55 protein-coding genes and 1 tRNA gene (2 of these 56 running past the window's edge) are annotated in these 54952 nt (G+C 61.8%); 28 read left to right on the forward strand and 28 right to left on the reverse strand.

The features are described from left to right. From AC4P1R_RS05145 to lipB, 3 genes are all read right to left on the reverse strand, one after another. Positions 1-1035: the 5' portion of an S-(hydroxymethyl)glutathione dehydrogenase/class III alcohol dehydrogenase gene (locus AC4P1R_RS05145; protein ID WP_151611133.1), read on the reverse strand. Its footprint begins 93 nt before the window's first position; the window shows 1035 of its 1128 coding nt (coding positions 1-1035); the start codon lies at positions 1033-1035; its stop codon lies beyond the left edge, outside the window. Positions 1036-1131: 96 nt separating this feature from the next. Continuing rightward, positions 1132-1530: a helix-turn-helix domain-containing protein gene (locus tag AC4P1R_RS05150; protein ID WP_069457912.1), complete on the reverse strand. Its 399-nt coding sequence runs from the start codon at positions 1528-1530 to the stop codon at positions 1132-1134. 175 nt (positions 1531-1705) lie between these two features. Continuing rightward, positions 1706-2425, reverse strand: coding sequence for a lipoyl(octanoyl) transferase LipB (lipB, locus tag AC4P1R_RS05155; protein WP_069457954.1), 720 nt, complete (start codon positions 2423-2425; stop codon positions 1706-1708). A gap of 192 nt (positions 2426-2617) precedes the next feature. Here lipB and AC4P1R_RS05160 point away from each other — a divergent pair. Beyond that, positions 2618-2702, forward strand: a tRNA-Leu gene (locus AC4P1R_RS05160). A gap of 344 nt (positions 2703-3046) precedes the next feature. Here AC4P1R_RS05160 and AC4P1R_RS05165 read toward each other — a convergent pair. After that, positions 3047-3490: an SRPBCC family protein gene (locus AC4P1R_RS05165; RefSeq protein ID WP_492177471.1), complete on the reverse strand. Its 444-nt coding sequence runs from the start codon at positions 3488-3490 to the stop codon at positions 3047-3049. Positions 3491-4011: 521 nt separating this feature from the next. Here AC4P1R_RS05165 and AC4P1R_RS05170 point away from each other — a divergent pair. Genes AC4P1R_RS05170 through AC4P1R_RS05180 form a run of 3 tightly spaced genes read left to right on the forward strand, consistent with a single transcriptional unit; the run spans position 4012 to position 8866 of the window. After that, positions 4012-5961, forward strand: a complete 1950-nt coding sequence (locus AC4P1R_RS05170; protein WP_069457910.1) for a PrkA family serine protein kinase — start codon at positions 4012-4014, stop codon at positions 5959-5961. A 25-nt stretch (positions 5962-5986) separates the two neighbouring features. Next, the gene (locus AC4P1R_RS05175; RefSeq protein ID WP_069457909.1) at positions 5987-7303 is read left to right on the forward strand and encodes a YeaH/YhbH family protein; all 1317 of its coding nucleotides are present in this window, start codon (positions 5987-5989) and stop codon (positions 7301-7303) included. A 12-nt stretch (positions 7304-7315) separates the two neighbouring features. Next, a complete protein-coding gene (locus tag AC4P1R_RS05180; protein ID WP_069457953.1) occupies positions 7316-8866 on the forward strand; it encodes a SpoVR family protein in 1551 nt (516 codons plus the stop codon). A 60-nt stretch (positions 8867-8926) separates the two neighbouring features. On the opposite strand, the gene AC4P1R_RS05185 is transcribed toward AC4P1R_RS05180, so the two are convergent. Continuing rightward, on the reverse strand, positions 8927-9184 hold the full coding sequence (locus AC4P1R_RS05185; RefSeq protein ID WP_069457908.1) for a hypothetical protein: 258 nt from the start codon (positions 9182-9184) through the stop codon (positions 8927-8929). 174 nt (positions 9185-9358) lie between these two features. Beyond that, positions 9359-9865, reverse strand: coding sequence for a peptide deformylase (locus AC4P1R_RS05190; RefSeq protein WP_069457907.1), 507 nt, complete (start codon positions 9863-9865; stop codon positions 9359-9361). A gap of 286 nt (positions 9866-10151) precedes the next feature. On the opposite strand from AC4P1R_RS05190, the gene mgtE reads away from it, so the two are divergent. Continuing rightward, positions 10152-11570 carry a magnesium transporter gene (mgtE, locus tag AC4P1R_RS05195; RefSeq protein WP_069457906.1) on the forward strand — a complete coding sequence of 473 codons (1419 nt, stop codon included), beginning with the start codon at positions 10152-10154 and terminating at the stop codon, positions 11568-11570. Positions 11571-11636: 66 nt separating this feature from the next. Then, positions 11637-12023, forward strand: a complete 387-nt coding sequence (locus AC4P1R_RS05200) for a MerR family transcriptional regulator (RefSeq protein WP_069457952.1) — start codon at positions 11637-11639, stop codon at positions 12021-12023. Positions 12024-12157: 134 nt separating this feature from the next. On the opposite strand, the gene AC4P1R_RS05205 is transcribed toward AC4P1R_RS05200, so the two are convergent. The 3 genes from AC4P1R_RS05205 to AC4P1R_RS05215 all read right to left on the reverse strand — a co-directional run bounded on the left by AC4P1R_RS05205 (position 12158) and on the right by AC4P1R_RS05215 (position 14555). Further along, positions 12158-12631: a methyltransferase family protein gene (locus tag AC4P1R_RS05205; RefSeq protein ID WP_069457905.1), complete on the reverse strand. Its 474-nt coding sequence runs from the start codon at positions 12629-12631 to the stop codon at positions 12158-12160. Between the two features lie 3 nt (positions 12632-12634). Further along, positions 12635-13639 carry a heparan-alpha-glucosaminide N-acetyltransferase gene (locus AC4P1R_RS05210; protein WP_492177472.1) on the reverse strand — a complete coding sequence of 335 codons (1005 nt, stop codon included), beginning with the start codon at positions 13637-13639 and terminating at the stop codon, positions 12635-12637. 226 nt (positions 13640-13865) lie between these two features. Next, a complete protein-coding gene (locus AC4P1R_RS05215) occupies positions 13866-14555 on the reverse strand; it encodes a DUF599 domain-containing protein (protein WP_069457903.1) in 690 nt (229 codons plus the stop codon). 711 nt (positions 14556-15266) lie between these two features. Here AC4P1R_RS05215 and AC4P1R_RS05220 point away from each other — a divergent pair. Then, entirely contained in the window at positions 15267-16667 is a 1401-nt protein-coding gene (locus tag AC4P1R_RS05220) for an L-serine ammonia-lyase (RefSeq protein WP_069457902.1), read from the forward strand. A gap of 99 nt (positions 16668-16766) precedes the next feature. Continuing rightward, positions 16767-17198 carry a DUF1489 family protein gene (locus tag AC4P1R_RS05225; protein WP_069457901.1) on the forward strand — a complete coding sequence of 144 codons (432 nt, stop codon included), beginning with the start codon at positions 16767-16769 and terminating at the stop codon, positions 17196-17198. A 45-nt stretch (positions 17199-17243) separates the two neighbouring features. On the opposite strand, the gene AC4P1R_RS05230 is transcribed toward AC4P1R_RS05225, so the two are convergent. From AC4P1R_RS05230 to AC4P1R_RS05255, 6 genes are all read right to left on the reverse strand, one after another. Further along, on the reverse strand, positions 17244-17513 hold the full coding sequence (locus AC4P1R_RS05230; protein WP_069457900.1) for a hypothetical protein: 270 nt from the start codon (positions 17511-17513) through the stop codon (positions 17244-17246). Positions 17514-17590: 77 nt separating this feature from the next. Further along, positions 17591-19072: a D-alanyl-D-alanine carboxypeptidase gene (locus tag AC4P1R_RS05235; RefSeq protein ID WP_069457899.1), complete on the reverse strand. Its 1482-nt coding sequence runs from the start codon at positions 19070-19072 to the stop codon at positions 17591-17593. 181 nt (positions 19073-19253) lie between these two features. After that, entirely contained in the window at positions 19254-19982 is a 729-nt protein-coding gene (locus tag AC4P1R_RS05240; RefSeq protein ID WP_225192037.1) for a hypothetical protein, read from the reverse strand. Between the two features lie 266 nt (positions 19983-20248). Beyond that, positions 20249-20851: a transglutaminase-like cysteine peptidase gene (locus tag AC4P1R_RS05245; protein WP_069457897.1), complete on the reverse strand. Its 603-nt coding sequence runs from the start codon at positions 20849-20851 to the stop codon at positions 20249-20251. Positions 20852-21561: 710 nt separating this feature from the next. Beyond that, positions 21562-22173 carry a PilZ domain-containing protein gene (locus AC4P1R_RS05250; protein ID WP_069457895.1) on the reverse strand — a complete coding sequence of 204 codons (612 nt, stop codon included), beginning with the start codon at positions 22171-22173 and terminating at the stop codon, positions 21562-21564. A gap of 89 nt (positions 22174-22262) precedes the next feature. Further along, positions 22263-22877, reverse strand: a complete 615-nt coding sequence (locus AC4P1R_RS05255) for a PAS domain-containing protein (RefSeq protein ID WP_225192036.1) — start codon at positions 22875-22877, stop codon at positions 22263-22265. Between the two features lie 338 nt (positions 22878-23215). Here AC4P1R_RS05255 and AC4P1R_RS05260 point away from each other — a divergent pair, with 338 nt between their 5' ends. Continuing rightward, positions 23216-23947, forward strand: a complete 732-nt coding sequence (locus AC4P1R_RS05260) for a rhomboid family intramembrane serine protease (RefSeq protein WP_151611140.1) — start codon at positions 23216-23218, stop codon at positions 23945-23947. Positions 23948-23975: 28 nt separating this feature from the next. Here AC4P1R_RS05260 and AC4P1R_RS05265 read toward each other — a convergent pair whose 3' ends face one another. The 4 genes from AC4P1R_RS05265 to AC4P1R_RS05280 form a co-directional block, all read right to left on the reverse strand. Next, positions 23976-24824, reverse strand: a complete 849-nt coding sequence (locus AC4P1R_RS05265; RefSeq protein ID WP_151611141.1) for a carbohydrate ABC transporter permease — start codon at positions 24822-24824, stop codon at positions 23976-23978. Between the two features lie 3 nt (positions 24825-24827). Next, positions 24828-25769, reverse strand: coding sequence for a sugar ABC transporter permease (locus AC4P1R_RS05270; RefSeq protein WP_273360070.1), 942 nt, complete (start codon positions 25767-25769; stop codon positions 24828-24830). A 3-nt stretch (positions 25770-25772) separates the two neighbouring features. Further along, complete coding sequence (locus AC4P1R_RS05275; RefSeq protein WP_151611143.1) at positions 25773-26801, reverse strand: ABC transporter ATP-binding protein; 1029 nt, start codon at positions 26799-26801, stop codon at positions 25773-25775. A 67-nt stretch (positions 26802-26868) separates the two neighbouring features. Continuing rightward, complete coding sequence (locus tag AC4P1R_RS05280; RefSeq protein WP_225192035.1) at positions 26869-28341, reverse strand: ABC transporter substrate-binding protein; 1473 nt, start codon at positions 28339-28341, stop codon at positions 26869-26871. A gap of 585 nt (positions 28342-28926) precedes the next feature. Here AC4P1R_RS05280 and AC4P1R_RS05285 point away from each other — a divergent pair. Beyond that, complete coding sequence (locus tag AC4P1R_RS05285; protein WP_069457950.1) at positions 28927-29355, forward strand: CBS domain-containing protein; 429 nt, start codon at positions 28927-28929, stop codon at positions 29353-29355. Positions 29356-29494: 139 nt separating this feature from the next. Here the strand turns inward: AC4P1R_RS05285 and AC4P1R_RS05290 are convergent, their stop codons facing one another. From AC4P1R_RS05290 to folE, 3 genes are all read right to left on the reverse strand, one after another. Continuing rightward, positions 29495-30457, reverse strand: coding sequence for a patatin-like phospholipase family protein (locus tag AC4P1R_RS05290; RefSeq protein ID WP_069457889.1), 963 nt, complete (start codon positions 30455-30457; stop codon positions 29495-29497). 311 nt (positions 30458-30768) lie between these two features. Further along, positions 30769-31221, reverse strand: coding sequence for a phosphoribosyl-AMP cyclohydrolase (gene hisI, locus AC4P1R_RS05295; protein WP_069457949.1), 453 nt, complete (start codon positions 31219-31221; stop codon positions 30769-30771). Between the two features lie 93 nt (positions 31222-31314). After that, positions 31315-31932, reverse strand: a complete 618-nt coding sequence (gene folE / locus AC4P1R_RS05300; protein ID WP_069457888.1) for a GTP cyclohydrolase I FolE — start codon at positions 31930-31932, stop codon at positions 31315-31317. 342 nt (positions 31933-32274) lie between these two features. On the opposite strand from folE, the gene AC4P1R_RS05305 reads away from it, so the two are divergent. The 5 genes from AC4P1R_RS05305 (at position 32275) to thrS (ending at position 36177) form a co-directional block, all read left to right on the forward strand. After that, positions 32275-32721, forward strand: a complete 447-nt coding sequence (locus AC4P1R_RS05305) for an iron-sulfur cluster assembly scaffold protein (protein WP_151611146.1) — start codon at positions 32275-32277, stop codon at positions 32719-32721. A gap of 3 nt (positions 32722-32724) precedes the next feature. Next, entirely contained in the window at positions 32725-33108 is a 384-nt protein-coding gene (yidD, locus tag AC4P1R_RS05310) for a membrane protein insertion efficiency factor YidD (RefSeq protein ID WP_151611147.1), read from the forward strand. Between the two features lie 8 nt (positions 33109-33116). Continuing rightward, a complete protein-coding gene (locus tag AC4P1R_RS05315) occupies positions 33117-33524 on the forward strand; it encodes a DUF2267 domain-containing protein (RefSeq protein WP_151611950.1) in 408 nt (135 codons plus the stop codon). Positions 33525-33536: 12 nt separating this feature from the next. Beyond that, on the forward strand, positions 33537-34076 hold the full coding sequence (locus AC4P1R_RS05320; protein ID WP_492177473.1) for a DUF1697 domain-containing protein: 540 nt from the start codon (positions 33537-33539) through the stop codon (positions 34074-34076). Positions 34077-34194: 118 nt separating this feature from the next. Continuing rightward, positions 34195-36177, forward strand: coding sequence for a threonine--tRNA ligase (gene thrS, locus AC4P1R_RS05325; protein ID WP_151611149.1), 1983 nt, complete (start codon positions 34195-34197; stop codon positions 36175-36177). Between the two features lie 293 nt (positions 36178-36470). Here the strand turns inward: thrS and AC4P1R_RS05330 are convergent, their stop codons facing one another. Further along, positions 36471-37472 (reverse strand): RgsD C-terminal domain-containing protein, encoded by a 1002-nt coding sequence (locus AC4P1R_RS05330; RefSeq protein WP_492177474.1) that lies wholly within the window; start codon positions 37470-37472, stop codon positions 36471-36473. Between the two features lie 100 nt (positions 37473-37572). On the opposite strand from AC4P1R_RS05330, the gene AC4P1R_RS05335 reads away from it, so the two are divergent. Both AC4P1R_RS05335 and AC4P1R_RS05340 read left to right on the forward strand, forming a co-directional pair. Further along, complete coding sequence (locus AC4P1R_RS05335; RefSeq protein WP_151611150.1) at positions 37573-38157, forward strand: nitroreductase family protein; 585 nt, start codon at positions 37573-37575, stop codon at positions 38155-38157. Then, positions 38157-38762, forward strand: a complete 606-nt coding sequence (locus AC4P1R_RS05340; protein ID WP_069457882.1) for a flavin reductase family protein — start codon at positions 38157-38159, stop codon at positions 38760-38762. The genes AC4P1R_RS05335 and AC4P1R_RS05340 overlap by 1 nt, the downstream gene beginning before the upstream one ends. Positions 38763-38783: 21 nt before the next feature. Here the strand turns inward: AC4P1R_RS05340 and AC4P1R_RS05345 are convergent, their stop codons facing one another. Beyond that, a complete protein-coding gene (locus tag AC4P1R_RS05345) occupies positions 38784-39506 on the reverse strand; it encodes an aldolase (RefSeq protein WP_069457881.1) in 723 nt (240 codons plus the stop codon). Positions 39507-39579: 73 nt separating this feature from the next. Here AC4P1R_RS05345 and AC4P1R_RS05350 point away from each other — a divergent pair, with 73 nt between their 5' ends. After that, a complete protein-coding gene (locus tag AC4P1R_RS05350; protein ID WP_069457880.1) occupies positions 39580-40719 on the forward strand; it encodes a DUF2336 domain-containing protein in 1140 nt (379 codons plus the stop codon). Between the two features lie 10 nt (positions 40720-40729). Here AC4P1R_RS05350 and AC4P1R_RS05355 read toward each other — a convergent pair whose 3' ends face one another. After that, a complete protein-coding gene (locus AC4P1R_RS05355; RefSeq protein WP_069457879.1) occupies positions 40730-41185 on the reverse strand; it encodes a hypothetical protein in 456 nt (151 codons plus the stop codon). A gap of 216 nt (positions 41186-41401) precedes the next feature. On the opposite strand from AC4P1R_RS05355, the gene AC4P1R_RS05360 reads away from it, so the two are divergent. After that, on the forward strand, positions 41402-41872 hold the full coding sequence (locus AC4P1R_RS05360) for a GNAT family N-acetyltransferase (protein WP_492177475.1): 471 nt from the start codon (positions 41402-41404) through the stop codon (positions 41870-41872). 41 nt (positions 41873-41913) lie between these two features. On the opposite strand, the gene parE is transcribed toward AC4P1R_RS05360, so the two are convergent. Further along, positions 41914-43974 (reverse strand): DNA topoisomerase IV subunit B, encoded by a 2061-nt coding sequence (gene parE, locus AC4P1R_RS05365; protein ID WP_069457877.1) that lies wholly within the window; start codon positions 43972-43974, stop codon positions 41914-41916. 261 nt (positions 43975-44235) lie between these two features. On the opposite strand from parE, the gene AC4P1R_RS05370 reads away from it, so the two are divergent. Together AC4P1R_RS05370 and AC4P1R_RS05375 are read left to right on the forward strand one after the other, a co-directional pair. Continuing rightward, complete coding sequence (locus AC4P1R_RS05370) at positions 44236-45156, forward strand: alpha/beta hydrolase (protein ID WP_069457946.1); 921 nt, start codon at positions 44236-44238, stop codon at positions 45154-45156. 28 nt (positions 45157-45184) lie between these two features. Next, positions 45185-46507 carry an FAD-binding oxidoreductase gene (locus AC4P1R_RS05375; RefSeq protein WP_492177476.1) on the forward strand — a complete coding sequence of 441 codons (1323 nt, stop codon included), beginning with the start codon at positions 45185-45187 and terminating at the stop codon, positions 46505-46507. A gap of 6 nt (positions 46508-46513) precedes the next feature. Here AC4P1R_RS05375 and AC4P1R_RS05380 read toward each other — a convergent pair whose 3' ends face one another. After that, the gene (locus tag AC4P1R_RS05380) at positions 46514-47119 is read right to left on the reverse strand and encodes a YceI family protein (RefSeq protein ID WP_492177477.1); all 606 of its coding nucleotides are present in this window, start codon (positions 47117-47119) and stop codon (positions 46514-46516) included. Between the two features lie 3 nt (positions 47120-47122). Then, positions 47123-47734 (reverse strand): cytochrome b, encoded by a 612-nt coding sequence (locus AC4P1R_RS05385; RefSeq protein WP_069457874.1) that lies wholly within the window; start codon positions 47732-47734, stop codon positions 47123-47125. A 231-nt stretch (positions 47735-47965) separates the two neighbouring features. On the opposite strand from AC4P1R_RS05385, the gene tpiA reads away from it, so the two are divergent. The 7 genes from tpiA to AC4P1R_RS05420 all read left to right on the forward strand — a co-directional run. Continuing rightward, positions 47966-48736, forward strand: a complete 771-nt coding sequence (gene tpiA / locus AC4P1R_RS05390; RefSeq protein WP_069457873.1) for a triose-phosphate isomerase — start codon at positions 47966-47968, stop codon at positions 48734-48736. A gap of 238 nt (positions 48737-48974) precedes the next feature. Further along, a complete protein-coding gene (gene secG, locus AC4P1R_RS05395) occupies positions 48975-49436 on the forward strand; it encodes a preprotein translocase subunit SecG (protein ID WP_069457872.1) in 462 nt (153 codons plus the stop codon). Between the two features lie 138 nt (positions 49437-49574). After that, complete coding sequence (gene pyrG / locus AC4P1R_RS05400; protein ID WP_269808418.1) at positions 49575-51212, forward strand: CTP synthase; 1638 nt, start codon at positions 49575-49577, stop codon at positions 51210-51212. Positions 51213-51429: 217 nt separating this feature from the next. Then, complete coding sequence (locus AC4P1R_RS05405; protein ID WP_225192032.1) at positions 51430-52320, forward strand: VOC family protein; 891 nt, start codon at positions 51430-51432, stop codon at positions 52318-52320. A gap of 2 nt (positions 52321-52322) precedes the next feature. After that, the gene (kdsA, locus tag AC4P1R_RS05410) at positions 52323-53162 is read left to right on the forward strand and encodes a 3-deoxy-8-phosphooctulonate synthase (protein WP_069457869.1); all 840 of its coding nucleotides are present in this window, start codon (positions 52323-52325) and stop codon (positions 53160-53162) included. Positions 53163-53335: 173 nt separating this feature from the next. Beyond that, positions 53336-54610 (forward strand): phosphopyruvate hydratase, encoded by a 1275-nt coding sequence (gene eno, locus AC4P1R_RS05415; RefSeq protein WP_069457868.1) that lies wholly within the window; start codon positions 53336-53338, stop codon positions 54608-54610. A 157-nt stretch (positions 54611-54767) separates the two neighbouring features. Then, positions 54768-54952, forward strand: the 5' portion of a protein-coding gene (locus AC4P1R_RS05420) for an FtsB family cell division protein (RefSeq protein ID WP_069457867.1). It continues 136 nt past the right edge of the window; 185 of the gene's 321 nt are visible here — the first part of the coding sequence; the start codon lies at positions 54768-54770; the stop codon falls past the right edge of the window.

Consider the following 54952-nt stretch of genomic DNA (forward strand, 5'->3'; position numbering starts at 1 on the left):
CGGATCGATCTCGATCTTGCCCTCCATGTACCAGTCGACGATCTTCGGCACGTCGGTGCGGCCGCGCGCGCCGCCAAAGGCGGTGCCCATCCAGGTGCGGCCGGTGACGAGCTGGAACGGCCGCGTCGCAATCTCCTGGCCGGCCCCGGCCACCCCGATGATCACCGACTTGCCCCAGCCGCGATGCGACGCCTCGAGCGCCTGGCGCATCACCTTCACGTTGCCGGTGCAGTCGAAGGTGTAGTCGGCGCCGCCGATCTGGTCGGCGCCGCGCTTCGTCATATTGACGAGATAGGGCACGATGTCCTCGCCGACCTCGGTCGGGTTGACGAAGTGGGTCATGCCGAACTTCTCGCCCCAGGGCTTCTTGTCGTTGTTCAAATCGACGCCGATGATCATGTCGGCGCCGGCAAGCCGCAGGCCCTGGATGACGTTCAAACCGATGCCGCCGAGACCGAAGACGATCGCCGTCGAACCGATTTCGACCTTGGCCGTGTTGATGACGGCGCCGATGCCGGTGGTGACGCCGCAGCCGATATAGCAGATCTTGTCGAAGGGGGCGTCGGGATTGACCTTGGCGACGGCGATCTCCGGCAGCACGGTGAAGTTCGCAAAGGTCGAGCAGCCCATATAGTGGTGCAGCTTCTCGCCGTTGAGCGAGAAGCGCGAGGTGCCGTCCGGCATCAGCCCTTGCCCCTGGGTGGCGCGGATGGCGGTGCAGAGATTGGTCTTGCGCGACAGGCAGGACGGGCAGGAGCGGCATTCCGGCGTATAGAGCGGAATGACGTGATCGCCTTTCTTCACGCTCGTGACGCCGGGGCCGACATCGACGACGATGCCGGCGCCCTCATGGCCGAGGACGGCCGGAAACAGCCCCTCCGGATCGGCTCCCGAGAGGGTGAAATCGTCGGTGTGGCAGATGCCGGTCGCCTTGACCTCGACGAGCACCTCGCCAGCCTTCGGGCCTTCGAGTTGCACCGTCATCACTTCCAGCGGGTTGCCGGCCCGAACCGCAACGGCGGCGCGTACGTCCATTCTTTATCTCCCTAGATTCGCAAACACATTTGGCGCTACGATTCAATCGTCAATACAACGGCGCGCGGAGCGCGTAAGCTGAAAAAACGCAATATCCTAGTCTTCTTCCTGATCGGCGCGTTCGATTTCCATCTCGAGCGTTGCAATGGCTTCCCCTGTCTGCGCGTGCAGTTTCTTGACCAGATCGAGTTGCTTGCGCAGTTGGTTCTGCGGTGGTTCCGCGGTCTCTTCATCCGGTCCGCGCCCGACTCCGGCAATCAGCCAGACGGGTGTCACGCCAAGCACCCCCGCGAGCATGAAGAGCCGATTGGCTCGGGGTTCGGCGCGGTCGCGCTCCCAAGAGGAGATGGTTTCGCTACGAACGCCGAGCTTGCTCGCAAGATCCTTCGTCGTGAGCTTCGCCGCGTCCCGTGCTCTCCAGATGCGGCCGCCCAGCGTGTCGCCGTCTCCCGTCTGGTGCAGACGCGCAATCGCGGATTCGGTGGATACGTGCATGATAGCTCCTTTCGCCTGTTATCGTTGTCGGGGCGCAGGAAGCGCCCTTGACTGCCCGCTGTGGGGCGAAGGTGAGATGAGCTTATAGGCTTTTAGGTACGGCCGGGGCAATCCGAAGCGGCAAAAAGAGGGCCAAATGCGCCTGATCGCCGCGGCGGTTCTGCTTCGAGTGTTTCTAGCCGTTATCCGCCTGCGTGGGACCGAAGATCAGTTCGAAAGAGTCTCTGAGCCGGATATCGACATCCGTCATCATGACCGGCAGTCCAAGATCGACGAGGCTCGTCACGCCGTAGCCGCGGATGCCGCAGGGTACGATACCGTTGAAGTGATCGAGATCCGGGTCGACATTGAGCGAGAAGCCGTGGAAGCTCACCCATCGGCGCAGCCGGATGCCGATCGCCGCGATCTTGTCCTCGGCGATGGATCCGTCCATCAGCGGCGGCTTCTCCGGCCGGCGCACCCAGACGCCGACACGGTCTTCGCGGCGCTCGCCCTTGATGTTCATCGAATCGAGCGTGGCGATGATGACGCCTTCCAGCGCCGCGACGAAGGCGCGGACATCCTGCCGACGTCGCTTCAGGTCGAGCATCACGTATGCGACCCGCTGCCCGGGGCCGTGATAGGTATATTCGCCGCCGCGGCCGGTCGCAAAAACCGGGAAACGGTCCGGCATGACGAGATCGGCGGCATCGGCGCTCGTGCCGGCCGTATAAAGCGGCGGATGCTCGACCAACCACACCAGTTCGTCGGCGGTGCCCGCCGCAATCGCCGCCGCCTCCCGCTCCATCGTTTCGACCGCCTGTGGGTAATCGACAAGGGCAGGGGCGATGCGCCACCGCACCGGCGGCGATCCCGGCGGAGCAAACATTTCTTTGCTGAGGTTTTCTCGCTGCATGGCGGTCCGCATTGCTGTTTTGCCACTTGTACATGGGACGGACGGCGGCAAGAGTCCAGCGTTTCCAGTGCTTTCAGCGGGGCCTGTCGAAATTGTTCGGTTTGCCGTCAAATTTCTGGCGCGATGCCCTTGTGCACCCCAAATGCTTTTGCTACATGCAGCCCCGCCGACGCAATCGGCACCTACCACGATGCGGTCGTGGCGGAATTGGTAGACGCGCAGCGTTGAGGTCGCTGTGGGGCAACCCGTGGAAGTTCGAGTCTTCTCGACCGCACCAAAACTTTCCGGCATTACGCTGGATGAGTCATTTCCTCCATCACATTTTAGCTGAAGCATCCATCCCGCAAGACGAGGAGACCTGTCGCGTTGGCGAGCCGGTTTCCCTACAGCGCCGCGTTTCAGACGCGCAAGGTCGCTATCACTCTTTGACCTTACACCCGGACTCCGGTGGGGAAGCAGGAGGTGGAGCTGAAATCGGGGGAGATCCGAACGGTCGCCGCTACAGCATAAAGCCCACCCGGAACTGGCTGAGGCGCAGGCGCGCCTCGGCGCACTGGTAAGCGGATCGCGAAGCTCGACCCGGCGATCCGATGGCAGCGGCCCTTGCGCGACGCTGACGCGCTATTGATCGATTTCAGGCTCGACAAGCCTTGCCAGATTTCGCAGCGACTCCTGCCAGCCGAGATAGCAAGCCTCGGGTGGAATGACGTCCGGCACGCCTGTCTGCTCGATAGCCAGCTCGGTGCCGACCGATACTTTCTTCAAGGTCACAGTCACCTGCATGTCGCCGGGAAGGTTGGGTTCGTCGAACCTGTCCGTATAGCGCAAGCGTTCGCCCGGGACGAGCTCGACATATTCGCCGCCAAAGGCGTGGCTTGTACTCGTTGTGAAGTTCCGAAAGGACATTTTGAACGTGCCGCCGACGGTGGGTTCCAGGTGATGCACGGTGCAAGCGAAGCCGTTGGGCGGAAGCCACTTCGCAAGCGCGTCTGCTTCGAGGAACGCACGATAGATTTTGTCCGGGGTGGTTGCCAGAACGCGGTGCAAGCGTATGGTGCTGGGCATAATCGTTTCTCCTTACGAATTGACGGAACGCACTGATGAATTGCCGATCCATGCGCCGAGGACGAACGAGGCTCTGCCATTCCGACATCGGATCCAACATTTCCTGGAGCCGGGAGTTTGCCGACTGCCGCATTACGCCTTTCGGCCAAGCGCGCCACTCACGAAGCAACAGCCGTACACGATAATGTTGATAGCTAAATTCGCGGAATCCTAAAAAAAAAGTCGGCGAACGGGCAGGGATTAGTTATGATTCATTTTGTCATGCGGATTCGCCCAAGGCGACCGCAATGATGGGGTGACAGAGCGACGAGTCTTGCGGAGCGCGCCTCGAATTTCAAAGAGGCGCCGATCGGTCGGTCCCGAACTGATGTGCGGATGTCGTCGTTAGCTGCTGCTTCGGCATCCGATTCCAGTGCCGGTTATAAAGAAGGAACTTTGAAGTCAGGAAACCGTTCACTTGAAGCAGAAGCCGACAGGCAGCTATCCCGTTTCAACCAAGCGGCCTGCCGCGGGAGAGCACGATGCAAAGGAGTGAATCTGACGTCTTCGACCTCTTTTCGGAGATCTATACGAGTGCAGCGCAAGAAGAGATAAGCCTACAGGAATATCTTCTCGCATGTCGTGACGACAAGAGTATGTACGCCACCGCTCAGGAGCGGATGGTGGACGCCATTGGAGAACCGGTTCTCGTCGATACAAGCGCTGACGAGCGCTTGGGACGGATTTTTGCCAATCGAACCATCAAGATCTATCCGGCCTTTTCCGATTTCTTCGGCATGGAGGACACGATCGAGCGGATCGTCGGCTACTTCCGTTACGCTGCCCAGGGTCTGGAGGAACGCAAGCAGATTCTCTATCTCCTGGGGCCGGTCGGCGGCGGCAAGTCCTCGCTTGCCGAGCGGCTGAAGAGGCTGATGGAACAGCGGCCGGTCTACACGCTGATGGTCAACGGACAGATCAGCCCGATCTTCGAATCGCCCCTCGGCCTCTTTCATCCCGAGCGCATGGCCGATCTTCTCGAGGACAAGTACGGTATCGCCCGGCGAAGGCTGACCGGCCTGATCTCGCCCTGGGCGGCGAAGAGACTCGACGAGGTCGGCGGCGACATATCGAAGTTCAGCGTCGTCAAGCTGACCCCGTCGCGGCTGCGCCAGATCTGCATCGCCAAGACGGAGCCCGGCGATGAAAACAATCAGGATGTCTCCTCGCTCGTCGGCAAGGTCGATATCCGGCAGCTCGAGAACTACAGCCAGGCAGATCCCGACGCCTATTCCCATAGCGGCGGGCTCAATCGCACCACTCAGGGCCTGCTTGAATTCGTCGAGATGTTCAAGGCTCCGATCAAGGTCCTGCATCCGCTGCTGACGGCGACCCAGGAGGGCAGCTATAACGGTACGGAGAATTTCGGCGCCTTTCCCTATCAGGGGACCATTCTTGCGCACTCCAACGAATCGGAGTGGCTGCAGTTCAAGAACAACCGCAACAACGAGGCGTTTCTGGACCGCATCCTGGTGGTCAAGGTGCCCTATTGCCTGCGCGTAACCGAAGAGAAGATGATCTACGAGAAGCTTCTCCGCGAAAGCGAACTGGTAAGCAATCCGTGCGCGCCGGAAGTTCTGGAAATACTGAGCCGGTTCACGGTCTCGACCCGTCTCGTCCCGCACGAGAATTCTTCGCTCTATACGAAGATGCGCGTCTATGACGGCGAGAACCTCAAGGACGTCGATCCGAAGGCACGTTCGGTCCAGGAATATCGCGACGCGGCTGGTGTCGACGAAGGCATGACCGGCGTCAGCACGCGCTTCGCCTTCAAGGTCCTTTCCGAGACCTTCAACTACGATACCAAGGAGGTCTCCGCCGATCCGGTACACCTCATGTATATCATGGAACAGGCGATCAAGCGCGAGCAGTTCCCGAAGGAATCCGAGGCGGCCTATCTCGATTTCATCAAATCGGAACTGGCCACACGCTATGCGGAGTTCATCGGTCACGAGATCCAGAAAGCCTATCTGGAATCCTACAGCGAATACGGCCAGAACCTTTTCGACCGCTATATCGCCTATGCCGATGCCTGGCTCGAGGACCAGGACTTCAAGGATCCGGATACGGGGCAGATCCTCAACCGCAAGATACTGGACAGCGAGTTGTCGCAGATCGAGAAGCCGGCGGGCATTGCCAATCCGAAGGATTTCCGCAACGAGGTGGTCAAGTTCACGCTCCGGGCGCGCGCCAGGAACCACGGGCGCAATCCTGGCTGGACCAGCTACGAGAAGCTACGCGAAGTCATCGAAAAGCGTATGTTCGGTCAGGTCGAGGACCTGCTGCCGGTGATCAGCTTCGGCTCCAAGAAGGACAGCGCCACCGAGAAACAGCATGCCGAATTCGTTCAGCGGATGAAGGAGCGCGGTTATACAGAACGGCAGGTACGCAGGCTCGTCGATTGGTACATGCGGGTAAACAAGGCGGGTTAGGGATGCGCGACGCAGGGGTCAGTCAATGCCGAATTTCATCGACCGCCGCCTTAATCCGAAGGACAAGAGTCTCGGCAACAGGCAGCGCTTCCTGAAGCGCGCGCGCGAGGAACTGAAGCGCGTCATCAAGGAGCGAGTAAAATCAGGCAAGATCGCCGACGTCGACGCCGAGCACAACGTGTCGATGCCCGCCCGCGGCGTCAGCGAGCCGAGCTTTCAGCCCGACAGGCATAGCGGCGAAAAGCAGTATGTCCTGCCGGGAAACCGTGAGTTCGCACCCGGGGACCGTCTCCCGAAGAAGGGCGGCGGCGGAGGGGCAAGAGGCGCGGGTGCCGGCACCGGCAAAAGCGAGGACGATTTCCAATTCGTCCTCTCGCGCGAAGAGGTGCTCGACCTCTTTTTCGAAGACCTGGAACTCCCGGACATGGTGAAGCTCAACCTGAAGGAGTCCGTCGCCTTCAAGCGGCGCCGCGCCGGCTTTACCGCAAGCGGCTCTCCCACGAACATTAATGTCGGGCGGACGATGCGCAACAGTTTCGGGCGCCGTATTGCTCTGAGGCGTCCTTCGCGGCGGGAGGTCGAGAAACTCGCCGGAGAAATCGCCAAACTCGAGGCGGCGCCGGGTGCGCAGACGAAGAACAAGCAGCGACTCGAGGAGATGCGCCAGACCCTCGACAAGCTGGAACGACGGCGCCGACGGATCGCCTATGTCGATCCGGTCGACATCCGCTTCAATCGCTTCGAACCGCAGCCGCTGCCGAATGCAAGCGCGGTGATGTTTTGCCTCATGGACGTTTCCGCCTCGATGGGCGAGCGCGAGAAGGATCTCGCCAAGCGCTTCTTCGTGCTGCTGCACCTTTTCCTGAAGCGGCGTTACGAGCGCATCGATATCGTCTTCATCCGCCATACGGACGAGGCCGGCGAGGTCGACGAGAACACGTTTTTCTACAGCAAGCAGAGCGGCGGCACGATCGTGTCCACGGCGCTCGAGGAAATGCTCCGCGTCATCCGGGAGCGCTATCCGGCGCGCGAGTGGAATATCTACGCCGCACAGGCCTCGGACGGAGAGAACATTTCCGGTGATTCGGAGCGTTGCGCTTCGCTGCTCCAGGACGAGCTGATGCGGCTATGCCAGTACTACGCCTATGTGGAGATCATCGACGAGCGCGAAACCGAGATTTTCGGCACCACCGACAACGGAACGTCGCTCTGGCGCGCCTATCGCACCGTCGACGACGAATGGCCCAACTTCCAGATGACCCGAATAGCGAAGCCGGCGGATATCTATCCGGTGTTCCGCAAGCTGTTCGGCAAGCAGCAGACCGTGCAGTTGCACAAGTGAAAGGCGATGATGATGCCACAGGGCGCGGCCTCAAACCTTCTGTTCCAGGGCTCGGACTGGAACTTCGAGACGCTCGCGCGCACCTACGACGCCATCGAGAAGATCGGTATCGATGAACTCGGGCTGGACGTCTATCCGAACCAGCTCGAAATCATATCCTCCGAGCAGATGCTCGACGCCTATTCATCCGTCGGCATGCCGCTGATGTATCAGCACTGGTCCTTCGGCAAGCGCTTCGTATTCGAGGATCACCTCTATCGCAAGGGCCGTCGCGGCCTGGCCTACGAGCTGGTCATCAACTCCAATCCCTGCATCACCTATCTGATGGAGGAAAACACCATGGCCATGCAGGCCCTGGTGACCGCTCACGCCGCTTTCGGCCACAATCATTTCTTCAAGAACAACTACCTGTTCCGGCAATGGACCGATGCCAGTGCGATCCTGAACTATATGGATTTCGCCAAAAAATATATCGCCAAATGCGAGGAGCGCCACGGCACGGCCGCAGTGGAGTCCATTCTCGACTCCGCTCATGCGCTCATGGACCAGGGCGTCTTCCGCTACCGGCGACCTCCGCGACTCTCTTCGGAAAAGGAGCGGGAGCGAATGCGCGAGCGGCTGGAATATGAGGAGCAGACCTATAGCGACCTGTGGCGCACGCTTCCGCCCTCGAGCGAAAACAGCGATCCCAGCGAGGTTGAACGGGACGTAACGGAGCGCAAGAAGGCGCTGAACCTGCCCGAAGAGAACCTGCTCTATTTCCTGGAGAAGACCAGCCTGATCCTGGAGCCCTGGCAGAGGGAAATCCTGCGCATCGTCCGGGTTATCGCGCAATATTTCTATCCGCAGCGGCAAACGAAGGTGATGAACGAAGGATGTGCGACCTATGTTCACTACACCATCATGAACCGGCTGTTCGATCGCGGTCAGATCAGCGAAGGCGCCATGCTCGAGATTCTGCAGAGTCATACCAATGTCGTTTTCCAGCCGGCCTTCGACGACCCGCGCTTTCCCGGCCTGAACCCCTATGCCCTCGGATTCGCGATGATGCAGGAAATCGAGCGCATCTGCGTCGACCCGACGCCGGAGGATCGTGACTGGTTTCCGGAGATCGCGGGGACGGGGAACTGGCGAGAGACGCTGCTCGACGCCTGGGCAAACCACCGGGACGAATCCTTCGTCCTGCAATATCTGAGCCCGTCTCTGATACGGAAATTCAGGCTGTTCCTGCTCACCGACGAGGCAGACGACAACTATTGCGAAGTCGCTTCCATCCATAACGAGCGCGGATACGAGGCCATCCGCACCGCACTTGCCCGCAGCTACGACATCGGCGCCAACCAGCCTGACATCCAGGTGATGGACGTGGACCTTTTGGGCGACCGCCATCTGCGGCTGCAGCACAACGTCAAGAATGGCGTCCTCCTCGATGAGGACAGCCGGGACGACACACTGCGCCATGTTCGCCATCTCTGGGGATATGACGTCAGCATCGCCGGCGTCGATAGCGAAACCGGCGAGACCCTCTACGAATGCACGACGGCGGACCTGTCCGGCGAGTGACGTGGGTTCGGCGAGCGTCGGTCTCCCGGCCGCCATCCGCGATTTTCGATCGCTTGCCGATCAGTCGCCCAGGCTGTCGACGATGCTGCGGCGAATGAGCTTGTAGGTGTGATCGGCCTGGACTTCGTAGGTCTCGTAGACGTATTTGCCCTGGTGCAGGAACCGATTCTGAATCTTGGTGCCGGGCGCGGCCTGGGTTTTGCGGGAGGAGGCCGTCTCGCCATAGGTGAGGCTGCCCGGAAGCGGCTCCAGGTCGGGCGTCGCCGTGCAACCGGCGAGTGCCATGGCGCACAGAAATGTCAGGCGCGTGAGTTTCATTGCATATCCTTCGGTTTGCTTCGGAGCTGGCCGGCGCGAATGTACGCGAATGTATTTGTCTGCCGATCCTACAGCGCCGCGCGTCTTATCAGACGCGCAAAGGTCGCTGTAGTACTCTGAATTGCTGCATGTCTCCTTTAATCGAGGTCGATTAAAGGAGACATGCAGTAGCCGTCAATGAGCCGGAGCGTCGCGCGTCTTCTCGAATCGCTTTGCCGCACGCTCCCGCTTCAGCCGCGACAGTCGCCGGGTCCAGAACAGGCCATCCAGCTGGTCGATTTCATGCTGAAGGCAGACGGCCATCAGTCCGTCGGCCTCTTCCTCCCGCATTTCACCCGAAAGCGTGTGATATCGGACGCGGATACGCGCTGGCCGCTCGACTTCTTCGGAAATGCCGGGCATCGAAACGCTGCCCTCGCTGTGGCGCGCCGTCTCGTCGGAGCGCCATACGATTTCCGGATTGACGAAATGGCGCGGTCCTGTCTCCCGGTCGAGCTCGATGACGGTCAGCCGCTTGAGGATGCCGACGTGCGCTGCCGTGATCCCGATGCCCGGAGCGGCGCGCATGGTCTCTACCAAGTCGCCGGCAAGGCGTTGCAAGTCATCGTCGAATTGGCTGACGGGCTCTGTGGGCGTATTCAGCGACGCATTCGGGAATTTGACGATTGGTCGGATTGCCATGCGGAAGCTCTCTCTGTGTTTGCCATCCATTTGCAACAGCTTGGTTAAATCGTCCAGAGGCGCCGCGCCCCACGGTGGACCTTCGTAATGGTTTGCGTTAGCACGGCTACTGCATGTCTTCGATCTCGATTTGGGAACAAAGACATGCGGCAGTTCAACCTGCTACAGCGATACCACGGACGGCGCTGTGGAGGTCGTTGCCTGCGGGCAGGGCATCGAAAGTGGCATGTCTCCTCCGGGTCTACAAGGCTGCGCGCCCTTGCCGGGGCTATTCGAGGGCGGGTCCATGAGCAACACAGATGACGACCGTGATTTCGACGAAGTCACCGCCTTTGACGGCTCGGACATCTATGCCGACGATGGCTCGGTGCGTTCGGATTTCCTCATGCATGTCGGCGCCGCGATTGCCGATCGCGACACGATCTACCTGCGCCAGCATGTTGCCGGACTGCATGCGTCCGAGTTGGGCGATCTCCTCGAAGCGATCCAGCCGGAGCAGCGTCTCGCGCTCGTGTCGCTGCTCGGAAAGGAGTTCGACCTCGCGGCCTTGACAGAGGTGGACGAGGCGATCCGGCTCGACATCGTCGAACACCTGCCGAACGAGCAGATCGCCGAAGCGATCGGCGAGATGGATTCCGACGATGCGGTTTATATTCTCGAGGACCTCGATCAGGAGGATCAGGAGGAGATCCTCGCCAAGCTGCCGTTTACCGAGCGCGTTCGCCTGCGTCGTTCGCTCGACTATCCGGAAAGCACGGCCGGCAGGCGCATGCAGACGGAGTTCGTGGCCGTCCCGCCTTTCTGGACGGTGGGCCAGACGATCGATTACATGCGCGAGGACGAGGATCTGCCTGACAGCTTCTCGCAGATTTTCGTGATCGATCCGACCTTCAAGCTGCTCGGCGCCGTCGACCTCGACCGCGTGCTGCGCACGAAGCGATCGGTGAAGATCGACGCGATCATGCGCGACACGAGCCATGCCATCCCAGCGGAAATGGACCAGGAGGAGGCGGCGCAGCTCTTCGAGCAATACGATCTTCTGTCGGCGGCCGTCGTCGACGACAATGGCCGCCTCGTCGGCGTGCTGACGATCGACGACGTGGTCGACGTGATCCAGGAAGAGGCCGAGGAGGACTTGCTGCGGCTTGGCGGCGTCGGCGATGAGGAACTGTCGGATAGCGTTGGAGGGGCATCGCGATCTCGTATCCCGTGGCTGTTCGTCAATTCGGTGACTGCCTTCCTCTCCGCTACCGTCATCGGCCTGTTCGATGCGACGATCCAGCAGATCGTTGCGCTTGCGATCCTGATGCCGATCGTTGCCGGCATGGGTGGCAATGCGGGCGCACAAACCATGACGGTTACCGTGCGCGCGCTGGCGACGCGCGCCCTCGACACCCATAACGCACCGCGGATCATTCGCCGCGAGGCGGGCGTCGGTCTCCTGAACGGTCTGGTTTTCGGCGCCTTCATCGGCGTTGTCGCCGGGCTCTGGTTCCAGAATGTCCATATTGGCGGTATCATCGCCACCGCGATGCTGATCAACATGATAGCCGCGGCGCTCGCCGGCATTCTGATTCCGATCGTTCTGGACAAGTCCGGTGCCGACCCTGCCGTCTCCTCGGCCGTCTTCGTCACGGCGGTTACGGACGTGATCGGCTTCTTCAGTTTCCTCGGCCTGGCGGCGTGGTGGTTCAACGTCGCATAAGCACGTGTTTGACTTTTACGTCAAAGTCAAAGATAGTGAAGGTGCGTGAATGGACGGATTGATGGCGTGGATAAATATTATAGCATCACGGAACTGACGCGGGAATTTGGCATCTCGACCCGAACGCTGCGCTTCTACGAGGATGAAGGACTCATTCATCCGGAGCGTCGCGGTCGTACGCGTTTGTTTCGGCCGGCCGATCGGCACTTGATCAAGGAAATTCTGCGCGGCCGGCGCATCGGCTTCACCATTGCCGAAATTCGCGAGATCATTCAGGTTTACAAGGACCCCCCGGGCGAGATGGGGCAGTTGCAACTCCTGATGAAGCGCGTCGAGGAAAAGCGCGAGGATTTGCGGCAGAAGCGCAAGGACATCGAGGATACGTTAGCCGAGCTCGACAATGTCGAGGAGGCCTGCCTGACCCGTCTCGCCGAGATTGGCGTAGGCACCTGAGAGTTTCAGCACCGCGCGCCATTTCAGACGCGCGTTGCTGTAACTCTTTGGAACTGCGCATCGGGTCCGAAAATCGGTTCCGATTTTTGGGCCAATGCGCTGGCGAAAGCATGGTGTGCCGGTCCACCCCGTGGTCAGATCCACCGCGTCGTATGGCGGCAATAGCGTTCGAACTCGAAACCAAAGCGGGAGAGCAGGTGTCGCTCCTCGTTGCGGACGGCAAACAGCGTCGTCGCGGCAACGGCAAGGATCGCCATGATGAAGAACCACGGGTTCAGGGACATGAGTCCGGCGCCGGTCATCACCAGGGTATAGCCGAGATAGATCGGATTGCGGGTGTAGCGGAAGGGACCGCTCGTCACCAAGCAAGTCGCGCAACGGTGCGGCAGGACCGCGGTGTGCCGGTCGAGAAGCGCCTTGACCGCCCAGAGATCGAGAAAAATTGCCGTGAGGATCAACGCGCCGCCGACGAGCCAGGGAATCCAGCTCTGCCCGTTCATGACGGGGATCGGGTAAACGCGGGTCAGGACCAGCGCAATCAGCACTGCCGTGCCATAGATGAGCGGCGGCCATGGAAAACTCAGCGGCTTGGCACGATAGGCATTCATGTCCTAGTCCCCTGATGGTGCATCCATTGTGCATTGATTGGCGATTCGCGCAATGCGTTCATCCGTGGCCACGTCGATCTTGCCCAGGTTTAAATCGTCGAACAGGTTCTGCTGCTTGAGCTGGGCCAGCGTACAGTTGCAAAAGCTGCTACAGGAGACACCGGCGCTGTTGAGACCACAGGCTTGCTCGCAATTCAGCCGGTAAGCCCTTTCCGCATCCATGGCAGGGGCGGGGACCGCGAGTGAGAAGGCATAGACGAGCCCGATCAGTAGCGGCTGGTGAATGAGGTATATGGCCAGACTGTGACGCCCCCCGTAGGCAAGGAGTCTTGTCCACGGTTTTGGCTCCTTTCGGCCCGCCTCGGAGCGCCGAGTTGCAAGCAAAGGCTGAAGCAGCTTCGCTGTTCCGAGACCGGCGAGAAACGGGGCCAGCCAGGGAAGCAGCGGCACGTAGTCGTTCGATCGCGGCACCGTTTCGGAAAGTCCAACCCACCAGAGTGCGGGTATGTCGAACAGGGCCGAACGCAGATAGAGCGGCGCGAGAAAGGCGGCGGCCGCGGCGACAAAGGCAACGAATGCGGGAAGGCGGAGGAACAGCAGGCCGACGAGGCTCGCCGCAGCGATAGCGTGGAGAATGCCGAAAAAGATGAAGGAACCCGGAAAGGCGAACCAGGTCGCGATAGTGATGAGTGCCGCTGCACCTGCTATCCTGGCGAAGCGACGCGCGAAGGCCTGCGGGCGGAATTGCACCGCATGGCCCAGCAGCAGGCTATAGCCGGCGAGGAACAGGAAACTGCTGGCGATCAATCGTGCAAAGAGCCGCCAGCCACCGGTTCCGGCGGTACCGGCCGCAACATAGCCGAAAAACTCCAGATCCCAGACGAAATGGTAAAGTGCCATGGCGACGAGCGCGAGCCCGCGAAGCGCGTCCAGAAGCGCGATCCGCTGAATTTTGCCCGGCTGTATGATTTGCGTCTCCGGAATCGTGGTTGCAGGGCTATTGGACATGGCGGCGCCATCCTGTACGGGCGAGTGGTGGTTGTCCGGCTCCTGCATGATCCGGACCGAAACTGGTCCACGAGCAAAAAGCAGGCAGCGAACGGCCTTCTGTGGTGCGTTGCGTGCCCGATTCGGTTCAGGGGCACCCATGCCAGACGCGTCGTGATTATGTTGAAATGAGGGCGGCACCGATCTCGGCGTCCAAGACACCTGCTGCGCTCAGGATCGACCTGGCCTAACGCCCTTCGGCGAGCAGCGCTTCCCGGGCTTCGGAGAAAAATTGCCGGCGCGTGAGCACGAAAATGACAAAGCCGGTAAGCACGATGAAGACATAGGGGCCGACAAACCAGCCGAGATAGCCGATCGACAGGAAAATCGCCCGGAGCCCGGCATTGAAGTGTTTGGCTGCCATGATGTTCATGCGTATGGCGCGCTCCGCTGCCTGTTCGGCCGACCGCCGATCGCGCGACATGTCTGCCGTCATAGGTATGCCGCCCATGAGGATGGAGCAGTAGTTGAAGAGCCGGTAGGACCAGCCGAACTGGAAGAAGGAATAGCCGAAAAGACAGGTGAGTCCCCCCACCTTCAGTTCAAAGCCCGCCCGGCCGCCGCGAAAGACGTGCGGCAGGTCATTGAAGATCATCTGCACCTGCTCGGTCGCGCCGAGCAGAGCGAAACAGCCGCCGAGTGCGAAAATGGTCGTGGATGCGAAGAAGGCGGTGCCGGCCTGAAGACCCGCGATGATTTGGGTGTCGATCATCTTCAGGTCGCGGTTGAGCGAATTGCGGATCCAGCGCGCACGGTGTTCGTTCATCAAACGCGTCAAATTGACGCGTTTGAAATTGCGTCGGCCGTCGGTCGCCCAACTGAACCCGCCCCAAAGCAACAGGAATATGCCGAGCGCAATGTAATCTTCGATGGTCATGTGCGTCTTTTCGCATGGCCGCATGAAAAAGCAAGATCGCTTGGGTGTGCGCCGACATCAACCAATATGGCGAAATTGCGGCTGCACTGGCGGAGCGCAAGGCTGCCTTTCAAGCCTTGCCGCCACCTTGACGGGAGCGTGCCTGCGCGAATTGAGGTGTACGACATGCTTTCGCCACATTTTGGCATTGCGCATTTACTAATTCTTCAGTATGCATCGCCCCAGAAGCGAACTTGCCGCTTTTCGACCCTCGGGTATTCGGAGAAATCATGGACAGCACATTACAGAAGTCATGCTGGGGCGTAACCATTCGCGCCGTGGCTGGTTTCGCTGGCGTTCTCGTCCTGGCTTACCTCTTCGGTAGCTTCTGATAGCAAACGCCTTCCTGCGGCTAGCGTGCTGACGCCGCCACCTTCACCTCCATTTCGATTGCTACATTGCTTGGTCACAGCGAAGCCGGTCTGTCATGCGATGCGCGCCGCTGAAGCGGGCGCGCGTTCGGTCCTTGAACCCGAAACGCGCAGCCGGCTCTTGTGGATTGTGATGTCGCATCGAAAGAATCCGATGTCGGTGGATCACCTGATCGACTGGTATGGGATCGCATAGGTTTCACCCTATATATGGAGCGGATCCGCATTGCCGAACCAGTTCGGGTCCGGTGTTTTCATCGGCAAGGCGCCGAGCGCCCTGCCACGATCTGGTCAGGCATCTATGTTTCTTTCCGTCTTCGACGTCTTCAAGATTGGTATTGGTCCCTCGAGTTCGCACACGATGGGGCCGATGTCGGCGGCCAACAGGTTCCTCGACCTCATTCTTTCCGACGAATGGCCGCGGCCGTCGAATGTGGCGGTCAGCGCCATCACAGTCAGCCTGCACGGCTCACTGGCCCATACGGGGGTCGGTCACGGAACGGGCAGGGCGGTGATCCTCGGGCTGATGGGCGAGCGCCCCGACCTGGTCGATCCCGATCGGATGGACGCGATCATCGACGAGGTGGAGCGTAGGGGCCGCGTTTCGCCGCCGGGCCATCCTGAATACCATTTCCAGCCCAAGACCGATCTCATCTATGACAAGAAGGTGCCGCTGCCGGGCCACGCCAATGGCATGTCCTTCTCCGCCTTCGATCGCGACGGCCGGCTGCTTTTGAAGCGCATCTATTATTCGATCGGCGGCGGCTTCGTGGTTACCGACACGGAGCTCGAAGCCATGCGTGCGGCAAAGAACAAGCCGGCCGGCGTCAAGGTGCCTTATCCATTCGCGACGGCGGCGCAGATGCTCGACATGGCGGCGCGTTCCGGCCTTTCGATCGCCCAGATGAAGCGGGCGAACGAAGAATGCGCCATGACCAGGGAGGAACTCGACGCGGGCCTCGATCGCATATGGGCGGCGATGAACGCGTGCATCGACCGCGGCCTCAGCCAGGACGGAATCATGCCGGGCGGACTGAAGGTACGCCGGAGAGCGCGGGCAATCCACGACAAACTGCAGGAGGAATGGCGATCCAACAAGGTAAACCCCTTGCTCGCCAATGATTGGCTGAGCGTATATGCCATGGCCGTCAACGAAGAAAATGCCGCCGGCGGAAGGGTCGTGACGTCGCCGACGAACGGTGCGGCGGGCGTGGTCCCGGCAACGATCCGCTATTATCTGCACTTCCACGAAGATGCCGATGAGGAAGGCATTCGGGACTATCTTCTGACCGCGGCCGCGATCGGCGGCATCATCAAACACAACGCCTCCATTTCAGGCGCCGAGGTCGGCTGTCAGGGGGAGGTGGGCTCGGCCTCTGCGATGGCGGCCGCGGGCCTTGCGGCGGTGATGGGCGGTACAGCGGAGCAAATCGAGAATGCCGCCGAGATCGCGCTCGAGCATCATCTCGGCATGACCTGCGATCCAGTCGCAGGTCTTGTGCAGGTGCCTTGCATCGAGCGCAATGCGCTCGGCGCGGTAAAGGCCGTCACGGCGGCATCGCTTGCGCTCAAGGGGGACGGCAAGCATTTCGTGCCGCTCGACGCCTGTGTCGAAACGATGCGGCAGACCGGCCTCGACATGAGCGAGAAATACAAGGAGACCTCGACCGGCGGCCTTGCGGTCAACATCGTCGAATGCTGAAGCCTGCGAAGAGCTCCGAAACCGCGCCTGAGTGCTTTTGTGGATGAAATCGTCTTCGGCGCTTGACCTCGACCGGCCGCCGGGTGTTCAAGCATTGCCATGGCCTTGCATCTTATCAAGCTCTGTGTCGGCGCCGATTCCGTCGAAGACTTGCGCGAATGGGTAGCGCGCCGGTCGCTGGCGGCGATTACGGCCGGGCAGCAGCCGCACTCGTTCCATACCACTCGGATGGTGCCGAAACGTGCGGAAGAACTTCTCGCCGGCGGGTCGCTCTATTGGGTGATCAAGGGATTCGTGCAGGCAAGACAGCCGTTGATCGGCATCGAGCCCTTTACCGACGGCGAGGGGATAGGCCGTTGCCATCTGATACTCGGCCCGGAGGTGGTGGATACGGAGCCCCAGCCGCGCCGGGCATTCCAGGGATGGCGCTACCTCAAGGATGAGGAGTCCCCGCGCGACCTCGCGTCCTTGGCCGCGGCGGATATGCCGCTTGAATTGCGGCGGGAACTTGCGGAGTTAGGCCTTTTGTAGACGGGCCAATATCGCCCCGAAGATCGAGGGGCCGGCGTTTTTGCGTCAGCCTATCCGTATTCTCAAGGGACGGTTGCGACCAGGTGCCGTGACGTGCAGATGGATTTCCGCTTTCGGTTGGGTAGAGCGCCAGGCCCGCGCTCCATGGGTCAGGAGCAGGCCGACGAGGTCTCGGGTTTTTGCCTTTGACCGGTTGAGGCCGACATCGGCGATGCGCATGGCTGCCTCGTGCAGCGGATGCAGCCGAAGACCCGAAGACCTCGTCTTTTTCCGGGGTGCCACGGGGATGCCCGGAGCATTCTCGTTCATTGCCATGACTGACCTCGTTTACGATGTACAAATCCGAGGAAACAGCCGGAAGAGACGCATCCGGCCGTCAATGTCGTATGCGCTTACTGTTGGCTCGCCCAGCAGGCAAAGCCCTTCTTTTTCAGGAACTTGCATGCGTTGACCGCTTTGCCCTGGTCGCCAAATCCACCGAAGCGAGCGCGGTAGACCTGGGCCGAGCCATCGCCGAATGCGACCGTGAAGGGCGTCGCATCGCGCAAAAGTTTGCCGCCTTTTTCCTTGGCATTGTCGAGCAGGGTCACGGCTTGCGCCCGGTCCGGCGTCGCGCCGATCTGAATTACCCAGCCTTGCGGCACCGCCTTTGCTTCAGCCCGCACCTCGGCCTCGGCTGCCGCACCGGACTTCGCGACCGAATTGGTGACCTGGGCGTCGACGTCGCGGGAGGTCGCGGGCTGCCGGGCGAGCTTGGCACTTTGAGCGTCCAGGGTGTTCGGTGCGATCTTGCCGGAGAGGACAGGATTGTCGGAGGCAGGCCTTGTTTCCGCATAGGCCAACTCAACGCTTCCCTCGGCTTCGCCGCTATAGCGGAAGTCTGGAACCGGGCCGGTATGCGGCAATTCCGTCGCAGCCAGCGTGGCGGCCTGCGAGGCGGTTTCCGCGACGGCGACCGGAGCCGCCGGCGTCTGTGCGATCAGGTTGCCGCTGCCGCGACGGGATGCCTCGGGCATGTATTTGGCGACCAGTTTGCGCATCTGCGCGTCACGAGCGCCGCCGGAGGTTCCGCCCATGACGACCGCGACAATGCTGCGTCCGTCGAGTTGTGCCGAAGTGACCAGGTTGAAGCCGGAGGCGCGCGTGTAACCGGTCTTGATGCCGTCGACGCCGCGTACATTGCCGAGCAGACGATTGTGGTTTCCGATCGTTTGCTTGCCGAAACGGAAGCTGCGTGTCGAGAAATAGTCGTAATATTGCGGGAAATGCTGCCGGAGCGCGAGGCCGAGCCGTGCCTGGTCGCGCGCGGTGGTCCGTTGTTCCGAATTCGGCAGGCCGTTCGCGTTGCGGTAGGTCGTACGCGTCATGCCGAGTGCACGCGCCTTGTTCGTCATCATGCGGGCGAAGCGCTGCTCGGAGCCACCGAGAAGTTCCCCCAGCGCTGTTGCGGAGTCGTTGGCCGAGCGCGTAACGAGCGACAGGATCGCCTGTTCCACAGTGATCGATTGGCCGGCCCGGACACCCAGCTTCGATGGCGGCTCCGACGCGGCATTCTTTGAGAACGGCACCGGCGTGGACTTGCTGATGCGCCCGGCTTCAAGCGCCTCGAAGGTCAGATAAAGGGTCATCATCTTTGTCAGCGAAGCCGGATAACGCAGCTCGTCGGCCGAATCGCCGTATAGCACCTTGCCGGTTTTGGCATCGACGACGATGCCGGCATATTTCGGGTTGGCGAGGGCGGGTGTCGAGAGTGCCGAAACGGCAAGTATGCCGGCAAGGATAATTCTCCCAACGACTTTTGCAAGAACGCTTGACGGACGCTTCGCGCGATCAAGAAAAACGGATTGAGACACTGCGCTGCTCTTCATTCTTATTTCGGGGGTGCCGTCCGGACGTCGTTTCCTGAAACGACCGTTCCCGGCACTCTAGCGGGATAGCGTTACCAATCGGTTTATGATGAATGATTGGTTTGCGGGGGATGGCCGTTTGTTCGGTAGCGGGACCGGCTGGCCTTCTCGGCCGGCAGCTTGCCTCCAGCACGACTCTTCGACAAAATCACGGCACGAGCCGAGCCTGAATGAAAGACTCCACCGATTCATCGATTGCTTGCCATTTGGGCAGCAACCTCGCCGAGAAACGATAGATAGCGGTGAGATCCTTACCGATGTGGACGTCGCGCTGGCAATCGGCGCTGGAGGACGCTGTTTCGCTCTCAGGCACGAGGCAACGCAGCACATAATCTGGACGCCCGGGGCGGGTGGCGGTGAAGAAAACCTCGCCCGCATAGCCGGAATTCGGTTTGGCCTCATATCTCATGAGGCCGGCGGGGCCAGGGCGAGCTACATCTTCGAGGACATGGCGATAGATGGGGTCAAGCCGGCCCGACATGTCGCGCGACATTGTGCTCTGCGCGATCTGGAGGAAGATCAGCTTCTCCGGGTGGCTGACATCGTTGAAGAAGTGCCGGGCCTCGTCGCTATAGCCTTCGAGCGCGGGCCAGGTGAGGTAGAGATCGACACGCTCCGCGATGCGCGTCGCCCGTTGGCTTTCGAAGCGGATAATGTTGGCGGGCAGGCGCAAATGATCCTGTCCTATGAAGATGTCGTAGGTCTGCCGGCTCGATGTGTGTCCGGCGAGCGCGAGACTCTCTCCTAGCCGTTGCCCGGTGAAGGAAACGGCAAGCGCCAGTACCGCCAGCAATGCAATGACGCCGGCAACCTTGTATACGAAGCGCGGCGAAAGAAGAGGCAGAAATTCCGGCTCGTGGGCTTCCGGCGTGTTCATGAGGGGCCGTCGGTAGGGGGGGCTGGTCTTGAAATCACTCTCGCTCGGCCGAATGGCGTCATTCTTCCGGCAAAGATCGCCTTCCGAGGTTCTTCGAATAGGGTTAATTTTGATTGAAGATCCGCGGCGCGGCTCGTCGGCCAAAAAAGGAGAGGCCGGTTCCGGGGACAATCGGAACCGGCCGTGGGCTTGGCCTCGAGGGGACGAGGATTTGACCGAAGCCCGGGCGGAGGCGCCGACGCCGGCGGCGTTGGCGAATGCATCACCTATTCGGCGCGCACGCTGCCGACGGCAACGGTGCGGCCGTCCTGAAGTTTCACCCAGCGGCCGGCATGTTCCGAGGATTGCCGCTTGAGAAAGGTGTATTCGGTCTCGGACCAGCGGAGCACCTTGTTGCGCATGTTATCGAGGATGAAGTCGCCGCGGTCGGTACGCACGGTCAGAACAGCGTGGCCGTCGCCGTTCGGCTGCAGCACGACGGTGATCAGCAGATCAGCGGGGGAAAAGCCGCGCTCGATCAGCCTGCGGCGTTTCAGGAGCACGTAGTCCTCGCAGTCGCCGACTGCATCCGGAAAGCCCCACCTTTCTTCCTCGCCGTAGATCTCGAAGTCCGTCAATGGCATGATGGCCTGATTGACCTCGTGATTTACTTCCAGAATGGCCTTCCATCCGGCGCGCGTTAGTACGGTCGGCCCATCATCGGGGCCGAGCGGCCCGCACTCAGTGGCATGGGTCTTGCAGAACTCGTAGTGGCCGACGGGGGGATTGGTCGCGCCGCCGACGACCATGTTTGCCGGAAGGGCGAAGGCGGGGCCCGCCAGAAAGCCGGCCACGGCAACTGCGATCGTCTTCGTGATCATCTTGTGCATGTTTGTCTCCCCGTTGTGGTTCGACATTGGCACAGAGTTTTTTATTGGCGGCGAATTTCGGTGGTAAAAACAAGTACAAATTCAGTAGTTATTCGAATAAATAAAGTATAAAATTTGAATTGCATTCGAGTAGAATGTGATTCAAATTTTAGTTGATCTCGCCGCGCCTGCGCAGCGCGGGCTAGCATGCATCCTGCAATGGCTTGGAAAATAAGGAAAAGTGGCCCGTCCTTCGAGTCCTGATCCCTCGTGATCTGGATCAGGAGGTGGCCTGCGGGGTCTACGGTCTCAATGTACCGGAGTGGGAATGCCGTAAGGATCGGTTTACCAGAAGGTATTTCTTTCTGGTGCATGTAATTATACAGAACGAGATTTCGCAGCGCCACGGTGGGACAGGTATCCAACTGCCCGGTCGCGGAAATTTCGGTATCTGTCGACGCGACGCACGGGATTGTGCCGTGGGCGAGGCTGGTCCGATCGACAGACCGTTCTCCTTGCCGAATGACGGACCGCTACAAGCCGCGTCAATGATGATCGTCGGTCAAGCAGATGCGTCGGTAGGGAGATCGCTGCCCACGCACTTTAGCAGCACCGTGCGTCTTTTCAGCCGCGAACGGTCCCGTAACTCTTGAAGCTGCGCATCGAGCTTTCCCGGAAATCGTTGACGATTTTTCGGCCGACGCATTTGCCGCAGCTCGCAGCGGGTCGTGTCAAAGGAATTCGGTGAGAGCTTCGCGGGACTGGACGCCGGAGAACTCGATGGCGACGCCTTCCTGGAAATGGCGCACGATTCGGCCCCGCATATGGCTGCCGAGCTTTACGGGCGTGCCGATGGCGGGGCGAAGTTCGATATCGACCGCGGCCCCGGACAGGGAGAGGTCGATGATCCGGCATCGGAATTTCTCGCCGGTATCGACCGTAAGCTCCGTCACTGTCTTGCGCGGTGCAAGCCGGTCGTGGCGCCGGTCCTCGGGGAGGCCGAGTTCGTGCTTGTTGGCGATCCAGGTGAGTTGCGCCGCGAGCTTTTCGCGCTTGCGTTCCGTGGCGTTGAGCTGGATGACGAATGCATCCTCGGCAAGTTTCGCAACGGTGCCTTCGAGCCGTCCGAGATGATCGATATAGGCAATGATGCGCTCGCCGGCGCGCGGCCGCGCCGCCGTTGAAAAGAGCACGTCGCCGGGCGACATATCGACGACGGTGCAATCATATTCATCGCGGTTGGCAAGCATCAGCCGTCCCGAAAGATTGACCGAGACGCGCTGGAAGGCGCTTTCCTGGTGTGGTTTCGTACCGCCGTTTTGTGCGTGCTGAAACGAGAACATGGTCACTCTGCAATCGACGTATCTACACGCGTTAGGATAGGCCTTGCCGGTTAATAGAAGGTTCGTCGCAGAATCAATTCTGTATCGATTCAGTCGCGGCGGCCGCCGTCGAGCACACGCAGATTGAGCACACGACCCCGGGCATGGCCGCCCTCGATGCCGATGTTCGCGGCGGCAGGGGGAGTGCTTACGTCTTTGCGCGACATATCGTGATCGCGATGGAGAACGCTGAGACCGCTTGTGGCGAGTGCTGTGATTGGCGTCAAATGCAACCAACGCGGGCAGGTAAGCGGCGAAAGGGTTCCTAGCACCCGGTCATTCCTGCCGTCCGCGGAGGCGAGTGGTGCAAGCAGCAGTTCCAATTCGATCTCATCGCCAGCGGCCGTCCTGCCGAAGGCAGAAACAAGCATCGGCGTGCATTGCGCCATCACCCGCCCGGCAACCCGGTCAAGATCCGTCATTTCCTTCTCCTCCCAGAGCGCCGAAAACGGCTGATCACGCAGTTCGCTCCCGAAAAGCGTGCAGATGCGGGTGCCGGCGAGGCGGAAGCGAATGGTGCCGCTAACCTGTCTTTGCAGAATGAAGACATCCGGCAGCAGCAACCGGATGTCGCCGGGCGAGATTTCATCGCGCCGGGGGAGATTGCGATCACCCCGAAGGGTGTTCCAGTAACGAAACAGGTCAACGGACGTTCTGCTGCGCATATCCTTATGTCCTCATGACGTGGGAGGCGTGCTGTTTCAAAACGATACAGCCGACCGCCTCGGGCGCGACCCTGCAGAGAGCGGAGCGATTTTCATGCCAGGTGGAAATTAAGGTTAATGACTGGTTGCGATTGCAAGTCTCGCCTTGCGTTGGCATTGCTTGGCCATCACTTCACGAAGCGTTGCTTCGGCACATCGATTGGAGCCCGGTGATTGGGGCAGGCCGTCCAGTTTTTTTTCTGGACGGCCATTTTTCCTTTGCTTATGCCTTTGCCTGCCGTCCGACGGACGCATCGCCGCTGCTCCGGTCAGCCGGCGTTTTGATAGGAAGAGAAGCCATGCAAAGAGATCAGTCGGCAACGCCGGTCGAAGCGGATGCCGAGGGCGCGCCCGAGCGCCATCGCGAGCCTGCCTTCAATCTCCCGGCGAGCCTGAGCGGCATTCTTCTGTTTCTCGTCGCAGTGCACGCGTTGCGGACCTATGTACTGTCGGCTGCGGTGGACGAGGAAGTGATCCTCAACTTTGCCTTTCTCCCGGCGCGCTACACGATCCCGCTCGACGCCCAGGGGCTTGCCTGGCTGTGGACGCCCGTGACCTATTCCTTTCTCCACGGGAGCTGGGAGCACTTGATTTTCAACATCTTCTGGATGGTCGCCTTCGGCGCGCCCGTTATACGCCGCATCGGCCCCGCGCGGCTGGCCGTGTTCTGGTGTCTCTCGGCGGCAGCGGCTGTTGCCCTGCACGTGGTCTTCCATTGGGGGGAGATGGTCATTGTGGTTGGCGCTTCCGGCGTGGTGTCCGGCTTCATGGGCGCGGCGGTGCGTTTCGTGTTTTCGCCGAGCGGGCGCGTCAGCCGCCAGTTCGCGCATCTCAACCGCCGCCTTTCCCTGACCGAGACGCTTGCCAATCGCTCGGCACTGGTCTTCACCGGCATCTGGTTTCTCACCAATTTCCTGGTCGCCCTCGGCCTGTTTTCCGCGGGCGGCATAGGCAGCATCGCCTGGGAAGCGCATATTGGCGGCTTCCTGTTCGGCTTCTTCCTGTTCGGATGGTTCGATCCGCGCCGCTGAGGTCGTTGTCTGCGGTGCTCTGGCGCGGTCACTTGGCGAGTGCGGTGAGCCCGGCCACGAACTGGTCTATGAAGAGCGTATAAAGGATCGAAACCGGGATGCTGGCGATCAAGGCGCCGGCGAGCAGCGATCCCCACCGGAATACGTCGCCCCGCACCAGTTCGGAGGGCACGCCGATGCTCACCGTCTTCTGCACGGAGTTCTGCACGAAAGCCAGTGCATAGATGAACTCGCTGGTCGACAGGGTAAAAGCGAATACGACGACCGTGAGGATGCCCGGAACGGCAAGCGGCAGAACCGCGTAGACGAATGCTCCGAGCCGGCCATACCCGTCGACCATCGCCTGCTCCTCGATGTCCCTCGGTATCGCCTTGAAAAAGCCGAGCATGAGCCAGGTGCAAAACGGCACGGTGAAGGTCGGATAGGCGACGACCAGCGCCCAGAGCGAGTTTTGCAGCCCGAGGAAGGCCATCACCTTGGCGAACGGCAAGAACAAGAGCGTCGGCGGGACCAGATAGGTGAGGAAGATACCTATGCCGAGCGTTTCGCCCCAACGGCCGGCAAGCCGGGCAAGGCTATAGGCGGCGGGGATCACCAGAACCAGGGTGATGATGACGACGAGGGCGCCAACCAGAAAAGAGTTGAGGAGCCAGGTCAGGAACTTGGTGTTTCCGAACAGAAGATCGAGATTGGCCATGGTCGGCGCCTCAGTGAACCAGAACGGATTGTTCTGCGGGTCGTAGAGGTCCGATTCGCGCTTGAAGGCGGTGATCAGCATCACATAGAAGGGAAGTGCCGAGAACAGCGTGAATAGCCCGATCCCCGTATAGGCCGCCATGCGCCAGCCTGCCTGCGTCGATTGCGCCCGGACATCCATGCGTCAAACCTCCCGCCGGCGGATGAGCATCAGGACGATTGCCGACAATGCCGTCAGCACCGGGAACATGAAAAGCGCAACCGCTGCGCCCTGTCCCAGCGAACCGCCTTGCACCCCGGTGAAGAAGGCGAGGGTGGTCAACACGTGGGTGGAATTGGCAGGTCCGCCGCGAGTGAGAATGTAGACAAGCACCATGTCCGTGAAGGTGAACACGAAGGTGAAAAGAACAGCGATGCCGAAGATGGGCAGCATCATCGGCAAGGTTATCTGAAACAGGCGTCGGAAATAGCCGGCCCCGTCGATGAGCGCCTGTTCCTCAACTTCCCGGGGGATGGAATTGAGGCCGGCAAGTACGATCACGGTGCCGAGCGGCAGGATGCGCCAGACATTCACCAGGATGATGGATGCCATGGGCAGTCCGCCGCTGCCCAGCCAGTAGAGATTGGTGGTCGGGCCGAACAGCGCGCCGGGTTGCCCGAGCAGTCCCGCCTCGCGAAGAGACCAGTCGATGGGGCTGAAGATGGAATCGAACATCCACAGCCATCCGATGACACTGAGCGAGACCGGTGCGGTCCACGGCAGCAGAATGAGGAACCGCACCAGCCACTTGCCCCGGAAGGACCTTATCAGGAGTTCCGCCTGGATCGTGCCGAGCACAAGCACGACCACGAGCGTCATGCCGGACAGGAGGAAAGTGTTGTAGAGCGTCTGCTGAAAGGTCGGGTCGCCGATCAGGGCCCGGAAATTCGCCAGCCCCACGAAAGGGGCATCCGTTCCGCCAGTCGTCACGTCGCTCAGGCTATAGTAAATGGAAAGGACAAACGGCACGCCCATCAACGCCACGATATAAATGATCGCGGGTGCGATCAGGGCGCCGGCGAGCAGCCTGTCGGAGTCGAGCAGCCGCTGCCGCGTTCCGTATTCCTCCAGGATCTCTGTCGCCATCATTCAGTCCTTCCGCAGGCCCGTCGCCGGGTCGAAGTGGCGTATGGCCGGGCGCGGAACCTCGAAGGGGTATTCCGCTCCTTCGGCGATATAGCCGCTCACCAGTGCCGTCGGCAGTGTCGCGAGCACCTCCGGCGGCGGCTCTCTCTCGTCCTCGGCGACGTAGCCGTACACGAGGACTTCGCTACCGAGTTCCTCGACCTGGACCACGCGAAATGTCAGCTGCTCCATGTCTCCCGAGTTTGGCCCCCGGCCGCGTGGAAAAAAATCTTCCGCGTGGAAACCGATCAGCGTTCCGTTGCGCTGAACGAGATTCATGGGCGGCGACCCCATGAACTGAGCCACGAAGGTGTTGACCGGGTTGCGGTAAATATCGAGCGGCGCGCCGATCTGCTCGATGCGGCCGGCATTCATCACCGCCACCCGCTCGCCGAGGCCCATGGCTTCGACCTGGTCGTGCGTCACGTAAATGGTGGTCACGCCCGTTTCCCGGTGCAGGCGCTTCAGTTCCCGGCGTGCGGAATGCCGCAGCTTGGCGTCGAGATTGGATAGCGGTTCGTCCATCAGAAAAATCGCCGGCTCCCTGACCAGGGCCCGTGCCAAAGCGACGCGCTGGCGCTCCCCCCCGGAGAGTGCCCGCGGCCTCCGGTCAAGGAGGTGGCTGATGCTCAAAAGATTGGCTGCCCACGTCACGCGGGAGCGGATCTTGTCCGCCGGCATGTGCGAAGCCTGTAGCGGGAAGGCGATGTTCCTGTATGCCGTCTTGTGGGGGTAGAGGGCATAACTCTGGAAGACCATGGCAATGTTGCGGGTCTTTGGAGGCAGGCGGTTTGCAAGCCGCCCGCCTATGTAGACCTCGCCGGATGTGGGCTTCTCCAGGCCCGCGATCGTCCGCATCAAGGTTGTCTTGCCGGAACCGGATGCGCCAAGCAGGACAATGAACTCGCCGTTTTTCACGTCGAGATCGACGCCGTCCACCGCCCTGACTTGACCGAAGTGGGTATGAAGGTCGCGTGTCTCGAGCGTAGCCAATGCCTTTCTCCTGTCCCGCGGTCGCAAACGAGCTGGACTCCCTATCGGGGGGCCAGCCTTTCACGGGTCAGCCGCCCTGGACCAGTCCGCGGTTGCGCCACGCCTCGAAGACCTTGCGGATCTGGGCGGCGGCATCCTTGACCGCCTCTTCCGGCGCGATTTGCCCGCGCGCAACATTGGCCATCATGTTGGGGATCACGAAGGTACTGAAGACCTCCCCGATGGCCGGATTGGCGTAGCCGGGATGGCCCAGATTCGTCGTCCACTCGGCAGCGGATTTCAGAGCTCTGAGCTTGCCGTCGGCCTCGTCCTCCAGCTTGAACGGATCGTTGTCGAACCAGGCCGCTGTGAGATCGTTCAGGGTCTTCGCTTCGGCCACCGTAGCATAGCTGCGCTGGCCGCTTGCGATCGGCGCTTCCGGGAAGCTCGGCGAATTATAGAGCTTGCTCTGATACATGGCCTCGTCATAGTTCGCGACCAGGTGGGCGATGAACTGCTTGGCCGTGTCGGCGTTGTCCCCGGCGAAAGTGGGAATGACGTAGTTGTAAAGTACGTGGACGTTGCCCCAGCCGGTGCCGCCGGGTCCCTTCAGAGCCGGTGTGAAGAAGATGTCCTTGGCGATGTCGGGCCGGGCTTCCTGTGCCGAGCGATAGGCCGATATCGAATTCAGGATATAGGAAGCGCGGCCGGCAATCAGCGCCTGATTATTGGAGGCCGCGTTCCAGGAGAACACCTCCGGCGTCAGCGCGTTGTCATACAGGTCCTTCATGTACTTCACCGCGTCAACGGTGCGTTTCAGATTCTCACCCTGGTCGAGGATAATGGTACCGTTCTCGTCCTGCAGCGACGTATCGAAAGACCACAGCACGGCGCGTGCCGCCATGTTGGAATCGATCTCTTGCGACAGGCCGATGCCGACTTGCACGCCTTGCTCGTTCTTGATCTTCGCTCCGACGGTCAGAAGGTCTTCCCAGGTCACCGGTCCGTCGGCCATGCCGGCCTTCTCCCAAAGTGATTTCCGGTAATCGCCGGGATCGATCGTCCATCCGTGGCAGAAGGCGTAGTGCTTCTTCGTCACTGGATTGTAGCTCACTCGCTCGGCAACGCCGAAAGGCTTGCCGTATTTGCTGGCCATCTCCTGGTTGATATCCGCCATGTCGATCAGGCTCGGCTCGAACTGGGCGGCCTCCGGCCCAAGTTCGATCAGGTGGTGGCCGGAGCCGGCCGAAATCTCGGAGGCTGTCGTCGCGGCAAGATCGGCAATGTTGATGTAATCCACGCTCACTTGAACGCCGTTCTCTTCCCCCCATTTCTTGGCAAAAGCATCGAACCAGGTGTCGTATGCGGGAACGAAATGGCTCCATTGGAGAATTCTGAGGGTCTTGTCCTGGGCTCTGGCGCTCGTAATGACCCAGGGGGCGACCGCCGCGGCTACGCCGAGCGCGCTGCCGGCTGCGACAAAGGTCCTTCTGGTGATCCGAGCGTCCTTGCCCGTGCGGGACTGCCTGCGGCGAGATTGTTCATGTTTTGTTCCACTCATGGTCCTCCTCCTCGCGTCGTGCCCTTCTTGTGAGCGACGCTCTAGCGGGATACAGGAATCCCGTGATATTCCTCTCTTATTTTTACGCCACTTGGTCACCGTTGGCCAGTTTTCAGTCAGTTGCGACGCTTTGCGCTTTGAGCCGCTGCTGTCCTGTCGTTGTAGCGCCGAAACCGACAAAGCCGCAGTTTCGTGCCGTGCATTTGCCCTATGGGCGGAGGTCGGACGGCTTCCAGTACACGGACTGGGATAATCGGTTGTTTCAACGCCGAAAATTTCGTGTTGGCCTGCTCCTGCGAAGTGCATCGAGGCAGCCTGGGCAGGCTTGATTTCCCGAGCCTGCCGGAGCACCATTCGTGTCGGTCGCTGGCGCCAATGGTGCGGTGGCCGCTGAAAGGCCGGGTGTCGGTGCGATTTCGATCAGGAGGGTGCGAAATTGCGCGGCGTCGGAAACAGGCACGGATTCCTGCGGCCGGCTGCATGGATGTCATCGCGACCTTTTGCGTGATGGGCAGGCGTGCGTCGTCTTGATACGGTCAGGACCTCTTCCGTCTGCCCGGCATGATCGTAACGGGAGATGTGTGCATGTCAGTACGAGCAATCCTTAACGAAAAAGGCCGCAATGTCGTGACCGTCGCGCCGCAGGTGACGGTGCAGGAAGCGGCGACCTTTCTCCACGACAATCACATCGGCGCCGTGGTCGTTCTCGATCCGGACGACCGTATCGTCGGCATTCTCACGGAACGCGACATCGTCGCCGCGATTGCAAAATACGGTGCCCCCTGTCTCGACCAGCCGGTTTCGTCCGTGATGTGGGAGAATGTCTATTGCTGCCGTGAGGAGATGACTGTTCAGACGCTCATGGAGATGATGAGCAAATTGCGCGCGCGCCATCTGCCCGTGGAAACGGGGGGGCGTCTCGCCGGCATCATATCGATCGGTGACGTGGTCAAATACCACATTCGCGCCATGGAGCGCGAAACCGAAGAGATCAAGGCCTATATCGCAGGGTGACGAGGAGGGGCGGCGACGGGCCGCCCCTTCGTCGCAACATCGGGCGGCGCGAAGGCCACGGCAGCAGTTTCCGTATGCTACCTCGATGCGTGGGGATATGTGGCAGCGCGTCTGAAAAGACGCGCGGCGCTGTCGCCGGTCAGCGGATCAGGGCTTCCTGCATGCGCTGGATTTCGGTCAGTCTGGCCTTTGCCTCCTGGTAACCACGATCGATCGCTTCGCCCGCGCGATGAAACTCCGACAAACCTATGTCGTTCAGCTTCGGGTGGAGGGCGAGATCCGGCGGATCGCCGGCAAGCCGTGCCCGGGAGATGCGATCCTGGATAATGTTGAAGGCCTGAACCATGGCGCTGGTCATGCCGAGGCGCGCCGAATGGTGCCCGTTAGCCTTGGCTGGCTCGTCGGGGGTTTCAATGCCTGCATTGTGCTTGACGACGGCCGAGCGGCCATAAAGATCGTAGTTCAGATTGACGGCGACGACCAGCTGCTGCTCGTGGGCACGGCAGACCGAAACGGGCACGGGGTTCACCAGCGCCCCGTCCATCAGCGTGCGGCCATTGGCATTGATCGGCTCGAAAATGCCCGGCAGCGCATAGGAGGCGCGAATGGCGGTAATGAGCGCGCCCTTCTCGAGCCATACCTCGTGGCCGCTGTGAACCTCCGTCGCGACGGCAACGAAGGGACGGTCGAGGGCCTCGATGCTGAGATCCTGTAGATGCTCTTGCATCCGTTTGGTGAGCCGCAGGCCGCCGAACAATCCGCCGCCTCCGATCGCGAAATCGAGCAGGCCGGCGATGCGGCGTACCGTGAGCGAGCGGGCGAAGCTTTCCAGCTCGTCGAGTTTCCCGGCGAGATAACAGCCGCCGACGAGGGCACCGATCGAAGTTCCGGCGATCATGCCGATCTCGATGCCTTCCTCGTCGAGCGCTCGCAACACGCCGATATGGGCCCAGCCACGGGCCGCGCCGCCGCCAAGCGCGATTGCAATCCTTGGTTTTTTCGGCTGAGGCATCGGTTCCGGAGGAGTGGTCGTCAGTGATGTGCCATCCGGGCCGGAAAGATCGGTCAACTGGTTGCTGCGCGTAAATGTCCAGTTCAACATCCGGCACCTCCAACGCCGAACAGATCACCCAAATCGCGCGTCTTGTTGGGAAGCCCTGCCAAGCCGGCGACGATGCCGGTCTTGTCTGAATTCATCGCTGAAAGACTGGCACCACAAGAGATTTATAACACCGAACCTGTCGCGCGTGCGGCGTGTCCGGTAAACATTGGATACAGCCTGCAATACAACTCGGTTCGCTTACAGTGACGCAGGAACCACTTGCATCAATAATGATTAGGCGCCCGTTTGGTTTCTAAAAAATGAATATAACACGGAAGTGAAGCAAGAAAATGCAGAACCCTGCCACGGACCTATCCTTGGCCGTAGATATCGGCCGGATCGAAGTGCCGGTGGTCGTCCTCGATCGACACCGCCGCCTTGCCTCCCTCGATGCCAACCGTGCGGTAGAAGCAGGAACGGCGTCCGGTATGGCAGGTGGCGTCGTGGCCGGCGACCGTTACTTTCAGCCAGACGGCGTCCTGATCGCAATCGGTCCTGATCTCCTGGACCGTCTGCACATTGCCTGAGCTCTCGCCCTTCTTCCACAGGCGGTTGCGCGAGCGGCTGTAATAATGGGCGATGCCGGTTTCGATCGTCAGCGCGAGTGCCTCGGCGTTCATGTGTGCGACCATCAGCAACGCGCCGTCATGTGCATCCGTCACGACGGCCGTCACCAGCCCCTTCTCGTCGAAACGCGGGGTGAAGGCCGAGCCCGTCTCGAGTTCGGCCTTGTCATTGGGGGGAGGGGCGAAAGTGAGCGGCATCGGCAAGGGGTCCCATCCAGCGCGGCACGGCTTCTGAGGCGCACGGGCGGCGCTGCAGCAGTTTCGAAGTGCCGCCGACGGCGGCGAGGGCGCTTACTTGAAGCCCCTCAGCAGGGTCATGAAGCGCGCCTGTTCGGCCGGATCGGTCTTGAAGGCGCCGGTGAACGTGGTCGTGAGCGTCGTCGCGCCATGCTTCTTGACGCCGCGCATCGCCATGCACAGGTGTTCGGCCTCGACCATCACCGCCACGCCGCGGGGCGCGAGCGTTTCGTCGATCGCCCGGGCGATTTGGGCCGTCATTGCTTCCTGGGTCTGCAGACGTCGGGCATAGATGTCGACGGCCCGGGCGATCTTGGAGAGACCAAGCACCCGCCCGTTCGGCAGATAGGCCACATGCGCCTTGCCGATGATCGGCACCATGTGATGTTCGCAGTGTGAATAGAACGGAATGTCCTTCTCGAGCACGATGTCGTCATAGCCGGAGACCTCCTCGAAGGTCCGGCCGAGCACGTCTTCGGCAACGAGGTCGTAGCCCCCGAAGATCTCGCGATACGACTTGACCACGCGCTGAGGCGTATCCCTCAGTCCTTCTCGGGTCGGGTCTTCTCCTGCCCAGCGCAACAATACGCGAACGGCTTCCTCGGCTTCCTTCTGCGAAGGGCGACCGCTGGTGTCGTCGAGCACAGGGAAATTCTTTACGATGGCGTCCATATGGCCCCTATTTGCAAGCAATGCGAGATTGCTGACGTTTTACCTTTCGGACAACTCGCCACTGGCCATTCGCCTAACCCTGCAGGCTTGGGTTCCGTTGGCGGGCTCCGGGGCTTTCGGGTCCTGGCTCAGCAGTGCACTGGACCGTCCGGCACGGTTTCCCAAACAACAGGCGACACTTGTCCCCTTGCGGAACTGTCACCCCAACACGACATAGCATATAGTATGGTGCCACATGGATGAAAGAGGCAGGGCATGCCACGCCGTGCTTTTTTCCCCTCTACCGGAGAAAATCATGCGCCGATCACCCAAAACCGCGAAAAATCAGTCGGATCGCGCCAGATGATGGATGACATTTACAACAGTCGGATTCTCGAGTTCGCCGGCAACATTCCGCGTATCGGAATGCTCGCCGACGCCGATGCGGAAGCCGCGGCGCATTCGAAGCTCTGCGGTTCGAAAGTCAGGGTGTGGCTGAAGATGGACGGCGACGTCGTCACTGACTTCGCCCATGACGTCAAGGCCTGCGCACTGGGGCAGGCCTCGTCCTCGATCATGGCGCGCCACGTCGTGGGAGCGAAGGCGGAGGAAATCCGCAAGGCCCGCCAGGACATGCTGGATATGCTCAAGGCCGATGGCGACGGGCCGTCCGGTCGCTTCGAGGACATGCGCTTCCTGATGCCGGTCCGCGACTACAAGGCCCGCCATGCCTCGACGATGCTGACCTTCGATGCGGTCGTCGATGCGATCGGCCAGGTCGAGGCAAAGCGGCTCGCGGCCGCGGTATGATCGATGTGCGCCCGCCCCGAGCATGAGCAGGATCTCGTCGGGTGCAAGGATCGCGCCGGCGGCAGGGGACGGAATTGGTACGGGCCGTTTCGAAGGACGCCCGGGCGTCTCTTCGGCATGGGGGTGATCCGCCTCTATCAGCTGACGCTGTCCAGTTTCATCGGCAGTTCCTGCCGGCACCTGCCGACCTGCTCGGAATATGGTTTCGAGGCCATCGCACGGCATGGCCTCTGGGCAGGCGGTTGGCTGACGCTTTTCCGGGTCGTGCGCTGTGGCCCGGGAGGGACGTATGGTTTCGATCCGGTGCCGGACGCCCTTGCGCCGCGCCAGCGCTGGTATGTGCCCTGGCGCTACTGGCAGCGGCATCGCAAGGAGGCTGACGCGTGACGATCCCGATGGAGTACCGGCAGGCCTCGGCCGATTTCGACCGCTTCATCCTGGAGGCGCGCGACCTCGCCGCACTCCAGACGACCAACCAGGCCTACACGATGGTGCAGGCGGTGCTTCGGACCTTTCGCCGGCGCATCGAGATTTCCGACGCATTGCTGTTTGCCAACGCGCTGCCGCCGGTCCTGCGGGCGATCTTCATCGACGAGTGGGATCTGGAAGAGCCGATCGTGCCGTTTTCCGGCCGTGTCGCCATGACGCGTGAGGTACAGGCCTTTCGCGGCGATCATAACGTGTCGCCCGACACGGCGATTGCCGACGTGGCCGCGGCGCTGCGGCGCAACGTGGATGAATCGGTGCTCGACCGCGTTCTCGCGCGGTTCCCGCAAGGCGCCGTCGACTTCTGGCGGGCGTGAGCGGGTGAGCGGATGAACAGCTATGTTGCCCTGCTCCACAGCATCGTACTCGGCCAAGGCCGCCGCGTGGTGATGGCCGACTTGCGGGCGATGGCGGTGCGACTCGGCTATGCCGCGCCACGGACGCTTGTCGCCACCGGCAATCTGGTTTTCGAAGCACCGGAGACGCCGCCTGCGGAAATCGAAGCCAGGCTCGAATCGGCCTTCGGGGCGACCTTCGGTCGCCATGTGGACATCGTCGTGCGCTCGGGGGGCGACTGGCTGCGGCTTGCCGCCGGCAATCCCTTCGCAACCGCCGCCGAGGAGGATCCGACGCACGTCCACGTCCGGGTCATGCGCGCGCCGTTGCCGCGCGCCGTGCTTGATGACCTCCGGGCGTATTGTTCAAACGGCGAGCGCGTGGAGATCATTGGCGGCGATCTCTGGGTCGACTTCCAAGGCCAGGCGAGCGCATCGAAGCTGCTCGGCGCACTGACGTCGAAGCGCCTGGGCATCGGGACGGTACGCAACTGGAACACGGTCAGGCGGCTCGGCGCGATGCTGGTGCCGTGAGCAACCCGACGCCTTTACTCCCTTGCCAAAAACCTTTATCAGGCCCGCGTCTATTTGCCGGTTGATCCGGGCAACCACACCACCCGCATTCGTTGGCGGGACTGGATAGGAGATGATAATGTCACATGCAGTTTCCCTGACATTCCCTGATGGCTCCGTGCGTGAATTCGCCGCCGGCACGACCGGCCGTGACGTCGCCGAGGCGATCTCGAAGTCGCTCGCCAAGAAGGCTGTCGCGATCGCGCTGGATGGCGAGTTGCGCGACTTGTCGGACGGCGTGACCCCGGGCAGGATCGAGATCGTCACGCGGGAAGACAAGCGCGCTCTGGAACTGATCCGCCATGATGCCGCGCATGTCATGGCGGAGGCCGTGCAGGAATTGTGGCCGGGAACGCAGGTCACCATCGGTCCGGTCATCGAAAACGGTTTCTACTACGATTTTGCGAAGAACGAACCCTTCACGCCCGATGACCTGCCCGTCATCGAGAAAAGGATGAAGGAGATCATCGCGCGCAACAAGTCTTTCACCAAGGAGGTCTGGTCGCGCGAAAAGGCAAAGGAGGTCTTTGCCGCCAAGGGCGAGACCTACAAGGTCGAACTTGTCGATGCGATCCCGGAAGACCAGGCCGTGAAGATCTATTACCAGGGTGACTGGTTCGATCTCTGCCGCGGTCCGCACATGGCCTCCACCGGACAGATCGGCACGGCCTTCAAGCTGATGAAGGTGGCCGGCGCCTATTGGCGCGGCGACAGCAACAATCCGATGCTGACGCGGATCTACGGCACCGCCTGGCATTCGCAGGAAGAACTGGACCAGTATCTGCACGTGCTTGCAGAAGCGGAGAAGCGCGACCACCGCCGCCTTGGCCGCGAGATGGACCTCTTCCATTTCCAGGAGGAAGGCCCGGGCGTCGTCTTCTGGCACGGCAAGGGCTGGCGCATGTTCCAGAGCCTCGTCTCCTATATGCGTCGCCGGCTCGAGCGCGATTATCAGGAAGTCAACGCGCCGCAGGTGCTCGACAAGTCGCTCTGGGAGACGTCCGGCCACTGGGGCTGGTATCGCGACAACATGTTCAAGGTGACGGTCGCCGGCGACGATACCGACGACGACCGCGTCTTCGCGCTGAAGCCGATGAACTGCCCTGGCCATATCCAGATCTTCAAGCACGGGCTGAAGTCCTATCGCGAACTGCCCGTGCGTCTTGCGGAATTCGGCGCCGTGCATCGCTACGAGCCGTCCGGCGCGCTGCACGGGCTCATGCGCGTGCGTGGTTTTACCCAGGACGACGCACATATCTTCTGCACGGACGAGCAGATGGCGGCGGAATGCCTGAAGATCAACGACCTGATCCTTTCGGTCTATGAGGATTTCGGCTTCGAGGAGATCGTCGTCAAGCTGTCGACGCGACCGGAAAAGCGCGTCGGCTCCGACGAACTCTGGGACCGTGCCGAAGCGGTGATGACCGACGTGCTGAAGACGATCGAGGCGCAGTCGGAAGGCCGCATCAAGACCGGCATCCTGCCGGGCGAGGGCGCCTTCTACGGGCCGAAGTTCGAATACACGCTGAAGGACGCGATCGGCCGCGAATGGCAGTGCGGAACGACGCAGGTCGACTTCAACCTGCCGGAACGCTTCGGCGCCTTCTATATCGACAGCGAATCGGAGAAGCGCCAGCCGGTGATGATCCATCGCGCCATCTGCGGCTCGATGGAGCGTTTCCTCGGCATCCTGCTCGAGAACTTCGCCGGCCATATGCCGCTCTGGATCTCGCCCTTGCAGGTGGTGGTCGCGACGATCACCTCGGAAGCGGATGATTATGGTCGCGAGGTCGCAGCGCGCCTGCGTGAGGCGGGGCTTACCGTCGAGACCGATTTCCGCAACGAGAAGATCAATTACAAGGTTCGCGAACACTCGGTGACGAAGGTTCCAGTGATCGTCGTCTGCGGCAAGCGCGAAGCGGAGGAGCGTTCGGTGAACATCCGGCGGCTCGGATCCCAGGCGCAGACGCCGATGTCGCTGGAGGAGGCGGTCGCCTCGCTCTCGTCCGAAGCGATGGCCCCGGACCTGAAGCGCCGAGCCGAGAAGGATGGCCGCCGCTGAAGTCGGTCGGCCAGCTTCCGCAACAGCTCTATAGCATCGGCCGTCTCAAGAGGCGCGCGCGGCGCTGCACGTGAGGGCGGTCGGCGAAGCATTCGCCGGCCGTTTTGATTTGATAGGCTCGGATCGATTCGCCGTGCTAACGTTACGTTACGCCGCAGCGTCACTTCGGAATTCTGACAGACCTACAGCGCCGCGCGTCTTTTCAGACGCTCCAGACGCGCAAAGGTCGCTGTAACTCTTTGAATCTACGCATCGAGCTTTCCGAAAACCGGATACGTTTTTGGGCCGATGCGCTAGTCCTGCGCTTCGGCGGCCGCTGCTTCATCGGGCGCGTCGTTTCCGTGCAACAGCACCTCGACATCCGTGTTGACGCCAGCCTTAACGGTGAAGTCGCGCTGGTAGATCTTGTCCTTGTTGCGCGCCACGGCCGAATAGCCGCCTTCGGCGAGCACGAGGGTCGGAAAGGCGCCGACGCTTTCGCTGACGACGTCGCCGGACGAGGTCAGGATCGACCAGGCGGTATCGGCGATCGCCTCGCCGCCCGGTTCGGAGACGAGCTTTAAGGTGAGCTTCGCGGCGCGGTGCTGGATCGTTGCTTCGGTGAGCTTGCCCGCCTCTACCTGGATGTCGGCGCGGATCACTGCATTGACCGAGCCGTAGTCCGAAACGACGTGGTAGGTTCCGGCGCTGAGGCGCACCACCGTGTCGGGTTTGACGTCGGCGACGATCAGTGCGCGTTCGCCATCTTCCTTCACGTCGGAGGAATAGATTGAAAAGCTGAGTTCGTTCGGCGGAATGCGTACATCGCTGCCGGAAACGGCATTCAGCATGACGCCGCCGGCGTCGAGTATCAGCACCTGTTTTTCGATCGTGCCCTGTTCCGGCACGCGGATCTTGCGGGTCGCACCGGCGCGACCGAAGGCGACATTGACGAAATATTCGCCGGGTACGAGATTGAAGGCCGTGGAGCCGCCTTCGGACGTGGCAAGCAGCGGGAGTTTTCCGTCGCTGTCGGGAATGGGGCTGAAGACGCGCCAAGTCAGGCCTGATTCGACCGCAGGACCCTCTGTCGTCAGCAGTGCTTCGACCTCTACATCCTTCAATTCACCGTTCTGCGTGGGATCGGTGACGATCGTGTTGAAGCCCGTCAGCTTCGGCATCTTGCGGCTGAGGGAAATCGACGGAAAGCTCTTGAATGCGTCGGTCGCGTCTTCTGCCAATGCTCTCTCCGCACCGGCGCCAGCGAGTGCGATCGCCAGGGCCGTTCTGAGATGAATGCGAAAGCGGATGCGCATGAGAGCAGTTGACTTCCTGACTTGGTGACTCCACTTGAGACGCCGGTATGGCATTTTCGTGGCTGTCGGTCCGGCGGCAAGTTAGTGGAATTCGCTCGATATGAAAACTGAAATTAAACTGGTGGACTATCTCGCTTCCCGCAGGTCCATTCCGGCCTTCCAGATGGGAGCACCCGGCCCAGGCAAAACCGAGGTGGAGGAGATGCTGAGGCTCGCCTCGCGCGTACCCGACCACGGCAAGCTGGCGCCGTGGCGTTTCATCGTCTACCGCGGGGAGGAGAGAGTGCGCATAAGTGCCCGGTTGAAGGAGATGGCGCTCGCCGCAAAGCCCGATCTTTCCGAAGAAATGATAAGGGTCGAGGAGACGCGGCTGACGCGTGCCCCTGTCGTCGTCGCCGTGGTCAGCAAGGCGGCTCCGCATTTCAAGATTCCCGAATGGGAGCAGGTGATGTCGGCGGGTGCCGTTTGCCTCAACCTGCTGATGGCGGCGAACGCACTCGGCTATGCTTCCAACTGGCTGACGGAATGGTATGCCTTCGATGAGAAGGCCTATCCGCTGCTGGGCGTGGAGCCGGGCGAACGGATCGCCGGATTCATCCATATCGGCACGGCGATGGTGCCGCCGACCGAGCGCCCGCGGCCGGAACTCAAGGAAATCGTCACCTGGGTCGGGGGAGGCGCCTGATGTTCTACGAGACCATCTCCAACAGGCATGGCCTGCCGCATGATCCGTTCAAGGCGATCGTCTCGCCGAGGCCGATCGGCTGGATCGGCACGCGCGCCGCGGACGGCTCGCTGAACCTCGCCCCCTATTCCTTCTTCAATGCGATCAGCGACCGGCCGAAGCTCGTGATGTTTTCTTCTAGCGGGTACAAGGATTCAGTGCGCAACATTGAAGAGACCGGGGAATTCACGGCGAGCTTCGCCAGTCGCAATCTGAGCGAGGCCGTCAATCTCACCTCGGTGGCGGCGCCGCACGGCGAAAGCGAGTTCGCAATCGCGGGTCTGACACCGGTGGAGGGGACGCTCGTCAAGGCGCCGTTCGTCGGCGAGGCATTTGCCGCCCTCGAATGCCGGATGACGGAAATCCTCCGCCCGAAGGCGCTCGACGGCACCGTCTCCGACAGCTACTTGGTCTTCGGAGAGGTCGTCGGCATCCATATTCGCGAAGAGGCGATCCGCGACGGCCGCTTCGACGTGGCAACCGTCAGGCCGCTCGCGCGCCTCGGCTATATGGACTATTGCGACGGCGGCGACGTTTTTGCCATGATGCGCCCGAAGCGCGCCTAGCGCTACGGCCACGCTGCAGCGTCACCGGCCGGGAGCGAGCGCTCCTGCCGCGGCAAGCAGTTCGATCTGTCGCGCCGAACGGAGAGCCGGAGCCGAGAAGCCGTTCTCGACGCTGTTCGTCCAAAGCCGCTGCACAACCCATTCGTCCAGAGCATCGGCGGGTAACATCTCGTAGGTCGCGATGCCGGCCTCCCGCGCCCTCAGGATTGTCGTCGCACGACCAAGCCTGACGACGGCCGGGACATCGCCGGTCTCGGTGACGCGCTGCAATCCGCATGCGTGCGCGAGCGCCGAGGCATCGAATATCAATGCCGAAAGACGCGGCGAGGCACCGCCCAGCGGGTGCGGAGAGAGCACGCTCGCGGGCACGCTGGCATATTCCGCCAGCAGCGCTGTCTTGCCGTGCTCGAGTCCCGCCGCAGCCTCGGCCACCTTCAGCATGACGTCGGTCTTCTGGATATCGGCAGGCCCGCGGCAACCGGCCAGCACGACGCCGTCGATCCGATTGGAAAGCAGCAGGCCGAGATCGGCCTCGTTCAGGTCGTCCGCCGGTTCGATCCGCGCAAACAAGGCACACCTCCGGTCCGGCCTGTCGGCGGCAGCGGAAAGCATCTGCCTCGCGCCGACATCCGTAGCGTCGATGACGACGGCTCTTATGGCGCCCAGCCTTTCCGGCGTCGGGAGCGGCTCGGCTGACGCAAGGTAAAGCAGCGGCTTCATGGTTTCCTGAGGGTTAATCGGCATGGTGAACCAATCTTTAAACCTTTGACCGCTAATATTCCCGACATGGGGCTGTTGGGTGTCTAGTGGGGCGCAGGTGATCATACAAGCATTTCTTCGGTGGGTGGAGACGGCGAAAACGAGCGATCGCGCACGCGCCGCGTCTGCACTCGCCCGAGCCTACGCCAAGGCCGATATGAATGGCATCGACCGGCATGCCGCCGAAATGGCGATGACCTATCTGCTCGACGATCCCTCGCCGAAGGTGCGCCTTTCTCTGGTCGAAGCCCTGGCCGATTGCCCGACCGCACCGCGAACGGTGATGAAGGCGCTGGCGGAAGACCAGCCGGAGGTCGCCTTCGTGGCCATCTCCCGTTCGCCGGTGCTCTCGGATGAGGATCTCGTCGACCTCGCAGCTCGAGGAACAGCCGAGACGCGCGCCCTGATCGCAGCGCGCGACACGGTCTCCTGCTCCGTTGCGGCCGCCATCGCCGAAATTGGCGACGAGGAGGAGGTATCGATCCTGCTCGAAAACGACGGTGCCGCGCTGCCGCAGCGCTCGCTCATGCGGATCGTCAACCGGTTTGGACATATCGCCGACATTCGCGAGCGGCTGCTCGCGCGGGTCGATCTGCCGAGCGACGCCCGGCAATTGCTGGCCGCAAGATTGGGCGACGCGCTCGCCTGTTGCAGCCTGGTGCAGGCGACGATCGGCGCCGCGCGGGCGGAACGCGTTTCGCGCGAAGCCGGGGATGTTGCGGCTCTTGCGATGGCGACCGCAGCGCCGCCGGAAGACCTCGCCCGGATGATCGCGCATTTGCGCGAGACCGGCCGCCTCACTCCAGCCTTCCTCATGCGGTCGCTCTGCGGCGGCGCTGGTGAGCTTTTTGTCGCTGCGATCGTGGAGCTTTCCGGCGTGGCGCCGAGGCGTGTCCGCTCGATCATTTCCGGCGGACGTGTCCACTCGATCCGTGCGCTCTTGGAGAGCGCGGGGCTCGGACGCGATGTTGGCGAGATCTTTGCGGAAGCTGTGCTGCTTTGGCAGGGGCAGGCCAGCGAAGGGGACGACGCCTTGCCCGCGCCGATCACGACGCGCCTTCTCGGCCGGCTCCGCAGCCGGAAGACGCCTTCGAATGCTGCGGCCGCCATCGCCGAACTCTTGGAACGTCTCGCCTTCGCCGAGAAGCGGCAGCTTGCGCGCGACTACGCCTTGCTCGCTTCGCTAAAGGCAGCGTAGCTGCCCCCCTTCAGTCCTCGAACCGGCGCGCCACCCAGGAGTATCCGTCTTCCATGTAATGAACGGGGGCGGTTACGATCGCCTTCAGCCTCTCGCGATCCGGCACTGCGCCGCCGAGCCAGGCGAGTGCACGCTTGGGCAAGCCCGGCCGCGCCTCTTCGGTTGTCGGCGGCGTCGCCACCTCCTGCGGCATGGCCGGCAATGGCCTCGCCGTTGCCTGCGGCGTCGCCGACGGTGCGATCTCCGGTTCGGGCTCGATCGAAGTCACCATGTCCTGCCCCGAGGTCTCGCAGACGGCGACGACCACCGGATAATTCTTGTTGGAGAATTTTGGCAGTTCTTTTTGCGATTCCGTGTCGCATTGCGCGATGGAAGGCCAGCTTCCGTTCACGGTGGAAATATAGTGGCACTGGCTGACATTGTCGTCGCAACCAAGAATGGTCATGACGATCAGGGCGGTTTTCATGGTCTCTCTCGTCCGTCTTCTTGAAAGTTGCTGCTTTTATGTTCGTTTGATTCGCGCCGATGTAGGGCAAAATGGCCGCCTCGCGAAACAAATTGTTTCCTGCTGTTACCCGGATTGATTGCAGGACGACCTGCGCCATTCCGCGTATTGGCTTGATCGACATTCGCCGATACGTTCGCCGGCATGCAGCCCCGGAACGAACAGGCCAGGATCTGAATGACAGCCATAACCATCAGCGAGGAGCCGCCACGCCAGCCGACCATCATCCGTCTGCTCGAACTCTCCGATGCCTATCTTGCCTCGCTTTATCCGGCGGAGAGCAATCACCTGGTCGATATCTCGGCGCTGGAGAAGCCGACCGCAGTCTTCTTCGTCGCCCGACGCGCCGGAGAGATCGTCGGCTGCTGCGCGCTGGTGGAAGCGGGCGACGGCACGGCGGAGATCAAGCGCATGTTCGTCGATCCTGAGGCGAGGGGACTGAAGATCGGTAAGCGGCTTCTTTCGGCAGTCGAGGAAAAGGCGGTGAAGTTGGGCTTGATGGAGATCCGCCTCGAAACAGGCATCCACCAGCCGGAGGCGATCGGGCTTTACCGGGCCGCCGGATACGTGGAGCGCGCACCCTTCGGTGACTACCTGCCGGATCCGCTGAGCCTGTTCATGGAAAAGCTGATAAAGTGGAATATTTGAACGCGGCAGCGGGATGAGGGGCGAATCACGGGTCCGTCCGCTCAAATATCCAGGTTGTCTGCAAAGACCGCCCGCTCCTGAATGAAGCGGAATCGAGCGTCGGCCTTGGTGCCCATCAGGCTGTCGACGGCCTCGCGGGTGCCTTCGAAATCGACGTCGTCGATCTCGACCTTGAGCAGGGTGCGGTTGGCCGGGTCCATGGTCGTTTCCTTGAGCTGCGCCGGCAGCATTTCGCCGAGCCCCTTGAAGCGTCCGATCTCGACCTTGCCCCGGCCATTGAACTCCGTCCGCATCAATTCCTCGCGATGCGCGTCGTCGCGGGCATAGAGCGTCTTCGATCCCTGGCTGATCCGGTAAAGCGGCGGCACGGCGAGATAGAGATGTCCGCTGCGGATAAGTTCCGGCATCTCCTGATAGAAGAAGGTGATCAGCAGCGAGGCGATGTGAGCGCCGTCGACGTCGGCGTCGGTCATGATGATGACGCGCTCGTAGCGCAGGTCCTCCTCACGGTATTTCGAGCGGGTGCCGCAGCCGAGCGCCTGGACGAGATCGCCGATCTGCTGGTTTGCGCCAAGCTTCTCGCGGCCGGCACTCGCGACGTTCAGGATCTTGCCGCGCAGCGGCAGAATCGCCTGGTTGGCACGGTTGCGTGCCTGCTTGGCCGAGCCGCCGGCCGAATCGCCTTCGACGATGAAGAGTTCCGCCCCTTCCGCCGTGTTCTGCGCGCAATCGGCGAGCTTGCCGGGCAGGCGCAGCTTGCGCACTGCCGTCTTGCGGCTGACTTCCTTTTCCTTGCGCCGGCGGACGCGCTCCTCCGCACGCTCGACGACCCAATCGAGGAGCTTGGCCGCTTCCGCCGGGTTGTCGGCGAGGTAGTGATCGAAGGGATCGCGAAGTGCGTTCTCGACGATGCGTTGCGCCTCGACGGTCGCGAGCTTGTCCTTCGTCTGGCCGACGAATTCCGGTTCGCGGATGAAAACCGAGAGCATGCCGGCTGCCGAGATCATGACGTCGTCGGTGGTGATGATCGACGCACGCTTGTTCTGGGTAAGCTCCGCATAGTTCTTGAGCCCTTTTGTGAGGGCGATGCGCAGGCCTGCCTCGTGGGTCCCGCCCTCCGGCGTCGGGATCGTGTTGCAGTAGGAATGAACCTGCTGGTCGCCGCCATACCAGGTGACGGCCCATTCGAGCGAGCCGTGACCGCCCGACCGTTCCGATTTGCCGGCGAAGATCTCACGGGTGACGGTGAATTCCTTGCCGAGGGTTGCGGCGAGGTAGTCCTTGAGGCCGCCGGGGAAATGGAAGACGGCCCTGTCGGGGATTTCCGAGCCTTCCGGCAGGAGTGAGGGATCGCAGGACCAGCGGATTTCGACGCCGCCGAAGAGATAGGCCTTGGAGCGGGCCATGCGGAAGAGCCGCGCCGGCTCGAACCGGGCGTGCGGGCCGAAGATCTGCGGATCGGGATGGAAGCGGACCTTCGTGCCGCGGCGATTGTGCACGTCGCCGAGGTCTTCGAGACCGCCCTGGGGAATGCCGCGGGAGAAGCGCTGGCGATAGAGCCTGCGATTGCGCGCGACCTCGACTTCGAGCGAGTCCGATAGCGCATTGACGACGGAAACGCCGACGCCGTGCAGGCCGCCGGAGGTCTCATAGGCCTTGCCGTCGAACTTGCCGCCGGCGTGCAGCACCGTCATGACGACCTCAAGGGTCGATTTGTTCGGGAATTTCGGGTGGTTTTCGACGGGAATGCCGCGGCCATTGTCGGTGACCGACAGAAAGCCATTGGCATCGAGATTGACCTCGATGAAGTTGGCATGGCCGGCGACGGCCTCGTCCATGGAATTGTCGATCACTTCAGCAAAGAGGTGATGCAGCGCCTTCTCGTCTGTCCCGCCGATATACATGCCCGGGCGCCGGCGCACCGGCTCGAGCCCTTCGAGGACCTCGATCGCCGACGCGTCATAGTCGCTGCCGTCGCTGTCGCGCGGAGCCGGGTGCGGGGCAGCATTGCTGGCGGCAGGCGTCACAGGTTTGCTCGGCGCGGCATCCGCCGGCTTCGGCTGTTGCGGCATTGCGGAAAAAAGATCGCTGCTGTCGTCCATGGATCGGTTCAAATCGTTCCTGTCGTCTCGTATCGGCGGCATGCTTGTCCTCAGATCGGATGCGATTTGAGGACAGGCATGCTCGCAGGCCATAGCAAGAGCTCGGCGCTGCCGCCATCCTCGCCGCGCGAATCACCCACGAATTCTGCCAGAGTCTCGTGCAAAGCGCGAACAAAAAGTGAACGTCCAGGGCTTCGAAAGGGCGAGAAACTCGAAAACGCGGCGAATTGCCGGCTACAGTGTTGCGTGCCGGCAGTGCCGATGGCAAGGCATGGGCCGAACAAGGGAGCCCGCCGGGTGTCTATGTCCACAGTTGTTTTATCCATGCGTTGGCCGATCGCGGCGCTTTTCTTCCTCGGCCTTGCAACGGCTTCGAGTGCTGCGGGGCTGCGGCCCTTCAAGGACGACCTCTTCACCTATGGCCGGGTGCTCCGGCAGGAGGACGGCGGCGACTTTCGGGTCGTCGACTATCAGGAACTGCGGGATATCAACGGGCGGGACGAGGTTCCGGAGCGGCGCGTCAAGCAGGCCTATGTGTCCCTGGGGGTGAGGCAGGCGCAGGTGAACGAGACGCTCGACTTCGGCAATCGGTCCCTCGACGTCACACGCATCGGGCCCGAGCGCGGCGGGGCTTTCACGGTGATCTTCATTCACGGCCGCGGTGGCGACCGGCGCCTCGGCGCCAATGATTTTTCCTTCGGCGGCAATTTCAATCGCATCAAGAATCTCGCCCTCGCCAATGGTGGCACCTACTATGCCCCGAGCGTCCGCAGCTTCGACGCGGCGGGCGTGGCGGATATCGCGGCGCTGATCCGCTTTGCTTCAGTCAATTCCGGCGGGAGGCCGGTCGTGCTCTCCTGCGCCTCAATGGGCAGCTTCATCTGCTGGGGCATTGCGCGCGACGGGGCGGCCGGAGCCGCGCTCGGCGGCATGATGATCATGGGCGGCGCTGCGGATCCTGATTTCCGGAAGAGCGCCGCATTCAAGGCCGGGCTCCCGATCCATTTTAGTCACGGCAGCCGCGACACTGTCTATGCGGCCGAAGCACAGGTCGCGTTCTATCGCGCGCTCAAGACCAAAGGCTACCCGGCGCGCTTCGTCCTGTTCGAAACGGGATCGCACGGGACGCCCGTGCGCATGACCGACTGGCGCGACGCGTTGAACTGGATATTGGATCGCTAGCCGTGCTGTCCCAGGAGCCGATGCGCCGATGAGTCTCAACGGGTTTGAAAACTGGCGATGGCCCGCACCGGAAAGTGGGCGCGTGATCTCGCCGGACGACTACGAAGAGCGCCTCGGCGAGTTGGAGCCGATGGCCTACCTGCCGGTCGGCAAGGCTCTGAGCTATGGCGACAGCAGCCGCAACAGCCAGGGAACGCTGATCGACAGTGCTCGACACAACCGCATTCTGTCCTTCGATCCCGGGACAGGCGTGATTGTCTGCGAGGCCGGCGTTACGCTCAATGAGGTTCTCGCCAGAGCAATCCCGCATCGCTTCTTTCTGCCGGTAACGCCGCGTACCGGTCTTGCAACGATCGGCGGTGCCGTCGCAAACGACATTCACGGCGACAATCACCATGCGCGCGGGACCTTCGGAAATCACATCCGGCGTTTGACGCTGATGCGCTCCGACGGCGAGCGACTGACCTGTTCGACCGTCGAGAATGCCGAGATTTTTGCGGCGACGGTCGGCGGCCTCGGCCTGACCGGCCTTATCCTCGAGGTCGAACTCAGGCTGATGAAGGTGCCGTCGCCCCACGTGCAGCAGCACGCCTGCCGCTTCGATGACCTCGATGAGGGTCTTGTGCTTCTCGACCGTGCCTGTGAGGAGCACGAATATGCCGTCGCCTGGATAGACCAGCTGTCGTCCGGCCGCCGGGCGGGCAGGGGCGTTCTCTGGGCGGCCGATCATGCGGACAGCTCCTGCGAGTTTCCGGACATTCCGAAGCGGCTCACGCTTTCCGTGCCCTATGCACCGTCTTTCAACATCCTGAACACCGCCGGGCTACGGGTCTTCAACGAATATCACTTCCGCAGGGTGCCGCCCCGGGAAACGGTCTCGACCGAGAAATGGACCTCCTATTTCCATCCGCTCGACCGGTATACGGCTTGGAACCGGCTCTACGGGCCTCGCGGGCCATGTCAGCACCAGAGCGTCTTTCCCGTCGAGAGAGCCCGCGAGACGACGCTTCGCTTGCTGGAAACCGCCCGCCGGGCCGGGCATGCCTCCTTCCAGACCACGTTGCATCGCTTCGGCGACAATGCCGCACGAGGACTGCTTTCCTTTGCGCGGCCGGGCTTCAGCCTGACCCTGGATTTCGCCAATCAGGGTGAGGCGACCGTGAAACTGCTCGGTGGGCTCGATCGCATCGTCGTGGAAGCTGGCGGCGTGGTCAATCCGGGAAAGGATTTCCGCATGGAGCCCGAGATTTTCGAGGCCTCTTTCCCGGCGTGGAAGAAGCTCGAGGCCTTGCGTGACCCCGCATTGGTATCGGATTTCTGGCGGCGCACGGCTCTCGCTTTGAGGCGCTGACGGCTATCAGCGCCTTACGCCCCTGATGTCCATGTCGAAGCGGACCACGTTGGAATAGATGGGCGTTCCGACGTCCATTCCATAGGGGGCGCGGCGTATTTCGCCTCGGATGGTGAAGCGGATCGAACGCTGGGCCCAATCCGTCAGCGTAACGGCGAAACGCTCCGTGTGCGTCTTGCCGCGCGCGGTGAGCGCGCCCTCTACGGTTGCCGTGCCGCGGCCGGTCTGCGCGACGCTGGTCGAGCGGAAGGTCACCGTCTGGAAATTCGCCGTGTCGAAGACGGCGCTGGAGCGCAGGAAATTCTCGATCCGTTGTTCCCGCGCCCGGACACTTTCCGGATAAAGTGTGAATTCCACGGAAGACCGCCCCACGTCCCGGCCGTTTATCTGGAACGTGCCGGAAAACCTCGCAAACTCGCCGGCGACCCCGCTGCCGCCCCCAACCTGCGGAACGATGAAACGAATACTGGAAGAGCTGGCGATGCGATAGCTACCGGCCGCTTGCGCGAGCGTCGGCGCTTGGGCGTCCGCAGCCCCTGCCATGAGAAAAAGGGCGACCGGAAAAGTGACTTTCAATGCGTTTCGTCCCGAGACGGGGCAATGGGCGATCATGATTCATCTCCTCACGACAGTCTCGTCGTCCGCGGCCTCGATCGCTCTGTCGCTTGCATCAACACTCGAGTGCAGCATGCGGGTGAGAACGGCGTCGCGCCGGACGATATGATGGAAAAGCGCCGCCGCCGCATGGGCGGCGATGAGGCCGAGCATGACATAAGCGAGTGCGGCATGCGCGAAGGTCCAGAATGCCTCCTCTGCATCCGACTTCGGCAGCGGCAGGTGCGGGATGGCGACAAGATTGAAGTAAAAGCTCGGAATGTCGAGCGTCGAGGCGGAGGCGACTGCCCAGCCGGCAAGCGGTACCAGGAGGCCGATGGCGATGAGCGCCCGATGCATCAGCCGGGAAGCCGTGCGCTCGAGAGGACCGAGGCTTGCAACCGGCTGGGGATGCCGCTCGACAAACCACCAAGCCGCGCGCAGGATCGCCAGCCCCATCGTGGTGAAGCCGAAGGACTTGTGCCACTGATAAAGTGAGAATTGCAGTGATGGCTCGATCTCGATTCGCCGCATCAGGATACCGATCAGCATGAGGCCGAGGATCAGCGCCGCGAGCGTCCAGTGCAGTATGATGGTGATCGCTCCAAATCCGTCTTCGCTGTTGCGCAGCATGCTCGCCTTCCTAGATCGTTTCCGCACCGGCTTCTGCTTTTCAACGTGAGACGCCCGAGGCGCCGGCTTTATTCGTCGCCCTTGTATGATCCTCGGTGTGGGACGCGTTCAGGGATCATCCCTATGCGGACCTCGGCGACCACCGCACAATCGATCAAGGGTGCTTTCAATTGAGCGGGCGATTTGCTAGGCCGCTTGCCCGAGAGGAATATCTTGTCCGGAGGAAAGTTCATGACGCCCGATATCCGCCCGCTCGTTGCCGGAAACTGGAAGATGAATGGAACGCGTCAATCGCTGGACCAGATCAAAGCGATCGCGGAGGGCGTCAAGGGTGAGCTTTCGGCGAAAGTGGAGACGCTGATCTGCCCGCCCGCGACTCTGCTTTACGTCGCGACTGCGCTTTGTGAGGACAGTCCGCTCGAGATCGGCGCCCAGGATTGCCATCAGAAGCAGTCGGGCGCTCACACCGGCGATATTTCCGCCGAGATGATCGCGGATTGCTTCGGTACCCATGTCATTATCGGCCACTCCGAACGCCGCACCGATCACGCCGAAAGCGATGCGCTTGTAAGGGCCAAAACCGAAGCGGCCTACGCCGCCGAACTCGTGGCGATCGTTTGCATCGGCGAGACAGAAGCGGAACGGAAGAGCGGCAAGACGCTCGACATTCTGAAGCGCCAGCTTGCGGAAAGCCTGCCGGACGGGGCGACTGCCGCGAACACGGTTATCGCCTACGAGCCGGTCTGGGCGATCGGTACGGGAGTGACGCCCACCGTCGCCGACGTCGAGGAGGCGCACGCTTTCATGCGTCAGGAACTGGTTGCGCGCTTCGGCGCCGAAGGTGGGAAGATGCGCATTCTCTATGGCGGCTCCGTCAAGCCGTCCAATGCCAAGGAATTGATGGGCATCGCCAACGTCGACGGCGCTTTGATCGGTGGCGCCAGCTTGAAAGCAGAAGATTTTCTCGCCATCTACGGCGCCTATGCAGAATTGACTGCATGACCGCGTGGCGATCCACAGTGCCGAGTGTCTCTACGGACGCGCAAAAGACGCTGTAGCACTTTGAATCGCTGCTTGTTCTTGTCCCCCTGAATCGGACGCGTTTCCAGGAAACATGCAGTGCCGGGGGCTTGGAATAGCCGTTGGCTTGGTATAAAGAGGCGCCAAATTCGCGCGCAGCCCGTTCTGCGGCCGCGAAGGTTCGATTCGAATGCTCCGCAGAGGGCAGGACTGGAAGCTGATGCAGACCGTACTACTCGTCATCTATCTCATGGTCGTCGTCGCCCTGATCGGCGTCGTCCTCATTCAGCGTTCCGAAGGTGGCGGTCTCGGCATCGGCGGCGGCTCGGGCTTCATGTCGGCCCGCGGCACGGCCAATGCGCTGACCCGCACGACGGCCATCCTTGCCTTTCTCTTCTTTGCGCTGGCGCTCGCCATGGGCATTCTCTCGCGCTACGAGCCGCGGGAAACCGATATTCTCGAGCGCATTCCCGGCACGGGTGCCAGCGGCGGCGTGCTTGATTCGCTTGGCGGCGGCCAGTCGGCGCCGGCCGGCGGAGCCACCGAGGCTCCGGCCAACGGCAACGGCGTTCCCGCGGGCGGCGCGCAAGCTCCTGCTCAGGCACCGGCTGGAGCCGCGCCCGAGGCGCCCGCTGCCGGCGCGAGCGGCAATGCGGGCTCGCAGGTCCCGAGCGGCCAGTAAGGCCGCAGGCCGAAAGTACCCGCCGGCGGATGTTTCATCCGCCGGTTTTGTTTTGTGTGAAATCTGCCGCGACGAACAACGGAAAAGTTCTGGAAGACGAATTTTTCGGTGGCGGAATCGTTTATGAGAAGGTATCCGGTGACTCCCATGGCGCGATATGTATTCATCACTGGCGGCGTGGTTTCCTCCCTCGGAAAAGGCATCGCTGCGGCCGCTCTTGGAGCGCTGTTGCAGGCGCGTGGCTATCGGGTGAGGCTGCGCAAGCTCGACCCCTATCTCAATGTCGATCCGGGCACCATGAGCCCGACCCAGCACGGCGAGGTGTTCGTTACCGACGATGGTGCGGAGACGGACCTAGACCTCGGTCACTATGAACGCTTCACCGGGCGTTCGGCGACCCGGACCGACAACATCACCACCGGCCGGATCTACAAGAACATCATCGACAAGGAGCGGCGCGGCGACTATCTCGGCGCGACGGTTCAGGTGATCCCCCACGTCACCAACGAAATCAAGAACTTCGTCACCGAGGGCAACGAGGACTACGATTTCGTCATCTGCGAGATCGGTGGCACCGTCGGCGACATCGAGGCGATGCCCTTCATGGAGGCGATCCGTCAGCTTGGCAATGACCTGCCGCGCGGCACGGCCGTCTATGTCCATCTGACGCTGATGCCCTACATCCCCGCCGCCGGCGAACTGAAGACGAAGCCGACCCAGCATTCGGTCAAGGAGCTGCAGGCGCTCGGCATCCATCCCGACATCTTGCTCGTGCGCGCCGATCGCGAAATCCCAGAGGCCGAGCGCCGCAAGCTGTCGCTCTTCTGCAATGTCCGCCAGTCGGCGGTGATCCAGGCGCTGGATGTGGCGTCGATCTACGACGTGCCGATCGCCTATCACAAGGAAGGGCTCGACAGCGAAGTGCTTGCCGCCTTCGGCATCGAACCGGCGCCGAAGCCGCGCATGGACGCCTGGGAGGAGGTGGCCCATCGCATCCGCACACCGGAAGGCGAGGTGACGATCGCGATCGTCGGCAAATATACGGGCCTCAAGGACGCCTACAAGTCGCTGATCGAGGCGCTGTATCACGGCGGTATCGCCAACCGTGTGAAGGTCAAGCTCGAATGGATCGAGTCGGAAGTCTTCGAGAAGGAGGATCCCGCACCTTATCTGGAGAAGGTCCACGGCATTCTCGTGCCCGGCGGCTTCGGCGAGCGCGGCTCCGAGGGCAAGATGAACGCCGCGCGCTTCGCGCGCGAGCGCAAGGTGCCCTATTTCGGCATCTGTTTCGGCATGCAGATGGCAGTGGTGGAGGCAGCGCGCAATCTCGCCGGCATCGAGAGAGCTTCGTCGACGGAATTCGGCCCGACCAAGGAGCCGGTCGTCGGCCTGATGACTGAATGGGTCAAGGGCAATGAGCTCGAGAAGCGGTCCGCCTCCGGCGATCTTGGCGGCACCATGCGCCTCGGCGCCTATCGTGCGGCGCTGAAGCCGAGCACGAGGATCGCCGAGATCTATGGTTCGAACGACATTTCCGAGCGCCATCGCCACCGCTACGAAGTCAATGTCGACTACAAGGACCGGCTGGAATCCTGCGGTCTCGTCTTCTCCGGCATGTCGCCGGACGGCGTCCTGCCGGAGACCATCGAGTATCCGGACCATCCATGGTTCATCGGCGTGCAGTATCATCCGGAACTGAAGTCGCGTCCGCTTGATCCGCATCCGTTGTTCGCGAGCTTCATCGAAGCAGCGCTGGAACAGTCGCGCCTCGTCTAGGGCGACCCTGCCGCGCCGCGCGTTCTAATCCGACGCGCAAACGTCGCTGCAGCAGTTTCGAATTGCCGCAGGCTGTTTGTCCCTTGATCGAGGTCGATTTGGAGACATGCTGTAGGGCCGGCCGCTGGCGTTTGAGGCCTGGAGAGACTTCCCGCGCTTGCAATCGTCCTGCAAAAATTGCAAACAGCGGCTAACCGGTCCATCCAGGGATTCTGCCATGAACCTCGCCACGCGAACCGCCCGCCCGCTCGATCATCTCGTGTTGCCGGTGGCCGATCTTGCCCGGGCAAGGCGTCGGCTGACGGATCTCGGCTTCACCGTCGCCGAGGATGCCCGCCACCCCTTCGGCACGGAAAACGCCTGCGTCTTCTTCTCGGATGACAGCTATCTGGAGCCGCTTGCCATTGCCTCGCGCGAGGAATGTGAGGCGGCTGCGCTCGACGGCAACGTCTTCGTCGCGCGGGACCAGGCATTCCGCTTCCGCCGGGGTCCCGAGGGGTTGTCAGCGGTTGTGCTCGGGACGCCGGACGCAGCCGAGGATCACATCCGCTTCCGTTCGCTTGGCCTTTCCGGCGGCGACATGCTGGAATTCTCCCGGGCGATGCGCATGGCAGACGGCCGCGAGGGTTTGGGATCCTTCCGCCTTGCCTTCGCCGCGGATCTGCGTGCACCCGACTTCTTTCTTTTCTGCTGTCAGCGCCTTCGCGCGCTCCCCGTCGACAGCGCGGTGCTGCACCATCACGAGAACGGCGTGCTTGGCATTGCCGAAGTCGTCCTGTCGGAGCCGAACCCCACGGACTTCCAGTATCTGCTGCAGGAGGCCGTCGCCGAACGCGAAGTTGCGGCGCACTCCTTCGGCATGGATATTCAAATGGGTAGCGCCAAGCTCTCCGTCCTCAATCCCGCCGGCATGGAAGCGTTCTTCGGCCGAACGATCAGCGACAGCGACCGGGGCCTGCGCGGCCGGGCGGTCGTTTTCCGTGTCGCGGATATCGAGGCGACCCGGGCGCTGTTCGCGCAGAACGACATCGAATTCGCAGAAATGTGCGGACGCCTCATTGTCCCGGAAGTGCCGGGGCAGGGGGTGATTTTCGCGTTTGGAGTGTAAGGATGGAAAGCAATTATAGGGTCGTCGTCGGCGAGGGTGCCGGTCAGGTGGTGTTCTCGCAGAGGGAGCGGTTGACGCTGATCGCCGGCCCCTGCCAGATGGAAAGTCGCGAGCATGCCTTCATGATCGCCGGCAAGCTTGTCGAGATCTGCAAGGCGCTGAACGTCGGTCTCGTCTACAAGTCCTCCTTCGACAAGGCGAACCGCACGTCGCTCTCGGGCAAGCGTGGCATCGGCCTCGACAAGGCGATGGAGGTCTTTGCCGATCTCAAGCAGGAATTCGGCTTCCCGGTCCTGACGGACATCCACACTGAAGAGCAATGCGCGATGGTCGCCGAGACGGTCGATATCCTGCAGATTCCGGCCTTCCTGTGCCGCCAGACCGACCTGCTCGTCGCTGCGGCAAGGACCGGGCGCGCCATCAACGTCAAGAAGGGCCAGTTCCTCGCCCCCTGGGATATGAAGAACGTGCTCGCCAAGTTCACGGCTAGTGGCAATCCGAACGTGCTTCTCTGCGAGCGCGGCGCCTCCTTCGGCTACAACACGCTCGTCTCGGACATGCGCGCGCTGCCGATCATGGCGGGGCTCGGGGCGCCCGTCGTCTTCGATGCGACCCACTCCGTGCAGCAGCCGGGCGGCCAGGGCGGTTCGACCGGCGGCCAGCGCGAATTCGTCGAGACGCTGGCGCGCGCGGCCGTCGCCGTCGGCATCGCCGGTCTCTTCATCGAGACACACGAGGATCCCGACAATGCGCCGTCCGACGGGCCGAACATGGTGCCACTCGAGAACATGCCGCGGCTTCTCGAAACGCTGCTCGCCTTCGATGCGATCGCTAAGGCCTGAGCGACGTTGAATTTCGTGGAGCGCGATGGTGCACCTAGTCGCGCGACACCAATAATCAGACCGGATTGGGGCGGAGTGCACTTTCTCCCATCCCACTCTGGCGTCATTGAAAATTCGAGGTCATGAATTAAGACTGACCCCGATAAACCGCCGCCCTAACCCGAGGAAAGATCATGACTGCAATCATCGACATCATTGGCCGAGAAATTCTCGACAGCCGCGGCAACCCGACCGTGGAGGTCGATGTCCATCTCGAGGACGGCAGCTTCGGCCGGGCGGCCGTTCCGTCCGGTGCATCAACCGGTGCCCATGAAGCGGTCGAACTGCGAGACGGCGGCACCCGCTATCTCGGCAAGGGTGTCGAGCGCGCCGTCGATGCCGTCAACGGCGAAATCTTCGAAGCGATCGGTGGCCTCGATGCGGAGAACCAGATCCAGATCGACAGGACCATGATCGAGCTCGACGGCACGCCGAACAAATCGCGCCTCGGTGCCAACGCCATTCTCGGCGTTTCGCTCGCCGTGGCCAAGGCCGCGGCCGAAGCGAGCGGCCTGCCGCTCTACCGTTACGTCGGCGGCCCGAATGCCCATCTCCTCCCGGTGCCGATGATGAACATCATCAATGGCGGCGCCCATGCCGACAACCCGATCGACTTCCAGGAATTCATGATCATGCCCGTCGGCGCCGAGACGCTTCGCGATGCCGTCCGCATGGGGTCGGAGGTCTTCCACACGCTGAAGAAGCAGCTCGCCGCTGACGGCCACAACACGAATGTCGGCGACGAGGGCGGCTTCGCCCCGGGTCTCGCTTCGGCGCCCGCGGCTCTCGACTTCATCATGAAATCGATCGAGAAGGCGGGCTACAAGCCGGGCGAGGACATGTATGTCGCGCTCGACTGCGCCTCGACGGAATTCTTCAAGGACGGCAAATACGTGCTCGAAGGCGAGGGCCGCACGCTCGAGCCGGGCGCCATGGCGGAGTACCTGGCCGAACTCGCCGCCAAGTACCCGATCATCTCGATCGAAGACGGCATGGCCGAGGACGATTGGGATGGCTGGAAGTCGCTGACCGATCTCATCGGCAACACGTGCCAGCTCGTCGGCGATGACCTGTTTGTCACCAATTCCGCGCGCCTGCGCGATGGCATCAAGATGGGTGTCGCCAACTCGATCCTGGTCAAGGTCAACCAGATCGGCTCGCTTTCGGAAACACTCGATGCCGTCGAGACTGCGCACAAGGCGCGCTACACCGCCGTCATGTCGCATCGTTCCGGCGAGACGGAGGATTCGACCATCGCCGACCTCGCGGTCGCCACCAATTGCGGTCAGATCAAGACCGGCTCTCTGGCCCGTTCCGACCGGCTTGCCAAGTACAACCAGCTGATCCGCATCGAGGAGCAGCTCGGCCTGCAGGCGAAGTATGCCGGCCGTTCGATCCTGCGCGGTTGAGTAGCGAGCCGCACACCTCGTAATCCATCGTCGACGTAATGCATCCCGCCTGCCACACGGCCGGCGGGTTTCGCTTTTCAGGTCATTCATGGTCAACGGTCGGTTAATCAATCGACGATAGTCTCTGCTTTCGTATTGCGTTAGCGGGATACAGGCGATGTGGACACGGCATCACAAGAAGCGCAGGCTCGGACGGCTGGTCGTGCCGCTGTTGGCGGTCGCCTTTCTGTCTTACTTCGGCTATCATTCCATCCATGGCGGTTTCGGGCTGAGGGCGACGGAGGAGTTCGATCGCCAGATCGCCGAGCGGAAAGCGCGGCTGGATGCGCTCACCCAGACTCG

It is taken from the genome of Sinorhizobium sp. Y406 (assembly GCF_058732025.1).

Bases quoted from the DNA above. Each gene is read 5' to 3' on its own strand.
- AC4P1R_RS05375 (WP_492177476.1), top strand. From the start codon at position 45,185: ATGAGTCTCAACGGGTTTGAAAACTGGCGATGGCCCGCACCGGAAAGT.
- AC4P1R_RS05245 (WP_069457897.1), bottom strand. From the start codon at position 20,851: ATGCACAAGATGATCACGAAGACGATCGCAGTTGCCGTGGCCGGCTTT.
- AC4P1R_RS05255 (WP_225192036.1), bottom strand. From the start codon at position 22,877: ATGCGCAGCAGAACGTCCGTTGACCTGTTTCGTTACTGGAACACCCTT.
- lipB (WP_069457954.1), bottom strand. From the start codon at position 2,425: ATGCAGCGAGAAAACCTCAGCAAAGAAATGTTTGCTCCGCCGGGATCG.
- AC4P1R_RS05340 (WP_069457882.1), top strand. From the start codon at position 38,157: ATGTTCTACGAGACCATCTCCAACAGGCATGGCCTGCCGCATGATCCG.
- AC4P1R_RS05270 (WP_273360070.1), bottom strand. From the start codon at position 25,769: ATGGCGACAGAGATCCTGGAGGAATACGGAACGCGGCAGCGGCTGCTC.
- AC4P1R_RS05315 (WP_151611950.1), top strand. From the start codon at position 33,117: ATGGAGTACCGGCAGGCCTCGGCCGATTTCGACCGCTTCATCCTGGAG.
- AC4P1R_RS05165 (WP_492177471.1), bottom strand. From the start codon at position 3,490: ATGCCCAGCACCATACGCTTGCACCGCGTTCTGGCAACCACCCCGGAC.
- AC4P1R_RS05355 (WP_069457879.1), bottom strand. From the start codon at position 41,185: ATGAAAACCGCCCTGATCGTCATGACCATTCTTGGTTGCGACGACAAT.
- AC4P1R_RS05335 (WP_151611150.1), top strand. From the start codon at position 37,573: ATGAAAACTGAAATTAAACTGGTGGACTATCTCGCTTCCCGCAGGTCC.
- AC4P1R_RS05385 (WP_069457874.1), bottom strand. From the start codon at position 47,734: ATGCTGCGCAACAGCGAAGACGGATTTGGAGCGATCACCATCATACTG.
- AC4P1R_RS05210 (WP_492177472.1), bottom strand. From the start codon at position 13,639: ATGTCCAATAGCCCTGCAACCACGATTCCGGAGACGCAAATCATACAG.
- AC4P1R_RS05150 (WP_069457912.1), bottom strand. From the start codon at position 1,530: ATGCACGTATCCACCGAATCCGCGATTGCGCGTCTGCACCAGACGGGA.
- tpiA (WP_069457873.1), top strand. From the start codon at position 47,966: ATGACGCCCGATATCCGCCCGCTCGTTGCCGGAAACTGGAAGATGAAT.
- mgtE (WP_069457906.1), top strand. From the start codon at position 10,152: ATGAGCAACACAGATGACGACCGTGATTTCGACGAAGTCACCGCCTTT.
- AC4P1R_RS05285 (WP_069457950.1), top strand. From the start codon at position 28,927: ATGTCAGTACGAGCAATCCTTAACGAAAAAGGCCGCAATGTCGTGACC.
- AC4P1R_RS05280 (WP_225192035.1), bottom strand. From the start codon at position 28,341: ATGAGTGGAACAAAACATGAACAATCTCGCCGCAGGCAGTCCCGCACG.
- AC4P1R_RS05320 (WP_492177473.1), top strand. From the start codon at position 33,537: ATGAACAGCTATGTTGCCCTGCTCCACAGCATCGTACTCGGCCAAGGC.
- AC4P1R_RS05330 (WP_492177474.1), bottom strand. From the start codon at position 37,472: ATGCGCATCCGCTTTCGCATTCATCTCAGAACGGCCCTGGCGATCGCA.
- eno (WP_069457868.1), top strand. From the start codon at position 53,336: ATGACTGCAATCATCGACATCATTGGCCGAGAAATTCTCGACAGCCGC.
- AC4P1R_RS05380 (WP_492177477.1), bottom strand. From the start codon at position 47,119: ATGATCGCCCATTGCCCCGTCTCGGGACGAAACGCATTGAAAGTCACT.
- hisI (WP_069457949.1), bottom strand. From the start codon at position 31,221: ATGCCGCTCACTTTCGCCCCTCCCCCCAATGACAAGGCCGAACTCGAG.
- AC4P1R_RS05345 (WP_069457881.1), bottom strand. From the start codon at position 39,506: ATGCCGATTAACCCTCAGGAAACCATGAAGCCGCTGCTTTACCTTGCG.
- AC4P1R_RS05405 (WP_225192032.1), top strand. From the start codon at position 51,430: ATGAACCTCGCCACGCGAACCGCCCGCCCGCTCGATCATCTCGTGTTG.
- AC4P1R_RS05190 (WP_069457907.1), bottom strand. From the start codon at position 9,865: ATGGCAATCCGACCAATCGTCAAATTCCCGAATGCGTCGCTGAATACG.
- AC4P1R_RS05360 (WP_492177475.1), top strand. From the start codon at position 41,402: ATGACAGCCATAACCATCAGCGAGGAGCCGCCACGCCAGCCGACCATC.
- AC4P1R_RS05265 (WP_151611141.1), bottom strand. From the start codon at position 24,824: ATGGATGTCCGGGCGCAATCGACGCAGGCAGGCTGGCGCATGGCGGCC.
- parE (WP_069457877.1), bottom strand. From the start codon at position 43,974: ATGGACGACAGCAGCGATCTTTTTTCCGCAATGCCGCAACAGCCGAAG.
- AC4P1R_RS05225 (WP_069457901.1), top strand. From the start codon at position 16,767: ATGGCCTTGCATCTTATCAAGCTCTGTGTCGGCGCCGATTCCGTCGAA.
- AC4P1R_RS05240 (WP_225192037.1), bottom strand. From the start codon at position 19,982: ATGAACACGCCGGAAGCCCACGAGCCGGAATTTCTGCCTCTTCTTTCG.
- AC4P1R_RS05205 (WP_069457905.1), bottom strand. From the start codon at position 12,631: ATGAATGCCTATCGTGCCAAGCCGCTGAGTTTTCCATGGCCGCCGCTC.
- folE (WP_069457888.1), bottom strand. From the start codon at position 31,932: ATGGACGCCATCGTAAAGAATTTCCCTGTGCTCGACGACACCAGCGGT.
- AC4P1R_RS05250 (WP_069457895.1), bottom strand. From the start codon at position 22,173: ATGTTCTCGTTTCAGCACGCACAAAACGGCGGTACGAAACCACACCAG.
- AC4P1R_RS05230 (WP_069457900.1), bottom strand. From the start codon at position 17,513: ATGGCAATGAACGAGAATGCTCCGGGCATCCCCGTGGCACCCCGGAAA.
- thrS (WP_151611149.1), top strand. From the start codon at position 34,195: ATGTCACATGCAGTTTCCCTGACATTCCCTGATGGCTCCGTGCGTGAA.
- secG (WP_069457872.1), top strand. From the start codon at position 48,975: ATGCAGACCGTACTACTCGTCATCTATCTCATGGTCGTCGTCGCCCTG.
- yidD (WP_151611147.1), top strand. From the start codon at position 32,725: ATGTGCGCCCGCCCCGAGCATGAGCAGGATCTCGTCGGGTGCAAGGAT.
- AC4P1R_RS05170 (WP_069457910.1), top strand. From the start codon at position 4,012: ATGCAAAGGAGTGAATCTGACGTCTTCGACCTCTTTTCGGAGATCTAT.
- AC4P1R_RS05185 (WP_069457908.1), bottom strand. From the start codon at position 9,184: ATGAAACTCACGCGCCTGACATTTCTGTGCGCCATGGCACTCGCCGGT.
- AC4P1R_RS05175 (WP_069457909.1), top strand. From the start codon at position 5,987: ATGCCGAATTTCATCGACCGCCGCCTTAATCCGAAGGACAAGAGTCTC.
- AC4P1R_RS05370 (WP_069457946.1), top strand. From the start codon at position 44,236: ATGGCAAGGCATGGGCCGAACAAGGGAGCCCGCCGGGTGTCTATGTCC.
- AC4P1R_RS05215 (WP_069457903.1), bottom strand. From the start codon at position 14,555: ATGACCATCGAAGATTACATTGCGCTCGGCATATTCCTGTTGCTTTGG.
- kdsA (WP_069457869.1), top strand. From the start codon at position 52,323: ATGGAAAGCAATTATAGGGTCGTCGTCGGCGAGGGTGCCGGTCAGGTG.
- AC4P1R_RS05180 (WP_069457953.1), top strand. From the start codon at position 7,316: ATGCCACAGGGCGCGGCCTCAAACCTTCTGTTCCAGGGCTCGGACTGG.
- AC4P1R_RS05260 (WP_151611140.1), top strand. From the start codon at position 23,216: ATGCAAAGAGATCAGTCGGCAACGCCGGTCGAAGCGGATGCCGAGGGC.
- AC4P1R_RS05220 (WP_069457902.1), top strand. From the start codon at position 15,267: ATGTTTCTTTCCGTCTTCGACGTCTTCAAGATTGGTATTGGTCCCTCG.
- AC4P1R_RS05305 (WP_151611146.1), top strand. From the start codon at position 32,275: ATGATGGATGACATTTACAACAGTCGGATTCTCGAGTTCGCCGGCAAC.
- AC4P1R_RS05290 (WP_069457889.1), bottom strand. From the start codon at position 30,457: ATGTTGAACTGGACATTTACGCGCAGCAACCAGTTGACCGATCTTTCC.